The organism is Streptomyces morookaense (assembly GCF_013030945.1).
In the GTDB taxonomy this organism is placed as follows: domain Bacteria; phylum Actinomycetota; class Actinomycetes; order Streptomycetales; family Streptomycetaceae; genus Streptomyces; species Streptomyces morookaensis.
Genome location: NZ_JABBXF010000029.1, coordinates 115,344 through 158,585 on the forward strand (window position 1 = coordinate 115,344; position 43,242 = coordinate 158,585).

The window sequence follows — 43,242 nt, forward strand, 5'->3', positions numbered from 1 at the left end:
TCGGCGGCCGCGTAGGCGAGGTCCATGCGGTCCAGGTAGGCCACCGCCTCGGCGACCGCGTCCCCGCCCTGTGCCGCGAGCCGGGCCCGTGCCGCGCCGAGGGCCGCCGGTCCGGTCTTGATCAGCATGCGCAGGCCGGCACGGGAACGGAGGCGGGCCGCCAGACCGACAGCGGCGTCCGTCAGCCGTGCCGCGCCCAGGCTGCCGCCGTTGACCAGCAGCATGCGGGCCCCGGCGGGTATGCCCAGCGCTCTTCTTGCCTGTGCCCGCAGGGCCGTGCGGTCCAGGCCCGCCAGCGTCCGACCAGCGGCATGCCGACGGTCTCGGCCCGTTCGCCGCCGGCCAGGTGCTCGCGGCTGCGGTCGAAGGCCAGCGCGATGTGCGGGGTGAGCCGTGCGGCGAACTTGTTCGCGCGTCCCGGCACCGCATTGGACTCGTGGACCAGGCTCGGCAGCCCCGCCATCCGCGCCCCGACGATCACGGGGGCGCTCGGATAGCCGCCCATGCCGACCGCCACGCGGGCGCCCTGTTCCCGCAGGATCGTCCGGCACTGCGCACCGGACTTCAGCAGCGCAGCGGGCAGCAAATAGCGTCTGACGCCCAATGACCGGTCGAACGGAATCATGTCGACGGTGTGCAGCCGGTATCCGGCCTTGGGGATCAGGGTGGTCTCCAGCCCGCGTTCGGTCCCGACGAAGGTGACGACCGCATCGGGCACGGCCCTTCGCAGGGCGTCGGCGAGGGCGAGGCCCGGATAGATGTGTCCACCGGTGCCGCCTGCACCGATGACGACGGAAAGGGGGGCGCTGTGGGACGGCGCGCCGGTCCGGTCTGTGCGCATACCGGCACGTTCGCAGGGGATTTTGAGAGGAATTTAAGAGAGGAATCCATGAGCGGGCGCTGTCGGGCGCGTCAATCCGCCAGGGAGTCCATGGGGTTGGGCAGCAGGGCCCAGTGGTCCCGTCCCGGGGACAGCCGCATCAGCGTGAGCGCCTTCACCGGCAGCCGTTCCTCGCGGAGCGCCCGCAGGTCCTCGGTCGGGGCGAGCTCCCGGGTGGCGTCCTCGAGGAGGGCGCCCAGTGCGTGGGCGCTCCCGGCCAGCGGGCCCAGCGCACCGGTGACCAGGCAGCCGAAGACCTTGCGGCGCAGGGCGCGGGGGTCGTCGTCGAGCAGCCGGCCGGTCAGCGGCGGCGCCGGGAAGCCGTGCCGGGCCAGCCGGGCCGGGCTGATGCGGATGTCGGCGAGATCGCGGTAGACCAGCCGCCGGGCCCGGCCCGCGGCGTCGACGACGGCGAGGAGGTTCTGTCCGTGCCCCTCGACGGCCACCCCCAAATCGAGCAGGTCCAGGCAGACCCCGACGGCCAGCCGTGCGAACCCGGTGATCCGCTCCCGCCGTTCCGCCGGCGCGAGCGGGGCGAAGAGCGCGGGCAACTCGGCCACGGGCACGACCCGTTCCCCCTCCCCCGCGTAGCGGTACGGCGACTCGCGCAGCATCGCCGCCAGATCCGGCGTACCGGCCCCGGCCGCCGCCAGCGTCCGGGCGATGTGCAGCCGGCCCTCCAGACGGTCCGCGACGCGCGCGGCGACCTCCGAGGTGGCCAGGGCGCGCTCCACCGAGTAGGCGGAGATGTCCCGTACGGCGGAGGTGATCTGGGTGCTCAGTGCGGTCTTGACGTGCGTGTCCCCGCCGAGGTCGAGCGTGCGCAGGGACAGCAGCGGATGTGCCTGCGGCCCGGGGAGCAGCGTGCGGCCGGTCAGGACGTGCCGGGCCTGCCAGGGGTGCACCGGGATCAACGCGGCTTCGCCGTCGCGCAGTTGCCGCGGCCACGGGCCGCGCACCGTGGCGCCCGTGACCGGTGCCAGTCGCAGGTTCACCACCGGCCGGTGCTCGGGTGCGTACGCCAGTTGCTCGGCGGCCGAGAAGCCGGGCCGGGACCGGCAGGTGGGGTGGTAGGGGTGGCCGTCCGGCGAGCGCTGCTCCCACTCCCACGGCGCCGCGGGCGGGCCGGCGGGAGGGGGCGTCGTGCGGGAGAGCGCCAGCGAGGCGACGCTGTGGTCGAGTTCGGCGGCCAGCCGCTCCCCGCCGGGCACGGACAGGGCCGCCAGCAGCCGGGCCGGATGGTCGTACGGGCGGCCGTCCAGCTCCAGGACGGCGGCCTCCGTGCCCGTCGCCCAGGGGTCCGACGGCGGGCCGTGCAGCCGCCGCCCGTCGGCCAGTTCCAGCGTGACGCCGTCGCGCCCGGGGGCCCGCTCCGCGACCCAGGGCAGCGGCTCGTGGACCAGCCCCCGCCACAGCCGCGCCAGCACCGCCGCCCGCGCCGCGGGCAGGGCGGCCTCGCATGCGGCCGCCAACTCGGGGCGCATGTTGTCCAGTTCCTTCACAAGGTCCCGTTCGGCATCGGTGCGGCACACGGGCGTGTCCTACCGCATTCGAACACCTCCCACACATACTGACGGTCGATGAATGACTCAGCCCGGACAGCCGACACGACCGGCACGGCCGTCGCAGCCGACGCCCTCGCCATCGTGCCCTTGCTCAACTGCCTGCTCCGCGAAGCAGCCGCACCGGCCGGGGAACCGGTCGCCGGCCACGCCGTCCACCGCCTGCGCGCCAGCGGCCGGCTGTTGCGCGTCCGTACCGGCCACCGGCCCTCCGCTCCCGAGGTGTGGTCCGGTACGGCCTGGCAACTCCTGCGCCACTCCGGCCTCGTCGACCTGGCCGTGCAGGAGATGCGTGCCGTCACCGGGCGCTCCAACGCCGCGCTGGCCGCCGAGATGGCCGCCAGCCGTGCGGCCGTGGAGGCCCTCCTCACCGCCCGCGCCCGTACCGCGCCGCCAGACGACCTGTGGCTGCGTTCCGAACAGGCCCTGGTCATGGGCCATCCCTTCCACCCGGCCCCCAAGGCCCGCACCGGCGGCGGCCCGCCCGGCGCCTGGCTGCGCTACGCGCCCGAGGCGTACGGCCGTTTCCCGCTCGTCCTGCTGGGCGTGCGCGACGATGCGGTGATCGACGGCGGCGACACGCATGCCCTGGACGCCCTCGGCCAGGCCCCGCCCGGCTACCGTCCGCTGCCCGTCCACCCCTGGCAGTTCGGCCTCACCAGCCACCTGCCCGCTGTGCGCGCCGCCTTCGCCGAGGGCCGTCTCGTCCGGCTGGGCGTCACCCCGTGGGAGGCCAGGGCCACGTCCTCGGTCCGTACGGTGCACGTCCCCGGAGGTCCGGGGCGGGCCGGGGACCTGTTCCTGAAGTTCAGCCTGGAGGTGCAGATCACCAACGATGTCCGGCGGATCCGGAAGCACGAACTCCGCCACGTCCGCCGCACCGACCCGCTGGTGGCCGCCGCGTTCCGGGCCATGGGCGGCCCCGCGGCCTGGCTGGGCGAGCGGGGGCACCGCACGGTCCGCGGCCTGGAGGAGACATTCCCCGTCCTCGTCCGGGACGGCCTGGACGGCCGCCTGGTCCCGGGAACCGCCGCCGTGCTGACCGCCGCCCTCGTCGAGGGCTTCGAGGGCAGCCCCCTCGACCGGCTCACCGACCCGCTGCCCTGGTGGTCGGCCTACCTGGGCCAGGTCGTCCCGCCCGTGCTGGAGGCCTACGCCCGGCACGGCGTCGCGGTCGAGTGCCACCTCCAGAACACTCTGATCGCCGTCGACGCGGACGGTATCCCCGTCCAGGCCGTCTTCCGCGACACCGAGGGCGCCAGAGCCCTCCCCGGGACGCCCCGCGCGGCGGCCGCGAAACGTCTCGCCTACTGCCTCGTGATCAACAACCTCACCGAGATCGCGAACGCCCTCGCCCACCGCTTCCCCCGGGCCGCGGACGCCCTGTGGCCCCTCGCGCGCCGGGAGGTCGAACGGTACGAGAAGGAGCGCGGCGTCCCGGGGACCACCGCGCTCCTCACCACGCCGACACTGCCGGGCAAGGCGAGCCTGCTGTCCCGCTGGATCGGTGCAGACGGCACCGACCCGTGCTACCTGCCCGTCCCCAATCCCCTGGCCGTACGGCCGTGAGACCGGTCCGGGCGGAGGCGGTCTACTGCTCGAGGACCACGACGTTCTCGGCCTGCGGTCCTTTCGTTCCCTGCACCAGGTCGTATTCGACCCGGTCGTTGTCCATGAGGGATTTGAAGCCCTGGCTCTGAATCGCGGAGAAGTGCACGAAGACGTCCGGCCCGCCGTCGTCCTGGCTGATGAATCCGAATCCCTTGTCCGCGTTGAACCACTTCACGGTCCCTGTCGCCATCGCACGTCCTTCACGCTGAAATCGCTGCTCGATCGTTGTTCCTCTGAATTCACGTCGGCCGAGCGGCCTGCGTCAAGCGCGCCACGCCCCGGAAGCACCTGTGCCGGTGAATATGCCCTGTGCGTCCGGGGAGTCGTCGGCGACCTCCTACGAGGCCTGCGGTGTCACACGGGTGAGGACCGACGTGCGCACGCCCTCCGGGTCCACGTCGAGTGCGGTCAGGACCTTGAGAGCGAGGCCTTCGCCTTCCGCGACGAGGCCGAGCAGCATGTGTTCGGTGTCGATGCGCTGCTGCCCGAGGGCCGCTGCCTCACGGACGGTCAGTTCCAGGGCCTTCTTGGCGTGCGGGGTGTAGGCGGGCCGCGGGAAGTGGAAGGCCCCGGGGCCGAAGGTGTCGTCGGCGCGGCGCTGGATCTCGGCGACATCGATGCCGATCGAGGCGAGGGCGTCCTTCGCCGCCTGGGCGCCGGTTGCGGTCGCCCCGGACTCCTCCAGGAGGCGCACGGCCTCCTCGCGCGCCTGCGCCAGGTCCAGGCCGTGTTCGCGGAGCACTTCGCCTGCCGTGCCCGCTGTCCCGGCCAGGCCGAGCAGTATGTGCTCCGTACCGATGAAGTCGTGCCCCAGGGAGAGAGCCGCATCCTGGGAGGCCACCACGGCCCGCTTGGCGAGCTCGGTGAATTGATCGAACACGTTGACTACTCCTCCTTGCCCATGGCCTTGCGCCGGCCTGCGTGCTTCTCGTGGACCGACTGCCTGCTGACCTGCAGTGCCGTTGCAACTGCCTGCCATGTCCAGCCCTGTTCACGGGCGTTGTCCACGTGCAGGCGTTCCAGTTCCTCCAGCAGGCGCCGCAGCGCGACGACGGCCTGGAGCCCTACGGCGGGATCCTTGTCGGTGACCTGGCCTGCCAGTGCGGCGGCCGGTGAGTCCTCGGCGCTCATGATGTCAGGATTCCCTGACAGTGAGGATGTGTCAAGACACCCTGACAGAGGGGGTGTTGATCAGGCGGAGCCGCAGACCGTACGGCGCAGCACGCGCCCGCAGTTGCGCGCGTACGCCCGCTGGAAGAGCGGGACCAGCGGTCCGGCGGCCCGGGTGTACCAGCGCGCCGGGCGGCTGAAGGCGGTCACCGTCAGCCGTACGTCCTCGGCCCCGTCGATGGTCACCACGAACGACTCCTCGCCGCACTCGGGGTGGCCTCGCAGCGTTCCGTAGGCGAAGCCGGCCCGCCGTTCGTCCCGTACGGTCCACACCACCTCGCACGGCGCGGCGATCCGCAGCGGGCCGCGGGCCAGCACGGGGGTCACGGCGACGCCGGGTGCGGCGGGCGGTGTGCCGGTGGCGATGCGCACACCGGCGGCCCGGTGCATGGTCCAGTCGAGCACCGCGTCGGCGGCGGCCTCGAACACGGCCCTGCCGCGGCCGAGGTGGGTGGTTTCGCGGAGGTGGTGATAGCCGTCGGGCAGCCGGTGCTGCCGCGTGGCGCCCACCTCGGGGTAGCTGAACGTCGTCATCGGATCCCAGTATGCCGACCGGCTCTTGCGGCGGGCGAACCAGCGGGCCCGGAGCAGCTGTTCACTCGGGTCGCACGGCGCGGTCGTACAGGTCGGCCAGTTCGTTCGCGCATGTGTCGGGGTCGTGTCCGGCGGACAGCAGCGGGGCCGTGCTGTCGATCGAAGCACGCAGCGACGCCGCCATGACCTGGGGGTCGAAAGAGCGGAAGACTCCGGCTCGTTGCCCGTCGGCGAAGAGGCGGGCCAGCCGCTTCAGCCCTTCGGTGTGGTGCCGCTCATAAGCCCCCGTGCCGCCATTGAGCAGGATCTGCTGGAGCGCCCGCACCTCCGGTACGTGATCGGCGATGAATGCGACGTTCGCCCGGATGACGGCGGCGAGCAGGTCGCGGGGTCCGGTGGCGGCAGCGAGGGAGGGCCGCATGAAGGACTCGGAGTCGGCGACGACCTGGTCGGCGACGGCCGCGAAGAGCTCGTCCTTGCCGGAGAAGTGGTAGGTGATCAGCCGTTTGCTGCTGAGCCCGGCCCTCTTGCAGATGGCCTCGAACGTCGTGGCCTGGTAGCCCTGTTCGGCCAGGAGGGCGATCGCGGCGCGGGTGATCTGTTCCTTGCGGGCCGCGGTCGCGGCCTGCCGGGGTGTCATGGCCATCACGCCCGCCCGCCGGTCCGGGGGTAGGCCCGGCGGACGTCCTTGCGGCCCACCATGACCGCGGCGAGGGCCAGCAGCACGCCGACGACGGCCTGTTCGGCCTTCATCCACACCGGGAAGCCGTCGTGCGGCAGCGCAACGATCACCACGATCGCCACCGGGGCGACGGTGGACATCAGCCGCATGCGCAGGTACGCGGGGCGGCTGCCGCGGAAGGCCCGCCCGGCCAGCAGGAGGAGCACGGCGGAGATCACGACGACGATGACGCCCCGGACCCAGACGGCGGGACTGCCGCCGACGAGCGCCGCCACGGCGAGCGTGGCGGCCGAGACGGCCAGGACGACACCGAAGAGGGCGCGCACGCGCCCGTAGAGCTTGTTATCCATGCGGATAACTTTATCCGACCGGATAACGAATGTCACTGAGTAGGATCCAGCCGGGTCTCAGGGGAGGCCAAACGGGGAGGAACGATTCGGCATGCGCACACTCGGAGTGGACGACCCGGCACAGGTGGGGCCGTTCCGCACGGTCGGGGTGCTCGGGCAGGGCGGCATGGGACAGGTGCTGCTCGGGGTGGCACCGGACGGGCGGCTCGTGGCTGTCAAGCGGGTCCATGCCGACCTGGCGGAGGACCCCGGGTTCCGGTCCCGCTTCCGGCGGGAGGTGGATGCCTCGCGACGGGTGTCCGGCGCCTACACCGCGCCGGTCGTCGATGCCGATCCGGACGCGCCGACACCCTGGCTCGCCTCGGTCTTCCTGCCGGGCCCCGCGCTGAGCGAGGCGCTGGACACGGGCGGGGCGCTGCCCGAGGAGGCGGTGCGGCTGCTCGGCGCCGGGCTCGCCCAGGCCCTGGACGACATCCACCGGGCGGGGCTCGTGCACCGGGACCTCAAGCCGTCGAACGTGCTGCTGACGGAAGACGGCGTACGGGTCGTCGACTTCGGGATCGCGCGCGCCGCCGACCACGAGACGAAGCTGACCCACACCGGCGCGCTGATCGGCTCCCCCGCGTTCATGTCGCCCGAGCAGGTCCGGGGCGAGCAGCCGGGCCCGGCGAGCGACGTGTTCTCCCTCGGTGTCACGCTCGTGACGGCCGCCACGGGCCGGACCCCGTTCGCCGGGGACTCGCCGTTCGCGCTCATGCACGCCGTCGCCCACGACCTCCCCGACCTGGGCTCCCTGCCGCCCGTGCTGCGCCGGATCGTCGAGCCGTGCCTGGCCAAGGACCCGGCCGCGCGGCCGACGCCCGTGCAACTCCTCGGGCTGATAGGACCGTTGACGCCCTCCGCGCGCCCCTGGCCGGCGACGGTGTACGAGCGGATCGCGGAACGCCGGGCCTGGGCGGACCGGCTCGCGGCCACGGCCGGCCCCGTGCCCCCGCCGCCGCCCGCCTTCCCGCCGGCCCCGGTTCCCGCGCCGCGCCGCCGCCCCCGGTGGCTGACTCCCGCGATCGTGACGGGCGGGGTGCTCGCGGCCGCGGCCGCCACGGTCCTGGCGATCGGCCCGGACAACGTCTACTACGCGGCCTTCCCCGAGCCCGCGCCGACCCCCGGCACGACCCCGCTCGCCCAAGTGCGGGACAAATACACCAAGTCGGTCCCGACCTGCAATCAGGTCGGCCGCACCATGAAGGCCCCGCCCGCTTTCGGAAAACCTGGGGGCAATTTCCCCGACGAGGTGTTCCAGTACCGCGACAGCGAAGGACGCACCCATCCGCAGAGCGCCTGCTACTGGAACACCCGCTCCGGCGACCAGATCGACATCACCTGGGATCTCTACCCCTCCCGGCCGGGCGGGCCCACCGGCGCCGAGCAGGCGAAGGAGCACTACGAGGGCTTCTACATGCGGGGCAGGACCCCGCGCGACTCCGGGCTGGGGTTCGTGGAGGAGGGCATGTGGCTCAAGGGCTCCGACGAGAACAACTGCGTGCTCTATGCCCGGGACGTCAACCTGGCGCTGTTCGTGGCGGTCAAGGGCGTCCACTACCCGAAGGGCGTCTGCGAGGATCTCGCGAAGGACATGGCCCGTCAGAGCGTGGCGGCGGTGAAGTCCCTGTGAGCGCCCCGCACTCCACACCCGGCACGCCCGCGAAGGCCGGCCCGTACCTCCTCCTCACCGAGCTCGGACGGGGCGGCATGGGACGCGTCCTGCTCGGGCTCGCCCCGGACGGCCGGCCGGCGGCGGTGAAGCTGGTGCACGCCCGGCACGCGGCCGACGACGGCTTCCGGTCCCGTTTCCGGCGCGAGGTGGAGGCCTCGCGGAAGGTGTCCGGCGCGTACACGGCGGCCGTCCTCGACGCCGACGCGGACGCCGAACAGCCGTGGCTCGCCTCGGTGTTCGTGGCCGGCCCCTCCCTGGGCGCGGCCGTGGAACGTGCTGGTGCGCTGCCGGAGGGCGCCCTGCACCGGCTCGCGGTGGGCCTGGCGACGGCCCTGGGCGAGATCCACCGGGCCGGCCTCGTCCACCGCGACCTCAAGCCCGAGAACGTCCTGCTCGCGGAGGACGGCGCCCGCGTCATCGACTTCGGCATCGCACGGGCGGCCGAGACCGGGGACGCCACCGAACTCACCGGAACCGGCTGGGTGATCGGCTCGCCCCCGTTCATGTCGCCCGAGCAGGCGGAGAGCCGCGAACTGACCGGGGCGAGCGACGTGTTCTCGCTCGGCGCGGTGCTCGTCCTGGCGGCGACCGGCCGCAGCCCCTTCGCCGGCCCCTCCGCCCTCCAGACGCTCTACAACGTCATCCACACCGAACCCGACCTGAGCGGCGTGCCCCGGTCCCTGCACGGGATCGTCGCCCGCTGCCTGGCCAAGAACCCCGCCGACCGTCCGACACCGGCCGAACTCCTCGCCCTCCTGGGCCCGGTGGCCCCGACGGCCCGGCCGTGGCCGCCCGAGGTGCACCGGATGGTCGACGAGCAGCGGGCCCGGGTCGCGGGCCTGCTCGACGGCGACCCCGAACGCACGGCGCCCCTGAGCGGCCCCGGTCCCGCCGCCCCGCGGACGGCCGTGCTCACCACGTACGACACCCCTGCCCGGCCGCCCCGCCGCCGGCGCCCCGTGGCGTGGGCGACGGCGGGCGCGGTGCTCGCGGCGGGACTCGGCGCGGGCGCCTGGCTGCTGCTGCGCAATGACAGCGGCGGCAGCAACAGCAGCGGCCCGCAGGACAAGTACGTGACGATGCCGGTGTGTTCGGAGGCCGTGCCCAGGCTTCCCTTGCGGCAGGAGCGGAGGAAGGACAAGGACGTCGCCCGCGAGGACGGGAGGTCCGGGGGAACCAGCTGCTCCTGGTACGACAGGGACCAACCCCAGGCCGACGGCTGGAACTACTCCCCCAGCGCCGACGTCTCGTGGGAAGTGTTCCGTTCGGACCCGGGCAAGAACGGTACGGAGAGCCAGCGGAAGGACTTCACCGACGGCGCGAGGTTCGGGCGGCGCGACACCGGCCTCGGCTTCGGCGACGAGGCCTACTGGTCGGACTCCGCGGCCGAACGGAAGAGCTGTCAGCTCAACGTCCGCGACGGCAACCTCGTGGTACGGGTCTACCTGGACGGCGCCAAGCACCCCGCATGCAAGACGGAGGCGCGGGACATCGCGCGGGCAGCGCTGGCAGCCATGCCGCCGCGGGCGGACTGATCGAACGGCAGCCTGTCGCAAGCCCGGTTGTCAGCGGTGCCGTCCGGCCGCCCGCTGCATGGCACGGGCGTGCTCGGCCTCGTCGTACGCGTTGTGCTCGAACATCCGGGCGGCGCGCTCGCATCCGGCTTTGCGTGCCTGGCGGGCGAAGCGCCGGTAGATGGTGTGGGCCTCGTCCTGCTCGCCGCGGATGGTGGTGCGCAGGTTCTGCCGGGTCCTGCCGACCAGCCCGGCCAGGTCGGCCTCGCCCGCGAAATGCTCGCGCAGTTCGACCGTGGCAGCGCCTTCGAAGAGGCGGGCGAGTGCCTGGAGGCCTGCGCGGCGGGCGTGCTGGGCGTAGAGGGTGTACTTGGCGTCGGCCATGGCCTCGCCGTGCATGGCGGTGTCGAGATTGGCCTTGGTGCGGGCCGCCTTCACCTTCGGCGGGCCGGCCTTGACCGTGACGACAGTGGCCTTGGGCGGTGCGGGGATGGTGCCCTTGCCGGTCTCGATCACGTTCAGGGCGGTCTGGAAGGCCTCTCTGTGGGACGCCTCGTCCTTGGCGATCTCGCTGAACAGTTCCGCAGCCTTGTCGTCGCCGTCCTCCTTCGCCTGCCGCGCGAAGGTGGGATACATGGTCACCGCCTCGTACGCCTCACCGGAGACGGCCGCCCCGAGGTTGGCGGCATCCGAGCCCACCAGCTTCGCGAGCTTGGCCGCCGCCCGGAAGTGGTCGCCGAGCTCGACGCGCGCGGTGCGCAGGTACAGGAGGCCGGTTGTGCGGCGGCCTTCGCGGTGGGCCTGGGCGGCATAGAGGGTGTAGGAGGCGTGGGCGAACGCTTCGCCGCGCAGGGCGTCGTCGAGGTTCTTGCGCGTCTGCGTGTCCATCCCGTGGTCGGTGCCCTCGGCGGCGAGGGGCAGGCGGTCGGCAGGAAGCGGCGATGCGGAGGCGGTGCCGAGCGGTCCGGCCGAGACCAGGCATGCGGTCAGGCCGGCGACGAGAGTGCGGGTGCGGAGCGGCGTCACTGCTGGTCCTCCTCGGGCAGGGCGGCGGGACGGGCCGTGGGTGCCGGTCCGTCCTCAGCAGATCAACAGCTCTGCGGGCATGCCACCGCAGGCGGCCTCTTCGGGTGAGCGGCCGTCACCCGTGCGCGCCGCGATATGCAGCCCCTCGTTCCTGACCGCATTTCACGTCGGCTGTCCGCTGTGTGCACCATCCGGCCCTGTCCTCCGGACGAGGATGCACGCTGGAGTGGAAGACCACGGGGCAGGGAGCGATGGTGCGTCGAGTGGAGCACGCCGTGGCGGACGAGGGTGAGCGTGGAGCGAACGTCGGGCCGGAGGCGGCCCGGGCTGCGGTCCGGCGCCTGCTGGAGCCTGCCTTGCTGGTCACCACCGGGGCCGCATTGCTCGGTGGTGGCATCGCGTGGCTGCTGGGCGACCAGGACGTCGCCGATGCGTGCTGGGCGGCAGGCACGGTGGTGGCAGTCGTGCCGGCCGTCGCATGGGTGGTGGCCGCCCTGTGCAGGAGGCGTGCCGGGGTCGACCTGATCGCTGTCCTGGCGCTGGCGGGCACTCTGGCAGTCGGCGAGTACCTTGCCGGTGCGCTGATCGCGCTGATGCTGGCAACCGGACGGACGTTGGAGGCCGCCGCCGAGCGGCGCGCCTCGGGCGACCTGCGCTCCCTGCTGGAACGTGCGCCGCGCTCGGCCCGCCGCCGCACCGACGGTGAGGTCACCGTGGTCGCGCTGGCCGATGTCACCGTGGGCGACGTGCTGGTGGTGGGGCCCGGTGAGGTGGTGCCGGTGGACGGTGAGGTCGCCGCCGGGCCCGCGGTGCTCGACGAGTCCGCACTGACCGGCGAGTCCGCGCAGGCCGAACGCGGTCGGGGGGAGGCGGTGCGCAGCGGCGTGGTCAACGCCGGCGGGGTCTTCGAGCTGGTGGCGACGGCCACCGCTGCGGACAGCACGTATGCGGAGATCGTGCGGCTGGCGAGGCAGGCGAGCGCCGAGCGGGCACCGACGGTGCGACTGGCCGAGCGGTATGCCGCCTGGTTCCTGCCGTTGACGCTGGGGGTGGCGGGCATCGCCTGGGCGGTGAGCGGGTCGGCGGAACGGGCGGTGGCGGTCCTGGTCGTGGCGACCCCGTGCCCGCTGCTGCTGGCCGCGCCGGTGGCCATCGTCTCGGGCCTGTCGCGGGCGGCCCGGCGTGGCGTCGTCGTCCGCGACGGCGGGGCCCTGGAGCGTCTGGGCCGGGCGCGCACCCTGGTGATCGACAAGACGGGCACGCTGACCACCGGGCGGCCCCGGGTGCTGCAGGTGGCGGCCGCCCCCGGCGGGCCGTCCCCGGGCGAGGTGCTGCGGCTCGCCGCCTCGCTCGACCAGGTCTCCTCGCACGTCCTGGCCGAGGCCATCCTCCATGAGGCCCGCACGCGCAACCTCGCTCTGTCGATCCCCCGGGAGACCACCGAGGAACCGGGCCGGGGCGTGACCGGCACCGTCGACGGCCGTCATGTCACGGTGGGCAGGTCCGGCCTGTCCCCCTCACAGCTGCCCGACTGGGCGCGGGCGGTGGACAACCGTGCCCTGCTCGACGGTGCCGCCATCGTCTGGCTCGTCCTCGACGGCACGCTCACCGGGGCCGTCCTCCTCCACGACCCGCTGCGGTACGACGCCCCGCGCACCGTACGGCGGCTGCGGACGGCAGGGCTGACCCGGCTGCTGATGCTCACCGGCGACCGCCCCGAGCCGGCCCGGCAGGTCGGCGCCGTCCTCGGCCTGGACGAGGTGCGCGCGGGGCAACTCCCCACCGACAAGATCGCCGCGGTGCGCGGGGAGAGCGCACGGGCCGTCACGGTCATGGTCGGCGACGGCATCAACGACGCCCCGGCCCTGGCCGCCGCCGACGTCGGGGTCGCCATGGGCGCCCGGGGCGCCACCTCCGCTTCCGAGGCCGCCGACGTCATCCTCACCACCGACCGCGTCGGCCGCCTCGCCGACGCCATGGACATCGCCGCCCGCGCCCGTCGCATCGCCGTGCAGAGCGCCGCAGGCGGCATGGGAATGTCCCTCGCCGCCATGGTCGCGGCCCTCCTCGGCCGGCTGCCCCCGGCTCCGGGTGCCCTTCTCCAGGAGGCCATCGACGTCGCCGTCATCCTCAACGCCCTCCGCGCCCTGCTCCCTGCCCGCGGCACCCGGCCTGCTCTCGAACCGGAGGCGGAGAGCCTCATCCACCGCTTCGCCGCCGAACACGACGACCTCAGGGACACCCTCGACGCCATCCGCGAAGCCGCCGGCCTGCTGACCGCCGACCACGGCCCCCGCGCCCTGACCGCCGTACGGGATGTCGACCGTCTGCTCACCACCCGCCTCCTCCCGCACGAGCGCGCCGAGGAACACCAGCTCTACCCCGCTCTCGACCAGCAACTCGGCCCCGAAACCACGGACACCATGAGCCGCGCCCACGCCGAGATCGAACGCCTCGCCCGCCGCATCGCCACCCACCTCCGCCTCGCCGAGGAACAAGGCGGGCTCCAGCACGAACAACTCGACGATCTGCGCGCCTCCTTGTACGGACTCCACACCGTCCTCCGCCTCCACTTCGCGCAGGAGGAGGAGAGCTACTTCTCTCTCGCCCCGTGAAATCACGTACACAGGGCACCGGGAAGCCGGCCTCCGGCCGACGCCGGTGGCCCCTGACTCGACGGCGTCCGTTCGGCGCCGCTAGCCGCCGGTCAGCGGCAGCACCGGGAAGGGGTGGTTCTGCCAGAGCAGGCGGGATGTCTCCTCCGGGTAGGCGGTGACGGCCGATTGCGTGTCGAAGACCCGGGTGAGGCGTCGTTCGGCGTCGTACGCAGGCCAGCCTGGGTCGCCGTGGGCGGCGAAGGACGTCCATGCGGTACGCATCTGCGCGGACAGCTCCTCCGCGGCGGCGGACGGGCTCTCGCCGAGCAGCGCGGAGAGCAGGCCGTCGCCCAGGTTGCCGAACACGAGGGGGACGTCGAGGCCGTGGCAGGCGCCGAGGGCGCCTCCCATTCCCGGGCAGGGCCAGGCCAGTTCGTACAGGTGGGCCCGGCCGCCGCCGGTGACCTGCGCCTCGGCGAGGTGGAGGCTCGGCATGCGGAACAGCCAATCGGAACCGACCAGTTCGAACAGCTCGCCCGGCCCCGCGGCGGGGAAGCCCTCACGGTACCGGCGCGCGCCGTCCGGGCCGGGGGCGAACACCTCGAGCACCATGGCGGCTTGCTCGTCCGTCACCTTGCCGAGCGTGCCGTCGAAGACGGTGAACAGCCGCTGCTCGTCACGGGTGTGCCCGACAAGGAGGTCGATGTCGCGGCCGGCGCCGTCCGCCAGGGCCTGCCAGGGAGTGACGGGCAGCACGTCACCGTCGACGACGGGCGAGAACAGGACCGACTTGTGCGCGGGCTGCCCCCAGCGCTCCGCGAAGGAGGCCGACTTGGCGCCGACGGCATCCCCGGCTGCGGGCAGCCGGTCCGGGGCCACGGTCGCCAGGTCGGCCGCGGTGGGCCGCAGCCCCAGCTCGGCGGCGCAGGCGGCGGCGATGTCGGCGGCGAGTTCCGGCGAGAAGAACGTCCCGCACACGCTCTGCGCGATGGCCCGGCGGAAGAGCCCGGCGGCGCGCGGCACGGCCAGCAGCGCGGCGACCGACCCCGCCCCCGCCGACTGCCCGAAGACCGTGACCCGATCCGGGTCGCCGCCGAAGGCCCGGATGTTGTCGCGCACCCACTCCAGCGCGGCGACCTGATCGAGCAGGCCGCGATTGGCGGGCGCCCCGTCGATGTGCGCGAAGCCCTCGATGCCCACGCGGTAGTTGAGCGTCACCACGACGACACCGCCCTCCCGCGCGAGGCGGGCCCCGTCGTACTCGGGAAGGCCGGACGTGCCGATGACGTAGGCGCCGCCGTAGATCCACACCAGCACCGGAAGCCCCGCCCCCGCGTGCGGCTCGGACGACCAGACGTTGACCGTCAGCCAGTCGTAGCCCGCGCCCCGTGACAGCGCATCCATCCCGAAGGCCCCGGCCTGAGGGGGCGGCGGACCGTACGACACGGCGGGGCGCACCCCGTCCCACGTCCCGACCGGCTGCGGCGCGGCAAACCGGAGCGCACCCACGGGCGCCTCGGCGAAGGGGACGCCACGAAAGACGGCCACGCCTTCTTCCCGACGGCCGCACAGCACCCCGGCTGCGATGCGGACTTCGGGCTCGGAGCCGGCCGGCTCGGATGCGGCAGTCGTCATCACGGTCCCTTTCCGGGCGGGGGGAATCATCATCCCGCCGGAGCGGGGCGGGGGGCCAGCCATTTACGGGGCGGGGGCAGCGGGGAGAGCGCGCCCGGGTGACCGTGCCGGCCCTCCCGGTGGTGCTCCGCGTCGGCCCGTGGCGGCTCTGCGATCGTGGCGCCGACGACCGCCCGCGACCGGAGGGACCCCCGTGGCCGACGTGCTCACCGTGCTGTTCGCCGTTCTGGCCGCGCTGAGCAACGCAACCGCCGTGGTGCTCCAGCGGACGGCCGCCCGTACCGTGCCCCGGTCGGATGCCTTCAGTCTGCGGCTGATGAGTCACCTGATGCGCCGTCCCGTGTGGCTCGGCGGGATCGTGGCCGTGCTCTGCGCGGCCGTCTTCCAGGCCCTGGCGCTCTCGCTGGGCTCCCTGTCCCTGGTGCAGCCGATCTTCGTCAGCGAGCTTCCGTTCGCCCTGCTGATCGCCGGCCCCGTGCTGCGCCGCCGGCTGCCCGCGTACGGCTGGGCGGCCATCGTGATGGTCGCCGCGGGGCTCGCGCTGGCCCTGGTCGCCGCCGCGCCCCGGGGCGAGCATGTGCACGTCGCCACCGTGCGGTGGCTGGCGGCCGTGGCGGCCGCGCTCGCCGCCATGATGGTGTGTGTCGTGGCCGCTCTTCCGCGGCCCCGGGGCAAGGCCCGCGCCGCCCTGTTCGCCACCGCCGCCGCCATCGGATACGGGCTGACCGCCGCGCTGATGAAGGACGCCTCGGTCACCTTCGCCCGGCGGGGTGCCGTCGCCTTCTTCGCCACCTGGCAGACCTACGGCTTCGTGGTGGTGGGCGCCATCGCCCTGTTCCTGCTCTCGAACGCCATGGAGTCGGGGCCGCTGCTCGCCTCGCAGCCCGCACTCACGCTGGGCGATGCGCTGGTCAGCGTCGCCCTGGGACTCCTGGTGTACGAGGAGCGCGTGCGCACCGGGTGGTGGCTGGTCCCGGAGGGGGTCGGGGTGCTCATGATCACGGCTGGTGTGCTGGTGCTCCCCCGGGTGGAGTCGCAGGCCCTCCCGGAGCCGCCGGGCCCGGCTGGGCCGCGCCCGGCGTGACGTCCCTCAAGGGGTCTCGAGGGGGCTCGGGGTTCAAGGAGTCAGCGTCCACTTCTGGTTGGGCAGGCCGTTGCAGTCCCAGATGCCGAGCTGGGTGCCGTTGTCCGTGTTGAAGCCCAGGTCGTCGAGGCACTTGCCGGTGAGGACGTTCTTCAGCGATCCGTCCGCCTGCGGGATCCACTGCTCGCCCTGGCTGGACGGGATGCAGTCTTGAAGTGCTCTCCTGCCCTTGCGAGCTCAGGAAGGAGATTCCTGCCTACCTTGCGGCGGCGGGCTTGACACGACGTGCGCGCCTGACGACTGCCCTCCCGGCAGCCGGGACGAGCGCGTGGCCCATCCGGTAAAGGTCCAGGATATTCCGGGCGGCGTTCCAGTCGGCGTTGCCTGACAAACCGCAGTCCGGGTTCCTGCACACGAACACGGCCTGGCTCTCCCGGCTACCCGGTGTGGTGAAACCACAGGCTGAGCAGCGCTGGGAGGTGCCAGGGGCGGGAACCTTGTGCACGGTGCCGCCGTACCTGGCGGCCTTGTACGTCAGCATCGTCACGGTCCGGCCCCACGCCTCCTGACTGATGGAGCGGTTGAGACCGGCCTTCTGCCTGACGCTCTTCCCCGGTTCCTCGATGGAACCCCGGGCGCTCTTGGTCATGTTCGCGATGTCCAGGTTTTCCACCACAATCACGCCGTACTGCCGGGCGAGGAACGTGGTGGTCTGGTGCTGCCAGTCGGTTACCCGTCGCTTGGCTTTCGCTCGGAGCTTGCCGATCTGGTCGTATACCACCCGCAGCCGGTTCGATGACTGCCGTCCGGGCTTGCGATGCTGCTTGAGCCGTGCGGCCTGCCGTTCCAGGCGGCGGAGCTTGCCCTTCTCCTCCGCGTTCAGCCACTTGTCGCGGTCGGAAGTGCCGTCCCGGAGACGGGGCGGGCGGCCGTGATTCTGGTGGTTGCCGTCAGAAAGGGCGAGGGGGATGTTCACCCCGGCGTCGATGCCGACTTCCGGCCCTTGGTGGGGTGCGGGTCCGGCTTCGAGAGTGGTGATGCGAAAGGCGATATGCCAGCCCAGCGCATCCTTAACCAACCTGGCACCAGTGATTCGGTTGTCGGCGTTCGCCTTCTTAGCTACGGGCAGGTCGCGGGTCCAGTGGAATCGGACCCGACCGACCTTGGGAACGTTGACCAGGCCCCAGCGGCGGTGCACCCGCGTGATCTGCAAGTCCCGGCCCTGCGGGATGTCCACGCTCATCACCGAGCGGAAGCGGGCCTTGAAGTTCGGCTTGTCAGCCCGCCCTTCCCAGCAGTTCTTCCATGCCTGGAAATACGTCTTGAGTACCGCTTGTGCGGCTTGGGCCGGAAGGACGGCGAAAAAGTCGACCTCCTTACGCGCCTGGCGGATCGCCACATCCGCAGCAGCCAAGGTGCGCTTGTCCTTGGGCAGCATCGTCCACCAGGCGTGCAGACAGTTCCACATGGTGCGGGCCGCGTGCGCCTGATCATTCATGAGGCGGACTTCAGCAGGACTCAGCACCAGCCGGGCACGATGCCCGAACTGAAGCTGCCGCAAGCGCAGTTCACTGCCCACACGGTCACACTACCAACTACTGAGGTTTCCAGCGTGAAGTCGGGAGTTTCTGATCGTGAGGCCGGTTTCGCTGAGGCAACCGTCGATTAGCTCGGGCTGGTACTGAATCCCACCGCAGGCTGCGGCGGAGGGTAAGGATGAGTATTCGCCGCTGGTGTAGGCGGTGTTGGCGAGCGGCCCAAGCAGAAGCAGGCCCCACCCGCACGATCCCGCCCTGTGCCAGGCGCACCGGTTCGCCTTCTGCCTGGGCACCGCGCTGCTCGTACTCGCCCCGGCCGGCGCCCTGGCCGTCGAGCGGGCGGTCGGCGTACCGGGGCTGCCCATGCTGCTGGGGGACGTCCTGCGGATGCTCGCCGTCTGCTGCCTGGGCCTGCTGACCGACAGGCCGGTCCGGCGTCAGGGGACGGTCGCGGCGCTGGTTCTCCTCCTGTTGCCCGCGCTTTTCACCGCGGCGCACCTGCACCACCTGGCCGGCCGGCTCTTCGTCGACGACGGGGACCGCCCGGCCCTGGCCGCCTACGACGCGGTGCTCGTGCTCTATCCCGCCTGGCAGTTGACGGCGTTGTGCCGGACGGTCGGGCGGCGGGCCCGCCGCGCGGGTGCGGGCGCGCAGCGCACCGGGCTGTGCCTGCTCACCGCCGCCACGGCCGCGGGACTGGTCTGGACGGCCTGGGGTCTCGACGACGTCCGGCTCGCCCTGTTCACCGGCCGGCACACGGAGGGCGACGACGCCGTCTCCGTGGCGCTGGGGCTGCTGTGCACGGTCCTGGTGACCGCCGGAGGCAGTGCGGCCGCCTGGCCCGCGCTGAGTCACTGGTGGTGGTGCCGGCGCACCTACCGGGCGCTGGGCCCTTTATGGTCCGCGCTGCACCGTGCCTTCCCCGAGACGGCTCTCCCGGCGGGCCGCGGCACCCTCGGCGGCCTCGTCCCGCACCGGCTGCGCTTCGCTCTCTACCGCCGGGTCATCGAGATCCACGACGGGCTGCTCCTGCTGCGCCCCCGGCTCCGGCCGGCCGTCCCGGGGGACGACGCGGCGCACGCCGCGGCCGCACAGATCGCCGCGGCGCTACGGGCGCCCGCTCCGACTTCCGCTCCCGCAACGGGCCTCCCGCCCGGTTCGCTCCCCCTGGACACCGCCTCGGGAACCGACGTCGCCGCATCGCAACTCGCCGCCGCCTCCCGTGCGTTCGCGCGGCTCGGCAGCGGTCGCAGCGCCGAAGACGAGGCGTACGTGACCATCTGACGGAGAACTACGCCCCGTCCAGCCACCGCACCTCGTACGGCGAGAGGGCCAGCACCCGCCCGTCGACCCGGGCCGCGACCGGCCTGCGTTCGGTGTTGACGACGAGTACGGCCGCGTCGTCGGCGAGGACCTCGATCCTGGCGCCGAATGCCGCACCGGCGGCGACCGGCCGGAAAGCGGAACCCGGAGGGAACTCCCGGGCGAACCGCGTCAGCAGCTGCGCCATGGGCAAACCGTGGCCGCCGTCGTGGAGTCGGGTGCTCCGCCACAGGCAGCCGGGGCAGTCGTCCCCGGCCTGCTGCGGGTTCCAGTAGAAGGCGGCCGCCGCGCCGCTCGTCGCCAGCCTCATCAGTGCGGTGGCGTGAACGGCGGTGCGATGCCGCTCGCTCCAGCCGTCCCGCCCGCCCGGCCCGTCGCCCTCGGCGGGCGGCTCGACGTACCACTCGGCCCACCAGACCGGAAGCCCTGTGACGCTCCTGAGCCAGCGGGTGACGTCCGCGAACTTCCGGGTGGCGGCGAAGGCGTCGGGGATCGTCCGGTGCCCCTCACGGGTGTAGCTCGCTCCGTCGACGACGACGAAGTCCGCGCCTGTCTTGTGCGCGTTCCAGTAGTGGACGACGTCGACGGAGCGCCGGTCGAGCCCGCCCCAGGGGCCGTGCACCTCGGGTGAACCGTCCGCGTCGCCGGGCGGCTCGTGGTCGGCGACCACGTAGGGACCGCCGACCAGGTTCTCCGGGTTCTGCCGCTTCAGCTCCTCGTACACGAGGTTGTACAGATCGGTGTAACCCTCGTGGTTCCAGCGGCGCTTGTGCTCGTCGTAGAAGCCCTTCAGCTCGTTCCACACGAGGAAGTGCCGGATGTCCGGATAGCGGCGGGCGACCACCCCGGCCAGCCGGGCGAAGTCCGCATAGTGCCGGGGATCGGGCGCGGCCTCAAGCCGCGACCAGTCGGTGTGCCCCTTCCGCCCGCCCTTCATCCAGTCGGGGGCGCCGCACAGGGTCAGGACGGGTATGGCGCCGGTGGCCCGCATCAGCGCGACGCGCTCGTCGAGGGCCTGGAAGTCGTGGTGCCCGGGCGCCGGTTCGGGGTTCTCGGCGCCCCAGCCCATGATGTGCTGGTTCTGCGGCAGGGGCTGCGCGGAGAGCAGGGCACCGGCCCTGCCGACGGCGTCCGGTGTGCCGTGGTCCGCGCTGTGGCGGGTGTGCGTGAAGCCCCAGCCGGGCTGGAGTGCCGCCGCTCGCCGCTCCGCGCCCGACCGGTCCCCGTCATGTCGTCGCACGAGATCCGAGGATATCCGGGACTGCCCGGATCCGGTCCAGGAACGACCCGACTTCCTCGGCGAACACGTCCGGGGCGTCCGCGTGGAGCCAGTGCCCGCATCCGGGCATTTCGACCAGCTGCGTGTTCGGCCGCTCGGCTGCCATGCGCTGTGCCGTGGCCGCGGTGAGGATGAAACTGTCGCCGCCGCGCAGGAGGAGGGCCGGTTGTGCGGAGGCCGCCCACTGGGCGGAGAAGTCGCCGGTGAGCGCGTGTTGAGAGGCCATCATGTCGTCGGTGTCGAAGAGGAGTCCCCAGCCGTCGTCGAACCGGGCCGCGCTGTCGAGGAAGTACGAGGCGTCGGGGATGCCCTGCGCTTCTATCGCGTCCTTGAGCGCCCGGCGGGAGGAGCTGCGCCGGGGCCATCCGGTGACGTCCAGAACGGGTCGGGTCTCGGGCTCCTGGTTGAGGACGGTCATGTCGGCGATCACAAGTGCCGAGACCAGCTCGGGGTGCCGGCGGGCGAGCAGGAAGGCGATCGCGCCGCCCATCGAGTGGCCCAGGACCACTGCGGGCGCGAGGTCGAGTACCCGGAGGAAGGCCGCGGCGTCGGCGACGTAGGCGTCGGGTGTGGTGTCGCCGCCGTTGTCCGAGAGTCCATGCCCGCGCTGGTCGAGCGCGACGACGCGGCAGCGCCCGGCGAGCGCGGAGGCCAGCGGGGCGAAGATCCATCCCCGCCCGAAGTGACCGTGCAGGGCCAGCAGTACGGGGCCGGGGCCCCCGAAGTCCAGATAGGCGAAGCGACGGCCGTGGAGCTGGATGAAGGACTCCATGGGCATGGCGGGCTCTCCTGGCAGCGGTCGGCGGATGTGGCGCTGCCGACGGTACCCGGCGGCCTCCGCAAGGCCCGAGCCCCCACAGCTTGTGACGCCGTCGGCACCGTGCGTCGCTTCAAAGAATCTTTACAACTGCGACGCCGGGCGCCGCCCTCCCCCCAACCGCCCCACGGAATGCCGGTTATGCCCGGCGAGCTTGGTGGTGCTGTGTCCGGCTATGTTCCGGCAGCGGGACGGCGGGCCCGAATCTGTTACTCGATCTTGTGAAGAAGTCGCACCGATACGGCAAAGGAATCGGAAAGTCGCCTGTTCGAAGGGCATGCTCTCGCACCCGCATTCATCAACGCGGTTGGCTGCGCACCCCGTTCACGTGCTTACATCTGCGGCACCGCGGCGGCCCTGAGAACGGCGGTCGATTTCGGCCGGGCCAATGCGGTGGACGGTTTGACGGGTTTTCCCGTTGCCCGCCGTCCTTTTGAGAAAGAGTCAGACGAACGAAGGGTGCGCACACACCATGCGTAACGACATCGAGACCCGCGAGATCGCCGACGCCGAGCTGGACGCCATTGCCGGTGGCGTCAGCATCTCCGGTGGTCTCCTCGGCGCCGTGACCGGCGACGTGCACAACGTGGTGAACACGGTGACCTCGCTGAACACGGTGGGCGCGGCCAAGGCCGTGCCCGGCGAGGTCGAGGGCATCGTCGGCCTGAACGTCGGCGTCGCCGGCCTCTGAACATGAACTCCGCAACCGGGCCGCACGGTCCGGGGAGTTGCATGGCCTGACGGCCGCGTACGCGCTGCCGTGAGGTGTTGAGGTGTCGCAGGAAAGTCGTGGACCCCGGAACTCCTCCCCTGTTCCGGGGTTCGCGGCCGTTCACCCCACACAATTCGGCAATCCTGTCGAGAATGCAGTCGAAGGAATGGTTCGTGCAGTTCCGCCAGAAGGCGCTTTCCAAGCTGCAATCGCCCGAAGAACTCGATTTGCCCGTGCACTTCGCCCGCCCGCAGGGGCGGCTCGTCCTCGCCGTCACGCTCCTCGTGATGGCGGCGGCCGGTGTCTGGGTGTTCACCGGGTCGGTGTCCTCCAGGCTGAGCGCAGCGGGCATCCTCACCCACTCCGGCGGTAGTTACCTGTTGCAAAGCCCCTACGCGGGACAAGTCACCGCAGTCCTCGCCGAGGAGGGCAGGCCGGTCTCCGCGGGCACCCCGCTCGTCGAGGTCGCCACCGATCACGGCACCCGGACCGTGCGGGCCGTGGCGCAGGGACGGGTGACCACGCTGGCCGCCAGGACGGGCAGCGTCCTCACCACAGGAGCGGACGTGGCGGTCGTGGAGCGCGTGCAGAACCCGGACGAGCCGCTGGTGGCCATGCTCTACCTGCCCGGCGACAGCGGCGGGGCGCTCTCCCCGGGCGCCCCGGTCGACCTGACGGTCCAGTCCGTCCCCCGGGACCGCTTCGGCATGCTCCGCGGCCGCGTCGAGGCCGTCGGCCACGCGCCCCAATCGCAGGCGCAGATCAGCGGCTTCCTCGGCGATCCCCGGCTCGCCGCGCAGTTCGCCCGGCAGGGCGATCCCGTCGCGGTGGTCGTGCAGTTGGAGCGCTCCTCCGCCACCGCCTCGGGCTACCGGTGGACCTCCGCGGGCGGTCCACCGTACCGGCTCGGTTCGATGACGCCCGTCACCGCCGCCGTCCACCTCGCCGCGCAGCGGCCCGTCGACTGGCTGCTCCCGTGACCGCGGCGCAGGACACCGACCCGCCGCGCCCGTCCGCCACCGGCCACCGGCGCCGCCGGAGCGCCGCCGCCTCCGTGCCCAGGGGCAGGACACCGCGCCCCGTCCGCACGCCCACCGTGCTGCAGATGGAGCCCGTGGAGTGCGGCGCGGCAGCACTGGGCATGGTGCTCGCCCACCACGGCCGCTTCGTCCCCCTGGAGGAGCTGCGCATCGACTGCGGTGTCTCCCGGGACGGTTCGCGCGCCGGCAACCTCCTCAAGGCCGCCCGCGGCCACGGGCTGAGGGCCAAGGGCATGCAGATGGACCTGGCCGCGCTCGCCCGGGTGCCCGCACCGGCCGTCCTCTTCTGGGAGTTCAACCACTACGTCGTCTACGACGGCATGGGCCGCCGCCTCGGCCGCCGCGGCGTGTACGTCAACGACCCCGCCAAGGGCCGCCGGTTCGTCCCCATGGAGGAGTTCGACACCAGCTTCACCGGTGTCGTCCTCACCTTCGAGCCCGGCGAGGACTTCCGCCGCACCGGCCGCAGACCCGGCGTCCTCGCCGGCCTGCCCGCCCGGCTGCGGGGCATGTCGGGCACGCTGCTCGCCGCCGTGCTCTCCAGCCTCCTGCTGGTGGTCGTCGGCGCGGCGGTGCCCGCGCTCAGCCGTACGTACATCGACACGTTCCTGATCGGCGGCCGGACCTCCCTGACCGGTGTGCTCCTCGCGTCGATGGCGGCCGCCCTGCTGCTCACGGCCACGCTCACCGCAGTGCAGCAGGCCAACCTCCTGCGCGGGCGCATCATTTCCTCCACCCTGGGCAGCGCCCGCTTCCTGCGGCACCTGCTCAGGCTGCCCGTCACCTTCTTCGCCCAGCGCAGTCCCGCCGACCTCGTCCAGCGCCTGCAGTCCAACGACACCGTCGCCGAGACCCTGGCGAGGGACGTGGCAGCGGCCGCGGTGGACGCGGTGGTCGTGATCCTCTACGCCGTGCTGCTGTGGACGTACGACCCGCAGCTCACCGTCGTCGGCATCGGCATCGCGCTGCTCAACGTCGTCGCCCTGCGCGTGGTCGTCCATGTACGCGCCACCGGCACCGAGCAGTTGCGTGCCGAGAACGCCCGGCTCGTCAACACCGCCTACAGCGGCCTGCAGCTCATCGAGACGATGAAGGCCACCGGCGGCGAGAACGGTTTCTTCCGCCGGTGGGCGGGCCGGCATGCGATCACGCTCGACGTGCAGCAGCGGCTCGGCGTGCCCAGCGCCTGGCTCGCGGTCGTCGCGCCCACGCTGGCGGCGCTCAACAGCGCGCTCATCCTGATGATCGGCGGCCTGCGGGCGGTCGAAGGGCATCTCTCGGTCGGCCTGTTGGTCGCCTTCCAGGCGCTGGTGACGGGCTTCACGGCGCCCATCGCCCGCCTCAACGGCGTGGCCGGGCGTGTCCAGGACTTCGCCGCCGACGTCGCCCGGCTCAAGGACGTCGAGAACTTCCCCGCCGATCCGCTCCCTGCGCGCCGCGAGCCCCTCACCGCCGCCCGGCGCCTGACCGGCCACGTCGAACTCGACGCCGTCACCTTCGGCTACAGCCCGCTGGACGCTCCCCTGCTCGAGGGCTTCTCCCTCTCGGTCGGCCCCGGCCGGCAGGTGGCGCTCGTCGGCGGCTCGGGCAGCGGCAAGTCCACCGTCTCCCGGCTCGTCTCCGGCCTGTACACCCCGTGGGAGGGCACCGTCCGCATCGACGGCATGCGGCTGGAGGACATCCCGCGCGGCGCGCTGGCCGCCTCCGTCTCCTTCGTCGACCAGGACCTCTTCCTCTTCGAGGGCACCGTCCGCGACAACGTGGCCCTGTGGGATCCGTCCGTCACCGACGAGGCCGTCGTCGCCGCCCTGCAGGACGCCGCCGTCCACGACGTCGTGGCCCGGCGCCCCGGCGGCATCCACAGCCGCGTCGAACAGGACGGCCGCAACTTCTCCGGCGGCCAGCGCCAACGCCTGGAGATCGCACGGGCACTGGTCCGGAACCCCAGCGTCCTGGTCCTGGACGAGGTGACCAGTGCGCTCGACGCGGCGACCGAACAGACCGTCATGGACAACCTGCGGCGGCGCGGCTGCGCCTGCGTGGTCATCGCCCACCGGCTGAGCACGGTACGCGACAGCGACGAGATCGTCGTGCTCGACCGGGGCACGGTCGTCGAACGCGGGCGGCACGAGGAGTTGTTGGCCGCGCAGGGGGCGTACGCCCGACTGGTCAAGGAGCACTGACGTGACCTCTCCCCACTACGCGCCGGCCGCCGCCGACCCGGTCGTGGAAGCGCTCGGCGGGCTCGGCACGGCGGTCGACTGCGCAGGCATGCGCAGCCTCCCCCTGGAGGGGCCGCACGTGCTGTGGCTCGTCGTGGACGGCGAGCTGGACCTGTTCGCGGTCGACGCCGTACAGGCCGGCCCCTGGCACTTCCTCGGCCGACTGGCAGCGGGCACCCTGCTGCTGGGCCCGGCCGAGGGTCCGCGCCACACCCTCCTCGGCCGGCCCGTGCACGGCTGCCGGCTGCGCCGCGTGGAACTGCGCGAGCTGCAGCGGCCGCCGTACGGGCACGATCCGTACGGGCGTGATCTGTACGAGCAGGCCCCGTACCGGAACGCCCCGTACGGGCACGATCCGTACGGGAACGTCTCCTACGGGCATGCCTCCCACGGCGCCGTCGGCGTGGCACCGAGCCCTCTCGAGAACGCCTTCGTGCTCGGCGTGGGACGCGGCCTGCGCGCCCTGTACCAGGAGGGCGCGGCCGACGAGGACATTCTGTGGATGCAGATATCCCCCGGAGACGTGCAGTACGGGGCCCTCTACGAAGGGCACGACACCGCCGGTGTGCTGCTCGTGGACGCGGCGATGTGGCAGCGCATGGTCGACCAGCAGTACCGGCTGCTGTACGCCCTGGACGACCGCATCGAGCAGCTCGAACGCGCCCACGAGGACCGCGCGGCAGCCGGCATCGAGGCCGGCGAGGCCGCCCGCGCGCAGGCCGACCGGGCCCTGCTGGCCTCCATCGGCCGTTCCCGTGACACGGGGCACCGCGCCACGGGGGACGACGCGACGTTCGCCGTGTGCCGCCTGGTCGCCGAAGCGGCCGGCATCACCCTGGCCGAGCCCGGCGGCAGCGCTGCCGCCGGCTCCGATCGCCTGGATCCCGTCGAACGCATCGCGCTCGCCTCACGGATCCGCACCCGCGTCGTCAGGCTCGACGGCCGCTGGTGGCGGGAGGACAGCGGGCCCCTGGTGGGTCTGCGCGCGGACGGCGGGGCACCGGTGGCGCTGCTGTGGCGGCGCGGGGCCTGTCTGGCCGTCGATCCCGCCGCAGGCACCCGCGAACGGGTCGGCAAGGACAACGCGGGCGACTTCGCGCCGCGTGCCGTGATGTTCTACCGTCCGCTGCCCGACGGGAAGTTGGGCCTGCTGCGACTGCTGCGCTTCGGCCTGCGCGGGACGGGGCGGGAGCTGCGCTCCCTGCTCCTGGGCGGGCTGGTCGCGGTGGTCCTGGGCGCGCTCGTGCCCGTCGCCACCGGCAAGGTGCTGGGCGCGTATGTGCCCCGGGCCGAGAACGACCTCATCGTGCAGACCTCTCTGGCGCTCGTCGCAGCCAGTGTCGTCTCTGCTGCCTTCATGCTGCTGCAGAACGTCTCCGTCCTCCGCCTGGAGGGCCGCATCGAAGCCACCCTGCAACCCGCCGTGTGGGACCGGCTGCTGCGCCTGCCGGCACGGTTCTTCACCGGCCGCTCCACCGGGGAACTGGCCGGGGCGGCCATGGGCATCAGCTCCATCCGCCGTGTGCTGTCGGGTATCGGCCCGGTGATCGTGCAGGCGGGCACGGTGGGCGCGGTCAACCTCGTCCTGTTGCTCACCTGCAGTGTGCCGCTGGCGCTGGTGGCGCTCGCCCTGCTGCTCGTCGTCGGGGGGACCTTCCTGGGGCTGGGGCTGTGGCAGCTGCGTCATCAGCGGCAGTTGGTCAGGCTGGAGGACAAGCTCAACAACCGTGCCTTCCAAACGCTGCGCGGGCTGCCCAAGTTGCGGGTGGCCGCGGCGGAGAGTTTCGCGTACGCGGCCTGGGCGCGGGAGTTCGCCCGTACGCGGGTGCTGCAGCAGCGCATCGGGCGGATCAAGAACGTGGTGACGGTGCTCAACGCGGTGTGCCTGCCGCTCTGCACGCTCGTGATGTTCGCGCTGCTGGCGGGGCCGGCGCGGGGCAGCATGTCCGCCGGCACGTTCCTGACCTTCAGCACCGCGATGACGATGCTGCTGTCGTCGGTCACCCAGCTGACCGGTGCGCTCCTGTCGGCTGCCGCCGTGCAGCCGATGTTCGAGCGGGTCGGGCCGCTCTTCCGGGAGACGCCCGAGGTGAGCGGTTCCAGTGTCCGGCCGGGGACGCTGAGCGGTGAGCTGGAGGCGGTCAACTTGAGCTTCCGGTACACCGATGACGGTCCGCTCGTCCTCGACGACGTGTCGTTCCGGGTGCAGCCGGGCGAGTTCGTCGCGATCGTCGGTGCCAGCGGCTGCGGCAAGTCGACCTTGCTGCGCCTGCTCATCGGCTTCGACAAGCCGGCCGCCGGCAGCGTCCTGTACGACGGCCAGGACCTGGCGGCCCTCGACCGGGCCGCCGTCCGGCGCCAGTGCGGTGTCGTCCTGCAGAACGCCCAGCCGTTCTCCGGCTCGATCCTCGACTGCATCTGCGTCTGCGGGGCCGAGAGCTTCTCGCTCGAAGAGGCGTGGGAGGCCGCCGAGTCGGCGGGGCTGGCCGACGACATCAGGGCCATGCCCATGGGCATGCACACGATGCTGTCCGACGGCGGGGGCGCCGTCTCGGGCGGCCAGCGCCAGCGTCTGATGGTCGCCCAGGCCCTGATCCGCAAGCCGCGCATCCTGTTCCTGGACGAGGCGACCAGTGCGCTGGACAACGAGACCCAGCGCATCGTCATCGACTCCACCCGCGCCCTGCGGGCCACCCGCATCGTGATCGCCCACCGGCTCTCCACGGTCATGGACGCGGACCGGGTCGTCGTGATGTCGGAGGGCCGCATCGTCCAGCAGGGGCCGCCGGCACAACTCCTCGCGGACACGGCGGGCCTGTTCCACGAGCTGGTGCGCCGGCAGATCACGTGAGGGGCGGCCCGGCCCCCGACCGGCGGACCCCGCTCGGCACGTTGCGCGTTGCGCGCGAGCGGGCCCTCCTAGGGCGTGTCCGATGGGTCGGCGCGGGCTCCGCGGCGTCTGGTGCGGTGCATCGCAAGGCGGAGCATTACCCGCGTACTGGGCGTACTCGGGTGATGCGACAACGCGGCGAGGTGCCGTGCCAGGCGTCGCGGGGCCCGCGCCGACCCATCGGACACGCCCTAGCGCTTGTGCCGCTGGCCCTCGGCGAGCTGTTCGGCGATCTTCTCGCCGCCGAGGCGGTCCTGGACGGCGGCGGAGAGGCCGGGGGCGACGCCGCCGAACAGGGTGACCAGGCGCAGGCCGAGCGGGGCCACGTCCACCTCGGCGAGGTTCTTCTCGATGGCGCGTACGGTCGCGCGCGCGACGTCCTGCGGCGAGCGGGTGCCGATGCCGCGGGGCAGGGTCACGCCGGAGTCGGCGAACATGCCGGCGTCCCTGATGAAGCCGGGGAACACCGTCGACACACCGACGTTGTGCGGGTGCATGTCCGTGCGGAGCGCGAGGGCGAAGCCGCGCATCCCGAACTTGGTGGCGTTGTAGAGGGACCCCTGCCCGGACGCGGCCTTCCCGGACAGTGAGCAGATGAAGACCAGGTGACCGCGGCGCCGGGCGGCCATGCGTTCACCGGCCAGCTTCGCCATCACGACGGGTGCGCGGAGGTTGACGTCGAGCACGCGGTCGATCTGGTCGACGGTGAAGTCGGGCAGCAGCCCCGCTGCCGGCAGCGCGGCGTTGGCGACGAGCACGTCGATCTCGCCCGCCTCCTCCAGGAGTTCCCCGACCGCGTCGCGGTCGGACAGGTCGGCGGCTATGGCTCTTCCGCCCAGTCTCTCGGCCAGCGGCTCGAGCACGTCCGTACGGCGCCCGGTGAGCACCACTTCGCCGCCGCGGGCGGCCAGGCCCACCGCCAGCGCCCGTCCGATCCCGCCGGTGGCACCGGTCACCAACACCTTCGCGCCGCGCAGATCCATGTCCCCATCTCCCGTCGGACCATTCGGACCACCCGAATCACGCATTGCCGTCGAGCGTACGCCGCGCCAGTCGATCGTGATGCCGGAAGTGACGGTGCCACCACACAGCGCCAGCGCACACAACCGGACTATTCCGTTCCACGGTAACGATTTCATTAAGCAACAGGACTAAAAACGGCGGGACTTGGATCAGACCTTTTGTTTCCGGCCGGTAAGCCTGCTGACTCTGGAGTCAGTTGCCCCGCAGGCGCTCTTTCAGGGCCGCATCGGCAGGGCACCGCGGCCATGTGCTGCTGCGAGATCACTGCTGTCTGACAGCACATCTGTTCTGGCACACTTCCCGCCACCTGCGCATCCTCCGCAGGAAACACGCGAGTTCAGCACGTCTTCAGCACGACCAAGGAACCCCCCATGCACAGATCCCGCATACCGACGCGCAAGAAGGCATTGCGCGCCACCCTCGTCGCCGCCCTCACCGGCGGGCTGATGATGGCCTTAGGGCCCCAGGCCCAGGCTGCCTCCACGGGCACCGTCGTCGGCGGACAGGGCAACTTCAGCAGCATCAACCAGCGTTCACAGCCGTCGCTGTCCGCCTCCGTCACCGGAAGCTCCCGGCCCGGCGACCGCATTCCCATGGTCTGCCGCACCACCGGCGACACCGTCGAGAACAACTCCCGCTGGATCTGGTCCGGCGGCTACTACCTGGCCGACGCGTTCATCCGCGAGGACACCGGCGGCCTGCCGGTCTGCGGCACCAGCCGGCCTGCCGCACAAAAGGTGCTCAACATCGGCATGCAGAAGCAGGTCCGCGACCAGTGGTGCTGGGACGCCTCCGGCCTGACCATCGCCAACTACTGGGGCTACACCAAGTACAACCAGTACGACTTCTGCCGCCTGGCGGCCCAGGGCAACAGCGGCCTCGACTGCAACAACCAGCCCGCGACACTCGACGACATGGCCAACGGCCTCGCCAACATGGGCTTCCGCAACAGCGGCCGCGACCTCTACCGCAACGCGTCCTTCTCCGAGACGCAGAACGAGATCGCGAACGGGCGCCCGTTCGCCGTCCGTATCGGCTGGACCTCCGGCGGTGGCCACATGAACGTCATCTACGGCTACGACGGCAACAGCAACATGATCGCGGTCGGCGATCCCTGGCCGAGCACGCAGACCTACACGTGGTGGGACTACTCCACCTACGCCGGGAACAACTCCTTCCGGTGGACCCACACGCGTACCGGCATCCAGGGCTGAGGAGACCACCGACCATGCACCACAACCGGACCCGGCACCCGGCCGGGCGCACCGCCGCAACCCTGCTCGCCGCCGCTGCCGTTGCCGCCCTGTGCGGGGCCGGCCCCGCGCAGGCCGCCGACGGCCCCGCCGCGCCCGCCGCCTCCGACTACGCCGCCGCCCAGCAACTCCTTCGCTCCGACCAGGTCCACTCCACCGTGGCTCGCTTCCTGACGGCCACCGCGCACCCGGCCCCGGCCACCGGCGCGGACGGCGGGACGGCCGGGGGCGACCGGCGCGGCCTCGCCCAACAACCGTCCGCCGCGCCGGACTTCGACCTGCGCAAGCCGGTACCCCTGTACGAACTCGCGCCCGAGTTCGTCACCGGCAAGACCCGCCCCACGGCCGGCGCGGCGCTGCGGCTGTCCGGCCTCGCCTCCCGCGTCTCGGCCGCCGACGGCCACCAGGCCGCCGTGTTCCTGATGCCCAAGCCGGGCAGCGGCTCGTGGCACCTGGCCGGCATCCGTGACGGCGGGGCGGACATCGGCGCCGCCGAACGCGGCACGGACCAGGCCCAAACGTTCCTGGAACCGCAGCTCCACGCCTGGTACCGGCTGACCGGCACCGGGACCGTGGAGCCCCTCAACAAGGAGGCCACCACGGCCCTGCAGGGCGAGCCGCACGTCACGCTCGCCGCCTACCAGAAGCTCGTCGCCAAGCGCTACGGCGACAAGCTGCCCGGCTCGTCCTACGACCGCAAGGGCCTGGCCGGCGGCTACGCCCTGGCCGAGGACACCACGGAGCGGCACGGCACGGCCGCCTCAGCCTCAACTCCATGGCTCCCGGTCGCCTTCGGCACGGTCGCCCTCGCGGCGTCCGGTGCGGCTGTGGCGGTCCTGCGCCGCCGCCGGCGAACGGCCTGACGCCGACGGACGACGGGTCCGGCTCTCCTCGACGGGGGGCCGGACCCGCTGGCATCAGGCGCCGTCGGGCTCCGGCTCCGCTCAGCCGCACGTTCCGGTCGTGGGGGCCTCTATCGCGTTGCCGACGTGGTAGTCCCAAGTACTGCTGAGAGCAATGCACTTGGATGTGCCGCCATTGTGCGTGACCCTGACGTCGGCCTCTCCGGTCCAGGCGTTGTCGCCCCAACTGTGCACCGAAATGGGGTTGGTGGTGACCTCGGGACCGCTGGTGGAACCGTACTCCCCGGAGTCGCGGTACCGGCCGTCGCTGTAGGAGTTGTCGTAGACCCTGACCCACGCACCGGTGATACCGGGGTGACCGGTGGTGCGGAACCAGTTGTCCCAGACGAACCGGGCACGGGTGTTCCCGCAGTAGTCGAACTGCTGGTAGACGTGACCGGCGGTCAGCTTGCCCCCGCGGCCGTCGACGACGTACACCGTTCCGCTGCCGCCCATGTCGGCCCAGTGGCAGCCGGCGGGTGCGGCGTGGGCGGCGGTCGCCCCGGCCATGACGGTCCCTGGAACGACGAGCCTTCTGCCCTCCTGCGCGGCTGCGCGTTCCGCCTCGGTGAGACCGCGCTCTCCCTCGGGCACGGGGAACAGATCCGGCGTCGGCCCGGCCAGGCCGAGCCGCCCGGGCGACCAGCCGCCGAGCATGGACCGCCAGGGATCCGCCCCGGCGGCGGCGAGGGCCCGGGCGTTCTCCGGCCGGTCGTGGAAAACTGCTTCCCACAGCGCCGTCACCCCGTCATCGAACGCGTCCACGTCCGCAACACGGCGGGCGAGCTCCGCGACGACCTCCGGTGAACCGAAAGCCGCCGCCCTGTGCAGGGGCCGCCCCGCGACCCACCCCTCCGGATCGGCACCCTGGTCGAGGCGCCGCCGGATGTCGTCGTAGTCCTGCCAGCTCTCCCACCTCACGCCTGCCCAGGCGTCGTCCCGGCCCGTCGTCATGTCCCCTCCAGCACGGATCCGGGCGACGGCTCCTCGCGCCGCCCTGTACCCACACCATGGCGCATGGGTCCGACAACGCCCCGCGCCGGTACGGAAGGCCTGATCAGCCCATGGGAACCGAGGGCGCTACGCGCTCTGCAAGCGGGCCCGTGCGTCCCGGCCGTAGGGGCACTCGGGGCGCAGGTTGAGGCGTTCGCTCAGCAGGGTGCGGGCCAGGTCGTGGCGTCCTCCGCGTAGAGCCGACTCGACCAACGTCCGCTGTACCGCGTCACGTTGGGCATGGCTGCCGCCGAATCCGTGGAGGCGATGGCGTACGGGAAGGAGCAGGTCGACCGCGTCGGCGTACCGGCGCCGGCCGTACGCCACGAGCGCGCGGCACACCGGCAGGCCGATCTGCTCGGTCATCGCGACGTTGGACAGTTCCGGGCGACCGGTGCCGACCTCCCGCAACCACATCTCCCGGTCGGCGATGAGCCGTTCGGCGTCGGAGATGCGGTCGGCTCCGACGTAGGCCATGACGGCGTGGACGTCGTTGAAGGCGTAGTAGGCGCCGTCATCCCGCTGCGCCCAGGCGTCGGCCAGGGCGGGCCAGCGGAGTCCGGTGTCCTTGTCCGCCAGGTACAGCCGCCAGAGCAGCGAGGCGGCGTCCAGGAGTTCCATGGCCGCCCCGGCCGAACCGGCGTGGTGCACGGAGGCGTCGTAGACGGCCAGGACCTTGTCCGTGCGGTCCGTCGCCAACTGGTAGAGGGCGTAGTGCCACCAGTTGTGCACATTGAGGTAGTTGCCGGTCGACCAGTCGTCCGTGCGGGCGTCGAGGTAGCGGATGCCGTCCTCGTGCCGCCCCTGCATCTCGTACGCGTGCACGACGGCGTGGATGCCCCACACGTCGCGCGCGTTGCGTTCCACGGCCTCCAGGCCGACGCTTTCGGCCAGGGAGTGGTGACCGGCTTCCTCGAGGCCGAACGCGTACATGCCCTGGAGCAGTCCGTAGTGCGGGTCGTCGGTGTCCCAGGCGGACAGTGCGCCACCGATGCGGTCGCGCAGCAGCGCGGCGTTGCCGGTGAAGAAGTCGATCTGGTGGCCGACCGCGAGGGCGAGGGCGTCCCGTGGGTGCGCCACGACGAGTTCGGCGAGGATGCTCCCCGCCCGGTGCATGTCACCGCCCAGCCAGCAGGAGGCGGCCTCGATGTGCATGCGTTCACGCACGGTCAGGCCGGCTGAAGGCACGTGCCGGCAGTGGGCCTCGAAGGCCGTGGCAGCTTCGGCCGCGTCCTTCTCCTCCGTGCCCAGCAGGCCGAGGTACGTCCGGAAGACGTTCCCCATGACGGACCGGGGCGAGGCCTGGAGCACCGCCGCGGCCTCGGTGACCACGTCCTCGCGGAAGTGGAGCAGGCTGTCGAGGGCCTGCTCGTAGTGCCGCGCCGCATCGGCATCGGTGTACGTCATCGGATGAGCGTGCCGGTCCGTGACCACTCTGTCCTCCCGCCGCTTCGCCTCGCGGCGCCGGACGTGTCCGACGAGCCGCATCTGGGCAGTACTTGCTTCATGGTTGCACTGCCGGATGACATACGTCTGAGGATCGAAGCACCGCACATCTGGTACGTCGGAACGGTCAACCCGGACGGGTCACCCCATGTGAGCCCCATGTGGGTGGGTCTCGACGGCGACTTGTTGGTGTTCAACACCGCAGTCGGGCGCGTCAAGGAACGCAACCTGCGCCGCGACCCGCGCGTGTGCCTGTCGCACGCGGATCCGGACGACCCCTACGACCGCGTCCAGATCCGCGGCCGTGCCGTCCGGTTCGTACAAGGCCCGGAAGCGGACCGGAACATGGACCTCTTGGCGCGCAACTACCTGGGCACCGAACGGTTCGAGTGGCGCATTCCCGGCGAGCAGCGGGTCATCGTGGTGATCGAGCCGTCACGAGTACGCCGCGTGGTGGGAGTCGAGCCGTTGCCGCGGGCGGCTTCCGGGGCGGACGACCTGTCGAAGTGATATCGGTTCCGCCTGAGCACGTGGTCGCCGTGCGGCACGGACAGAGCGTGGCGAACGTCCTGTTCGAGCGGACCCGGGCGGAAGGTGTGCCCATGGCGCTGCCGGCCGGAAGCGACCCTGGTGTGCCCTTGACGAAGGCCGGATGGGAGCAGGCCGCCCGGGTCGGGCGGTGGCTGGCGCGCCAGGAGCCGCCGGAGACGGTGGTGGTGTCGCCCTATCTGCGCGCCCGGCAGACGTGGAAGGCGATGGCGGAGTGTGCCGGCCTGCCGGCGGCCCGCTTCGACGAGCGGCTGCGCGATCGGTGCATGGGGGTGTTCCACGGGCTCAACGAGATCGCCCTGCGCGAGCGGGCCCCGCACTGCGTGCGGGAATGGGGCTACCGGCCGCCCGGCGGGGAGTCGTTGCCCGATGTCGCCGAGCGCGTCCATGAGCTGCTGGGCGAACTCGCCGGGCAGCGGGTGCTGTTCGTGGCGCACGACGCGGTGGTGGTGGCGTTGCGGTACGTGGCCTGCGGTGAGCGGCCTGCCGTTCCGTGGCCCGTGCCGAACGCCTCCGTCTCGCGGTGGGTCCGCGACGGCGACCGTCTGCGGCTGGTGGAGTTCGGGCGTCAGCCCTGGAAAGCGGTGCGCCGCCGCTGACGCGAGGACGGGACCGTTCGCGACACCCGCAGCTCCGTCAAGTACCGCTTGGTGACCTGGCCTCCGTACCGTCCGTCGATCAGCCCGGCGATGCACCTCAGCAGTCCTTCCCTGGCGGGCGACGGCAAAGCCCGGTGGCCGGAGTAGGTGCGCAGCACGCCGAGGTATGCGGCGGTGGTGTACGTCAGGTCCCACTCGTACCGCCGGAAGACGACGGGGCCGAACCGGCCGCTGCGTGCGGCCTCGTCCGCATACGCCGAGGTGTCGACATCCTCCGCGGCAGGAAGCCGGAGCCCGGGTGAGGTGGCCGGATCGAAACGCTCGTAGCAGCCCTGGACCTCGGCGAAGAACTCCTCGCTGCCGCCTGCCACATGCTGCGTGGCGACCACGGCGAGGGCGCCTCCGGCCCGCAGCGCGTCGGCGGCCTTGACCATCCGGACTGCGGGATCGATCCAGTGGAACGCCGTTGCGGCGACGACCACGTCGAAGGGCTCCGCGGGCAGCGGCCAGGTCTCGAAGTCCGCCGTCACGACCTCCACGGCTCCGAACCCGGCCAGCTTCCGCCGGGCGACGGCGGCCATGCCCGCGCCCTGTTCGACGGCGGTGATCCGGCAACCGCGCTCGGCGAGCGGCACGGTCGCCTTGCCCGTGCCGGCCCCCACTTCCAGCACCCGGCAGCCGGGGCCGGTACCGGCTGTCCGGGCGAGGTCGTCGAACAGCTCCGGTGGATAGCCGGGCCTGGCCCGGTCGTACAGCTCGGGGTCCTCGTCGAAGGTCCGGCTCAGGGGGACGCGGCACGCTTCGTCAGGTGTGTCATCGCGCATGGCGGCACTTTAGTTCGCCCTGTCCCTGTTCAGCTCGTCGCCGTGATGCGGAAGACCGGGTGCAGGGGGGCTGCCGCGAGCAGCTCCTCGTCGGTGGAGGTGGCGGTCACGTCCCCGAAGTAGTTCTTGACCTCCCACCCCCAGCGTTCGAGGTAGGCGCGCAGGATTTCCGTCGTTTCGGCGGGTGCCATCTCCTGTGCGGTGAATTCCCGGACGCGGCGGCCGACGCGCAGCCGGCCGCCCCCGGCCGCCCGCATGTTGCGGACCCACTCCGATACGCCGCGCGCCGAGACCAGGTACTGCCCGCCCCCGAAGTCCAGCGGGTTGACCGGCACCCGCCGCCATTCACCGCTCTTGCGGCCGAGCACCGCCAGATCCGCGGCCCCGGCGAGGCTGATGCCGCGCCGTGCCAGCCAGCCGATGCCGCCGTTGAGGCGGGCGGCGAAGCGGCCGGGCTTGATGTACCGGGTTGTCTGCGTCATGGGGCCTCCCAGGAAAGTGAGAGCGGTGCTCTCGCTTGAGAACAGTGTGCTCGCACGGGCCGCCATATTGCAAGAGCACTGCTCTCGTTATTGGTCAGCGTTCTGATGACTGGCAGACTGCCGCCCATGACCGTCATCCGAGGAGCCAGAGAACGAGCCCGCGCCGAGATCACCGCGGCCATCAAGGACGAGGCGCGCGCACAGCTCGCCGCCGAAGGGGCCGCCAGACTGTCGCTGCGCGCCGTCGCCCGCGAACTGGGCATGGCCTCTTCGGCCCTCTACCGCTACTTCCCCAGCCGCGACGACCTGTTGACGGCGCTCATCGTCGACGCCTACGACGCGGTGGGCGCGGCCGCCGAAGCAGCCCTGGCCACGGCCGGAACCACTGCCGCCCCCGTCGACCGCTGGACCACGGTCTGCAGGGCCGTACGAACCTGGGCGCTCGCCCACCCCCACGAATACGCCCTCATCTACGGCTCACCCGTCCCCGGTTACACCGCGCCGCAGACCACTGTCCAGCCGGCCGCCCGCGTGGCTCTGTGCCTCATCGCCATCACCCGCGACGCCCACGCCGCGGGGACCCTGCGCACTCCATCCGGCCCCCGGCCGCCCGCCTCCGCACTCACCGACGCCGCGGCCCTCGCGGGCCGCCTCCGCATCGAGCTCCCGGCGGACGTGATCGCGGCCCTCATCGCGGCCTGGGCGGAGCTTTTCGGCCTCGTCGGTTTCGAACTCTTCGGCCAGTTCCACCAAGTCGTGGAGGCGAGGGAGGAGTTCTTCACGCACGCGGTGACCAGGCTCGCCCTGCAGATCGGACTGGGAGAGTAAGGAGAGCGGCGGGCAGGGGAACTCTCCAGCCGCTCACCTCAAGATCATGGCGCGGCCAGATCGCCGGACCCATCTATAAACTCCATGTATACACACTATGTATAGTGACCTGCGCCGAACGACCGCGGAGCAGTCGGCCCCGAAGCCGCCTGCGCCCAACCGCGGACAGCGTCGCCGCAAGGAGCACCCATGCCCACCCCTGCCTCCGCCCCGCTTGCCCACCGGCTGCCCCGACCGCTTCGGGCGGTCAGGCATCCGCAGCCCCGTCCCCCCGCTGCGGGCGGGCGTCTGGCCGCAGTCGACGGGCTGCGTCTGCTCGCAGCAGCAGCCGTGGCGGCGTACCACTACCTGGGCACCCCGACGGTCCGTTTCTGGGGCGAGACCTACGACCTGCCGCAGGCAGTACCCCTGATTCACGCGGTCAGCGGCTACGGCTGGCTCGGGGTCGAGGCGTTCTTCCTGATCAGCGGCTTCGTCATCTGCATGAGCTGCTGGGGCAGCACCCCGGCGCAGTTCGCCGTCTCCCGTATCGCCCGGCTCTTCCCGCTGTACTGGGCGGTCGTCCTGATCGTCGCCGCCACGGGCACCGTCACGGTGCTCGCCGGACAGCGGTCGGGGGCGCCCACGGACCTGCGTACCACCCTCGGCAACCTGACCATGATTCCCAGCCCGCTCGGCCTGGACTTCACCGCAGGCGTCGCCTGGACACTATGGGTGGAAGCCCGCTTCTACCTGCTCATGGGTGCACTGCTGCTGATCGGCCTGACCTACCGGCGTGTCATAGCTTTCGGGTTCCTCTGGCTCGTCCTGGCGTCCATCGGCCGCGAACTGCACTCCACCGTCATGGACGAGTTCCTGCTCAGCCAGTACGCCGGGCTCTTCGTGGCCGGTATCGCGCTCCACCTGATGCACCGCTTCGGAACCAACCTGCTCCTGTGGCTCCTGGCCGGCTTCGCCTGGTGCTACACCCTGACCGTCCTGGACGACCGCGTCGCCACACACCCCGGCTCCAACTGGGCGGTCAGTGCGGCCGTCCTCACCGGCTTCCTCGTACTCCTGACCCTGGCCGGCCCCGGCCCGCTGCGCCACCTCCAGTGGCGAGCCCTCGTCTATGCGGGCGCGCTGACCTATCCCTTCTACCTGGTCCACCAAAGCCTGGGCATACCCGTCACCCGCGGCATCCTCAAGAGCATCCCCGGCCTCGGCCTGCTCCCGTCGATCGCCCTCGGGCTCCTCTTCTCCCTGCTGCTGGCCGCCGTGCTGAACCGCCTGGTCGACCGCAGACTCGGCCGGCTGCTCCGCCGCCACCTCACCGCCGCCCTCAACCCCGCCCGCACCGGGCGGGACCGGGCCGGACCGGCCGCTGCCGACGGCCCGGTTGCCGGGGGGAATGCGCCGTAGCCGTCCTCCAACTCCGCGCCTGCCGCCTTCATTTGTGGTCACGCAGGAAGGCAGGTATCTCGTCGCGGGTCGGGTAGTTCGGCAGGGGCGCCGGATTTCCCTGAAGGAACGCAGTGATGACGGCGACGGCCCGGTTGCTGTTGTCGTCGAGGCCGTTCCACATGTGGTGTCCGACTCCGGGCATGTACTGCGTGCGTTGGACGGCGGGGTCATGGGCAAGGACGGCGGTCTCCCACTGACGGACCTGGGCGGAGCATTCGGCGATCATCAGCATCGCGGGCGTCCGGGAGCGCCCAAGGTCCGAGGCGATGGAGGGGGAGTCCTTGACCGTCTGCTGGATGCGGAGGCTGGCGGCGGGGCTGAAGGAGAAATTCCGTGCGGTGTCCTCGGCGGGGATGCGGTGTGCGTCGCGAGCGCAGTAGGCGGATGCGGTGTCGCTGCCGAGGTCTGCGGCGGTGAAGGCGTTGTCGCCTTCGGCCTGTCCGATCAGTCCGGTGTCGGGGGTGAGGAGACCGAGTCGCATGAGGCCGAAGGCCACGGCGTACCGGGGGACGTGCGTCGATCGCGGTCCGGTCGGGGCCGGCGCGAGGCCGCGCGCGGATTCCCGGCCCTTGTGCCCGGTGATGTGTGCGGTGGGGCCGTCCATGGGGCCGGGCTCGGCGATGATCGCCCGGTGCAGGCGTGCGGCGACACGCGGGTCGGCCAGGGCTCGGGTGAGCACGGTCCCGCCCGAGGAGAATCCGATGATGTCGGCTTTCCCCTTGTCCAGGCGGTCGACGAAGGCGGCGAGGTCGCGGACGGACCTGGAGATCGTGTACTGGCTCATGGGGAGCAGGTCGCTTCGTCCGCCACCGGCCTGTTCATAGGCGTAGACGTCGTAGCCCTGGCGTGCCAGGAGTTGCAGGAACCGGTGGTCGAGCACCGAGATGCCACGGACCGGCCCGCCGTTGAGGTACACGAGCGGGACGGGGTGGCGGGTGCCGGGATTCGCGGCCGGGTAGTGGTAGACCGCCACCCGGCTGCCCGTGGCCAGGCTCCAGTGCTGCGCAGCCACAAAGGGCAGGGCGGCCGGGTACCGCCGGGCCGTCGGCACGGTGGGTATGCAGACCGTCGCTGTCAACGCCGCTGCGACGATCACCGGCAGGAACGGCACGAGCCGCGCCGGCCAGGTGCGGCGCCGGCCCCGCCACAGCGCGAGGGCGGTACCGGCCCCGAGGGTGGTCAACCACGCGGCGAGCCCCGAACCCGCCCCGCCGGTGAGGGCGATCAGTGCGAGAAAGACGACGATCAGCGTCGTGACGGCGGCCAGGGCCAGCAGCGACCGTCCCGTGAAGCGGACGAGGCGTGGGACGGACGTGGGCACAGCGGACCTCCGGCAGTTTCAGAACGGCGTTTCAAAACGACGTTATCAGACGGGGGTAGGCTGCTGACCGTGGGTAGGCCGAGAACAAACGACGAGGCCGTCAAAGAGCGGCTTGTGGAGTGCGCGACCGAGATGCTCGCCACTCGTCCGCGAGAGTCGGTCACGGTCCGCGCCGTGGCCGCTGCTGCCGAGGCGTCGACCACGGCGGTGTACTCCTTGTTCGGCGGTAAGGACGGGCTGATCGGTGCGGTGCGCGACAGGGCCGTCGCCGGCCTGTTCCAGGACCTGTCGGCGGTGCAGACCTCCGAGGACCCCCTCGCGGACCTCTACGCGCTGGCCGTCGCCTACCGCCGTTGGGGCTGCGGACACAGCCATCTGTACACAGTGCTGTTCGGTGGTGTGCAGTCCTTCGACCCGTCGGGGGAGGTCGGTGCGAGCGACCCGATCCGTCCGCTCCTCGGGGCGATCGACCGCGCCTTGACGGCGTCCGTCCTCGCCGGCGACGCAACGTCGATCGCTCTGTCGATCTGGGGAACCCTGCATGGGCTCGTGACTCTCGAACTGGCCGGGGCCCTCGACGCCACCACGGCCGAGGTCGCGTTCCGCTCGACGATTCATGCCATGTTGCGCGGATGGACGACCGTGGAGGTGTTCCGCAGTCTTCGCCGAGCCGAACTCGCTCCGCGACAGGCTCAGGGCCGGTGCCCGGGCTCTCCCGATCCTGGCTGAAGCAATTCCGTGGTCCAGCCGGCCGGGAACCTGGTTCACCATCAACGGCTCCGCACACTCGTCCCGCCGTGCGCGAAGACCCCGATTGAACAGGATGAACGCCTGCCGAGCCCGGCGCGCGAGGGGCGCAACGTCCCCTCAAGTCCTGCCGTGCCGCCCGGCCTTCGCCGGGCGGCACGCTGCGCTTGCGCTCTCAGGACGCGAACGCCGCCTCCAGGCGCGGGATGTAGTCCGTGAGGTCCTGCGTCCAGCAACCGCTGTCGTGACCGCCCTTGCAAGTGGTGCCCCAGCCCGATCCGTTGCCGTAGTCCACGTAGTGGACCGGATATCCACGGGCTTCCAGGGCGTTCTTGGCGTGCTCCGTCGCGGACTGCGCCCAGAACTCCGCGTTGGCGGGATTCCCGTTGCCGTTGCCGGTGTAGAGCGCGACGCCGATGCCGGCGTCGGCCAGGATGCCCATGTGGGAGGTGGGATCCGCCTCGTTCCAGAGCCGGTCGGCGTTGAACACCGGGTACGGCGACCCGAAGACGGCGTCGCTGGACACCGTGGGACCGAAGTCCAGGGCGCACGTGGTGCCGGAGCTGGAACCGCAGAACGGGGCGCCGGCGTTGGTGAGGGTGGCGACGACGGCGGCCCGCATGACGAGGTGGTTCACCGAGAGGTCGGCGGCGCCGGAGAGCGAGGCGACCTGGCTGAAAAGAGCGGGGTGCCGCTGGGCGTAGTGCAGGGCGCCGAAGCCACCCATCGATATGCCGGCGACGGCCCGCCCCTTCTTGTCCGCGACGGTGCGGAGGTTGGCGTCGATGAACGGCAGCACCTGGTTGATGTGGAAAGTCTCCCACTTCTGCGCACCGGCGGCCGTGTTCTGGTCGCGCCAGTCGGTGTACCAGCCGCGCCGTCCCCCGTCCGGTATCACTGTGATCATCTTCTGCGTCGCGGTGAGGGCGGGGTAGGCCAGGCCCGGGTTGGCCGGGTCGTCGGACGCACCGTGCAGGAGGTAGAGGACGGGGTAGCGCTTCGCGGGCGCGGTCGCGTAGTCGTCCGGCAGCAGGATCCGGATGTGATGGTCCCCGGCGACCTCGGCGGTCTTCACGGTGATCACGAAGTCGGTGGCGGTGCCGGTGACTTCGCCGACCCGGGTCAGGCCGAAGCCGTCGGCCATCTTCGGCGGAGCGGCCGGGGCGGCCGGGGCGTCGGCGTGTGCGGACGGCGCCCCCAGCATGAGGAGGGCGGCTGCCACCGCGGTCACGGCCGCCTTCGCGCGCAGCACGCACCGGGTGCGCGCAGGCCCTGCGGGCATGGCCCGTTCCCCGGTCGGCCCGTTGGGCTTGTGGATCTTCATGAGGAGAGTCTGATTCAAGCCATCGGTCCGACGGGAGTCGCTTTTTGGAAAATCTCTTCCGTTTGGTTTCCGCCGTGCCGCCGGGAGCGAGCGGCGGGCACGTGCCCAGCGGTACCGTCCGGTGCCGAAGACGTCGGCCCCCGTGGCGCGGGCGTGGTCCGCTGCGGTGAACGCCTCGGCGGGGGACCGGTTCGAAGCCCACGCCCGGCATGGTGGCCGTCAGGTCGGCCGCTTCGTGCGTCGGCTCCACCGCGGCCGACCAGGGCCAGGTTCAGGACGCCGTTTTCGGCCAGCCACTCCGCTGGGGCGGCTCCGAAACCGACGGTGACCAGCTACCTCCCGTCAGGGTCCAACTCCAGTGCAGTGGAGACGGATTCGACGGCGACCGGCTCGTCCAGCGGGGCGAGGGAGACCACGACCTTGCCGGTGTGCCGGGAGTGCTGGAGCAGCTGGAACGCCTCCTCCACCAGGGCGGCCGGATAGACGGTGTGGGGCAGCGGGCGGTAGACGCCGGAGGCGATGCGCGTCGTGAGCTCGCCGGCCGTCTGCTGCCGCAGCGCGGAGTCGAGTACGAGGCTGTCGAGGTTGAAGCCGAGGAAGGTGAGGCTGCGGTGGAAGGGGCGCAGCAGGAGCGGGTTGTTGAGGAAGACGTCGCGTGTGCCGAGTTCGATGAAGCGGCCGTTGGGGCGCAGCAGGTCCAGGCTCTGCGCGACGGCCTCGCCGCCGAGGGAGTTGACGACGATGTCGACACCCTTGCCGTCGGTCAGTTCCCGCACACGAGGCACGAACTCGAGACTGCGGGAGTCCAGGACATGCTCGACGCCCAAGGTGCGCAGCAGCTCGCGTTTGGTCTCGGTGCCGGCCGTGGCGATGACCCGCAGGCCCAGGTGGCGGGCGCACTGCAGGACGGCCAGGCCGACGGCCCCGGCTCCGCCGTGCACCAGCACCGTCTCACCGGGTGCCGGCCGGGCCTGATGGACCAGGGTGTGGTGGACGGTGGTGAAGGCCACCGGGAAGGTCGCGGCCTCGGCGTGGCTGAGGCCTGCGGGGATGCGGATGACGGAGTCCGCCGGGGTGACGGTGTGGGAGGCGAGCGCGGCGGGCATGATGCCGCAGACTTCGTCCCCGGCCTTGAGCGTGGACACGCCGGGCCCCACGGCGCGGACGATGCCGGCGCCGTCGGTGCCCAGTCCGCGGATCAGGGGCGTGCCCTCGACGGCCTCCGGCGGCAGGAGCCCGTTGGCCCGCATGGGATCGCGGCGGTTGAGGGCGACGGCCCGCAACTCCACCAGGATCTCGCCGGGTCCGGGCACGAGCGGCTCGGCCTG

Annotated in this window: 38 protein-coding genes and 1 pseudogene (1 of these 39 cut by a window edge); 17 read left to right on the plus strand and 22 right to left on the minus strand. The window is 72.0% G+C overall.

Annotation, left to right across the window (positions count from 1 at the left end; all coding sequences use genetic code 11):
* Positions 1-841, minus strand: a pseudogene (locus HG542_RS14235) (UDP-N-acetylglucosamine--N-acetylmuramyl-(pentapeptide) pyrophosphoryl-undecaprenol N-acetylglucosamine transferase); it reaches 355 nt to the left of the window's first position.
* A 71-nt stretch (positions 842-912) separates the two neighbouring features.
* Positions 913-2,364, minus strand: coding sequence for an IucA/IucC family protein (locus HG542_RS14240; protein WP_171081352.1), 1,452 nt, complete (start codon positions 2,362-2,364; stop codon positions 913-915).
* A gap of 96 nt (positions 2,365-2,460) precedes the next feature.
* Between HG542_RS14240 and HG542_RS14245 the strand changes: the two genes are divergently transcribed.
* Positions 2,461-4,011 carry an IucA/IucC family protein gene (locus tag HG542_RS14245; protein ID WP_171081293.1) on the plus strand — a complete coding sequence of 517 codons (1,551 nt, stop codon included), beginning with the start codon at positions 2,461-2,463 and terminating at the stop codon, positions 4,009-4,011.
* A gap of 22 nt (positions 4,012-4,033) precedes the next feature.
* On the opposite strand, the gene HG542_RS14250 is transcribed toward HG542_RS14245, so the two are convergent.
* From HG542_RS14250 to HG542_RS14275, 6 genes are all read right to left on the minus strand, one after another.
* Positions 4,034-4,243: a cold-shock protein gene (locus HG542_RS14250; RefSeq protein WP_171081294.1), complete on the minus strand. Its 210-nt coding sequence runs from the start codon at positions 4,241-4,243 to the stop codon at positions 4,034-4,036.
* 147 nt (positions 4,244-4,390) lie between these two features.
* On the minus strand, positions 4,391-4,933 hold the full coding sequence (locus tag HG542_RS36270) for a Clp protease N-terminal domain-containing protein (protein WP_373313169.1): 543 nt from the start codon (positions 4,931-4,933) through the stop codon (positions 4,391-4,393).
* Between the two features lie 5 nt (positions 4,934-4,938).
* Complete coding sequence (locus HG542_RS14260) at positions 4,939-5,184, minus strand: hypothetical protein (RefSeq protein WP_171081298.1); 246 nt, start codon at positions 5,182-5,184, stop codon at positions 4,939-4,941.
* Between the two features lie 60 nt (positions 5,185-5,244).
* Positions 5,245-5,757 (minus strand): DUF1990 domain-containing protein, encoded by a 513-nt coding sequence (locus HG542_RS14265; RefSeq protein WP_171081300.1) that lies wholly within the window; start codon positions 5,755-5,757, stop codon positions 5,245-5,247.
* Positions 5,758-5,818: 61 nt separating this feature from the next.
* Complete coding sequence (locus HG542_RS14270; protein ID WP_171081303.1) at positions 5,819-6,403, minus strand: TetR/AcrR family transcriptional regulator; 585 nt, start codon at positions 6,401-6,403, stop codon at positions 5,819-5,821.
* Positions 6,403-6,789 carry a hypothetical protein gene (locus HG542_RS14275; RefSeq protein WP_171081304.1) on the minus strand — a complete coding sequence of 129 codons (387 nt, stop codon included), beginning with the start codon at positions 6,787-6,789 and terminating at the stop codon, positions 6,403-6,405. The genes HG542_RS14270 and HG542_RS14275 overlap by 1 nt, the downstream gene beginning before the upstream one ends.
* Before the next feature lie 91 nt (positions 6,790-6,880).
* Here HG542_RS14275 and HG542_RS14280 point away from each other — a divergent pair, with 91 nt between their 5' ends.
* Together HG542_RS14280 and HG542_RS14285 are read left to right on the plus strand one after the other, a co-directional pair.
* Entirely contained in the window at positions 6,881-8,461 is a 1,581-nt protein-coding gene (locus HG542_RS14280; RefSeq protein ID WP_171081306.1) for a serine/threonine-protein kinase, read from the plus strand.
* On the plus strand, positions 8,458-10,038 hold the full coding sequence (locus HG542_RS14285) for a serine/threonine-protein kinase (protein WP_229922718.1): 1,581 nt from the start codon (positions 8,458-8,460) through the stop codon (positions 10,036-10,038). Before HG542_RS14280 ends, HG542_RS14285 begins: the two co-directional genes overlap by 4 nt.
* 30 nt (positions 10,039-10,068) lie before the next feature.
* Here HG542_RS14285 and HG542_RS14290 read toward each other — a convergent pair whose 3' ends face one another.
* On the minus strand, positions 10,069-11,043 hold the full coding sequence (locus tag HG542_RS14290; protein ID WP_229922719.1) for a ferritin family protein: 975 nt from the start codon (positions 11,041-11,043) through the stop codon (positions 10,069-10,071).
* 251 nt (positions 11,044-11,294) lie between these two features.
* On the opposite strand from HG542_RS14290, the gene HG542_RS14295 reads away from it, so the two are divergent.
* A complete protein-coding gene (locus HG542_RS14295; protein ID WP_171081308.1) occupies positions 11,295-13,658 on the plus strand; it encodes a heavy metal translocating P-type ATPase in 2,364 nt (787 codons plus the stop codon).
* An 81-nt stretch (positions 13,659-13,739) separates the two neighbouring features.
* On the opposite strand, the gene HG542_RS14300 is transcribed toward HG542_RS14295, so the two are convergent.
* On the minus strand, positions 13,740-15,275 hold the full coding sequence (locus HG542_RS14300; RefSeq protein ID WP_171081310.1) for a carboxylesterase/lipase family protein: 1,536 nt from the start codon (positions 15,273-15,275) through the stop codon (positions 13,740-13,742).
* Between the two features lie 193 nt (positions 15,276-15,468).
* Here HG542_RS14300 and HG542_RS14305 point away from each other — a divergent pair, with 193 nt between their 5' ends.
* A complete protein-coding gene (locus HG542_RS14305) occupies positions 15,469-16,359 on the plus strand; it encodes a DMT family transporter (RefSeq protein WP_171081311.1) in 891 nt (296 codons plus the stop codon).
* 33 nt (positions 16,360-16,392) lie between these two features.
* Here the strand turns inward: HG542_RS14305 and HG542_RS14310 are convergent, their stop codons facing one another.
* On the minus strand, positions 16,393-16,563 hold the full coding sequence (locus HG542_RS14310; RefSeq protein WP_268256424.1) for an RICIN domain-containing protein: 171 nt from the start codon (positions 16,561-16,563) through the stop codon (positions 16,393-16,395).
* A gap of 52 nt (positions 16,564-16,615) precedes the next feature.
* Positions 16,616-17,938: an RNA-guided endonuclease InsQ/TnpB family protein gene (locus HG542_RS14315; protein WP_171081313.1), complete on the minus strand. Its 1,323-nt coding sequence runs from the start codon at positions 17,936-17,938 to the stop codon at positions 16,616-16,618.
* A 166-nt stretch (positions 17,939-18,104) separates the two neighbouring features.
* Between HG542_RS14315 and HG542_RS14320 the strand changes: the two genes are divergently transcribed.
* On the plus strand, positions 18,105-19,181 hold the full coding sequence (locus HG542_RS14320; RefSeq protein ID WP_171081315.1) for an MAB_1171c family putative transporter: 1,077 nt from the start codon (positions 18,105-18,107) through the stop codon (positions 19,179-19,181).
* A gap of 7 nt (positions 19,182-19,188) precedes the next feature.
* On the opposite strand, the gene HG542_RS14325 is transcribed toward HG542_RS14320, so the two are convergent.
* Together HG542_RS14325 and HG542_RS14330 are read right to left on the minus strand one after the other, a co-directional pair.
* Complete coding sequence (locus HG542_RS14325; RefSeq protein WP_171081317.1) at positions 19,189-20,460, minus strand: glycoside hydrolase family protein; 1,272 nt, start codon at positions 20,458-20,460, stop codon at positions 19,189-19,191.
* Complete coding sequence (locus HG542_RS14330; protein WP_171081319.1) at positions 20,447-21,277, minus strand: alpha/beta fold hydrolase; 831 nt, start codon at positions 21,275-21,277, stop codon at positions 20,447-20,449. Before HG542_RS14330 ends, HG542_RS14325 begins: the two co-directional genes overlap by 14 nt.
* Positions 21,278-21,788: 511 nt before the next feature.
* Between HG542_RS14330 and HG542_RS14335 the strand changes: the two genes are divergently transcribed.
* The 4 genes from HG542_RS14335 to HG542_RS14350 all read left to right on the plus strand — a co-directional run bounded on the left by HG542_RS14335 (position 21,789) and on the right by HG542_RS14350 (position 28,141).
* Positions 21,789-22,007 carry a hypothetical protein gene (locus HG542_RS14335; protein ID WP_171081320.1) on the plus strand — a complete coding sequence of 73 codons (219 nt, stop codon included), beginning with the start codon at positions 21,789-21,791 and terminating at the stop codon, positions 22,005-22,007.
* 194 nt (positions 22,008-22,201) lie between these two features.
* A complete protein-coding gene (locus tag HG542_RS14340) occupies positions 22,202-23,008 on the plus strand; it encodes a biotin/lipoyl-containing protein (protein ID WP_171081362.1) in 807 nt (268 codons plus the stop codon).
* Positions 23,005-25,251: an NHLP family bacteriocin export ABC transporter peptidase/permease/ATPase subunit gene (locus HG542_RS14345; protein WP_373313170.1), complete on the plus strand. Its 2,247-nt coding sequence runs from the start codon at positions 23,005-23,007 to the stop codon at positions 25,249-25,251. The genes HG542_RS14340 and HG542_RS14345 overlap by 4 nt, the downstream gene beginning before the upstream one ends.
* Position 25,252: 1 nt before the next feature.
* A complete protein-coding gene (locus HG542_RS14350; RefSeq protein WP_229922720.1) occupies positions 25,253-28,141 on the plus strand; it encodes an NHLP bacteriocin export ABC transporter permease/ATPase subunit in 2,889 nt (962 codons plus the stop codon).
* Positions 28,142-28,371: 230 nt separating this feature from the next.
* Here the strand turns inward: HG542_RS14350 and HG542_RS14355 are convergent, their stop codons facing one another.
* The gene (locus HG542_RS14355) at positions 28,372-29,163 is read right to left on the minus strand and encodes an SDR family NAD(P)-dependent oxidoreductase (protein WP_171081321.1); all 792 of its coding nucleotides are present in this window, start codon (positions 29,161-29,163) and stop codon (positions 28,372-28,374) included.
* 411 nt (positions 29,164-29,574) lie between these two features.
* Here HG542_RS14355 and HG542_RS14360 point away from each other — a divergent pair, with 411 nt between their 5' ends.
* Both HG542_RS14360 and HG542_RS14365 read left to right on the plus strand, forming a co-directional pair.
* Positions 29,575-30,417 (plus strand): papain-like cysteine protease family protein, encoded by an 843-nt coding sequence (locus tag HG542_RS14360; protein WP_227722337.1) that lies wholly within the window; start codon positions 29,575-29,577, stop codon positions 30,415-30,417.
* 14 nt (positions 30,418-30,431) lie between these two features.
* Complete coding sequence (locus HG542_RS14365) at positions 30,432-31,319, plus strand: hypothetical protein (protein WP_171081322.1); 888 nt, start codon at positions 30,432-30,434, stop codon at positions 31,317-31,319.
* Between the two features lie 81 nt (positions 31,320-31,400).
* On the opposite strand, the gene HG542_RS35005 is transcribed toward HG542_RS14365, so the two are convergent.
* Together HG542_RS35005 and HG542_RS14375 are read right to left on the minus strand one after the other, a co-directional pair.
* Positions 31,401-32,312: an ankyrin repeat domain-containing protein gene (locus HG542_RS35005; RefSeq protein WP_229922721.1), complete on the minus strand. Its 912-nt coding sequence runs from the start codon at positions 32,310-32,312 to the stop codon at positions 31,401-31,403.
* A 126-nt stretch (positions 32,313-32,438) separates the two neighbouring features.
* A complete protein-coding gene (locus HG542_RS14375; protein ID WP_229922722.1) occupies positions 32,439-33,758 on the minus strand; it encodes a tetratricopeptide repeat protein in 1,320 nt (439 codons plus the stop codon).
* A 99-nt stretch (positions 33,759-33,857) separates the two neighbouring features.
* Between HG542_RS14375 and HG542_RS14380 the strand changes: the two genes are divergently transcribed.
* Both HG542_RS14380 and HG542_RS14385 read left to right on the plus strand, forming a co-directional pair.
* Positions 33,858-34,307 (plus strand): PPOX class F420-dependent oxidoreductase, encoded by a 450-nt coding sequence (locus HG542_RS14380; protein WP_171081323.1) that lies wholly within the window; start codon positions 33,858-33,860, stop codon positions 34,305-34,307.
* Between the two features lie 29 nt (positions 34,308-34,336).
* Positions 34,337-34,945, plus strand: coding sequence for a histidine phosphatase family protein (locus tag HG542_RS14385; protein WP_268256423.1), 609 nt, complete (start codon positions 34,337-34,339; stop codon positions 34,943-34,945).
* On the opposite strand, the gene HG542_RS14390 is transcribed toward HG542_RS14385, so the two are convergent.
* Complete coding sequence (locus tag HG542_RS14390) at positions 34,915-35,769, minus strand: class I SAM-dependent methyltransferase (RefSeq protein WP_171081326.1); 855 nt, start codon at positions 35,767-35,769, stop codon at positions 34,915-34,917. The genes HG542_RS14385 and HG542_RS14390 overlap by 31 nt on opposite strands.
* Positions 35,770-35,798: 29 nt before the next feature.
* Positions 35,799-36,251, minus strand: a complete 453-nt coding sequence (locus tag HG542_RS14395) for a nitroreductase family deazaflavin-dependent oxidoreductase (RefSeq protein ID WP_171081327.1) — start codon at positions 36,249-36,251, stop codon at positions 35,799-35,801.
* Positions 36,252-36,377: 126 nt separating this feature from the next.
* Between HG542_RS14395 and HG542_RS14400 the strand changes: the two genes are divergently transcribed.
* Positions 36,378-37,079 carry a TetR/AcrR family transcriptional regulator gene (locus tag HG542_RS14400; protein ID WP_171081329.1) on the plus strand — a complete coding sequence of 234 codons (702 nt, stop codon included), beginning with the start codon at positions 36,378-36,380 and terminating at the stop codon, positions 37,077-37,079.
* A 189-nt stretch (positions 37,080-37,268) separates the two neighbouring features.
* Positions 37,269-38,480 (plus strand): acyltransferase family protein, encoded by a 1,212-nt coding sequence (locus tag HG542_RS14405; RefSeq protein ID WP_171081331.1) that lies wholly within the window; start codon positions 37,269-37,271, stop codon positions 38,478-38,480.
* 28 nt (positions 38,481-38,508) lie between these two features.
* Here HG542_RS14405 and HG542_RS14410 read toward each other — a convergent pair whose 3' ends face one another.
* Positions 38,509-39,843 carry an alpha/beta fold hydrolase gene (locus tag HG542_RS14410; protein ID WP_171081333.1) on the minus strand — a complete coding sequence of 445 codons (1,335 nt, stop codon included), beginning with the start codon at positions 39,841-39,843 and terminating at the stop codon, positions 38,509-38,511.
* A 69-nt stretch (positions 39,844-39,912) separates the two neighbouring features.
* On the opposite strand from HG542_RS14410, the gene HG542_RS14415 reads away from it, so the two are divergent.
* The gene (locus tag HG542_RS14415) at positions 39,913-40,572 is read left to right on the plus strand and encodes a TetR/AcrR family transcriptional regulator (protein WP_171081334.1); all 660 of its coding nucleotides are present in this window, start codon (positions 39,913-39,915) and stop codon (positions 40,570-40,572) included.
* 193 nt (positions 40,573-40,765) lie between these two features.
* Here HG542_RS14415 and HG542_RS14420 read toward each other — a convergent pair whose 3' ends face one another.
* Positions 40,766-41,794 carry an alpha/beta hydrolase gene (locus HG542_RS14420; protein WP_171081370.1) on the minus strand — a complete coding sequence of 343 codons (1,029 nt, stop codon included), beginning with the start codon at positions 41,792-41,794 and terminating at the stop codon, positions 40,766-40,768.
* 452 nt (positions 41,795-42,246) lie between these two features.
* The coding region (locus tag HG542_RS14425) for a zinc-binding dehydrogenase (RefSeq protein WP_255315920.1) at positions 42,247-43,242 on the minus strand (996 nt) is incomplete at its 5' end.

Bases quoted from the DNA above. Each gene is read 5' to 3' on its own strand.
- HG542_RS14280 (WP_171081306.1), top strand. From the start codon at position 6,881: ATGCGCACACTCGGAGTGGACGACCCGGCACAGGTGGGGCCGTTCCGC.
- HG542_RS35005 (WP_229922721.1), bottom strand. From the start codon at position 32,312: ATGACGACGGGCCGGGACGACGCCTGGGCAGGCGTGAGGTGGGAGAGC.
- HG542_RS14360 (WP_227722337.1), top strand. From the start codon at position 29,575: ATGCACAGATCCCGCATACCGACGCGCAAGAAGGCATTGCGCGCCACC.
- HG542_RS14355 (WP_171081321.1), bottom strand. From the start codon at position 29,163: ATGGATCTGCGCGGCGCGAAGGTGTTGGTGACCGGTGCCACCGGCGGG.
- HG542_RS14400 (WP_171081329.1), top strand. From the start codon at position 36,378: ATGACCGTCATCCGAGGAGCCAGAGAACGAGCCCGCGCCGAGATCACC.
- HG542_RS14245 (WP_171081293.1), top strand. From the start codon at position 2,461: ATGAATGACTCAGCCCGGACAGCCGACACGACCGGCACGGCCGTCGCA.
- HG542_RS14335 (WP_171081320.1), top strand. From the start codon at position 21,789: ATGCGTAACGACATCGAGACCCGCGAGATCGCCGACGCCGAGCTGGAC.
- HG542_RS14395 (WP_171081327.1), bottom strand. From the start codon at position 36,251: ATGACGCAGACAACCCGGTACATCAAGCCCGGCCGCTTCGCCGCCCGC.
- HG542_RS14295 (WP_171081308.1), top strand. From the start codon at position 11,295: ATGGTGCGTCGAGTGGAGCACGCCGTGGCGGACGAGGGTGAGCGTGGA.
- HG542_RS14240 (WP_171081352.1), bottom strand. From the start codon at position 2,364: ATGCGCCCCGAGTTGGCGGCCGCATGCGAGGCCGCCCTGCCCGCGGCG.
- HG542_RS14275 (WP_171081304.1), bottom strand. From the start codon at position 6,789: ATGGATAACAAGCTCTACGGGCGCGTGCGCGCCCTCTTCGGTGTCGTC.
- HG542_RS14375 (WP_229922722.1), bottom strand. From the start codon at position 33,758: ATGACGTACACCGATGCCGATGCGGCGCGGCACTACGAGCAGGCCCTC.
- HG542_RS14390 (WP_171081326.1), bottom strand. From the start codon at position 35,769: ATGCGCGATGACACACCTGACGAAGCGTGCCGCGTCCCCCTGAGCCGG.
- HG542_RS14250 (WP_171081294.1), bottom strand. From the start codon at position 4,243: ATGGCGACAGGGACCGTGAAGTGGTTCAACGCGGACAAGGGATTCGGA.
- HG542_RS14260 (WP_171081298.1), bottom strand. From the start codon at position 5,184: ATGAGCGCCGAGGACTCACCGGCCGCCGCACTGGCAGGCCAGGTCACC.
- HG542_RS14270 (WP_171081303.1), bottom strand. From the start codon at position 6,403: ATGGCCATGACACCCCGGCAGGCCGCGACCGCGGCCCGCAAGGAACAG.
- HG542_RS14365 (WP_171081322.1), top strand. From the start codon at position 30,432: ATGCACCACAACCGGACCCGGCACCCGGCCGGGCGCACCGCCGCAACC.
- HG542_RS14330 (WP_171081319.1), bottom strand. From the start codon at position 21,277: ATGCCCATGGAGTCCTTCATCCAGCTCCACGGCCGTCGCTTCGCCTAT.
- HG542_RS14380 (WP_171081323.1), top strand. From the start codon at position 33,858: ATGGTTGCACTGCCGGATGACATACGTCTGAGGATCGAAGCACCGCAC.
- HG542_RS14405 (WP_171081331.1), top strand. From the start codon at position 37,269: ATGCCCACCCCTGCCTCCGCCCCGCTTGCCCACCGGCTGCCCCGACCG.
- HG542_RS14300 (WP_171081310.1), bottom strand. From the start codon at position 15,275: ATGACGACTGCCGCATCCGAGCCGGCCGGCTCCGAGCCCGAAGTCCGC.
- HG542_RS14420 (WP_171081370.1), bottom strand. From the start codon at position 41,794: ATGCTGGGGGCGCCGTCCGCACACGCCGACGCCCCGGCCGCCCCGGCC.
- HG542_RS14265 (WP_171081300.1), bottom strand. From the start codon at position 5,757: ATGACGACGTTCAGCTACCCCGAGGTGGGCGCCACGCGGCAGCACCGG.